This window comes from Lacisediminihabitans sp. (assembly GCF_036569425.1).
Lineage (GTDB): Bacteria > Actinomycetota > Actinomycetes > Actinomycetales > Microbacteriaceae > Lacisediminihabitans.
This window is the reverse complement of record NZ_DATCQQ010000078.1, coordinates 1-51,507: the sequence shown is the minus strand read 5'-3', so window position 1 is coordinate 51,507 and position 51,507 is coordinate 1. Positions and strand designations below refer to the sequence as shown.

55 protein-coding genes and 1 pseudogene are annotated in these 51,507 nt (G+C 68.6%); 24 read left to right on the top strand and 32 right to left on the bottom strand.

Annotation, left to right across the window (positions count from 1 at the left end; all coding sequences use genetic code 11):
• Together VIM54_RS13855 and VIM54_RS13850 are read left to right on the top strand one after the other, a co-directional pair.
• Positions 1-126 (top strand): annotated as a pseudogene (locus tag VIM54_RS13855) (IS982 family transposase); the annotation flags it as partial.
• Positions 127-501: 375 nt separating this feature from the next.
• Positions 502-1,140 (top strand): TrmH family RNA methyltransferase, encoded by a 639-nt coding sequence (locus VIM54_RS13850; protein WP_331902185.1) that lies wholly within the window; start codon positions 502-504, stop codon positions 1,138-1,140.
• 30 nt (positions 1,141-1,170) lie between these two features.
• On the opposite strand, the gene VIM54_RS13845 is transcribed toward VIM54_RS13850, so the two are convergent.
• The 3 genes from VIM54_RS13845 to VIM54_RS13835 are packed head-to-tail and all read right to left on the bottom strand — an operon-like array spanning position 1,171 to position 4,372.
• Entirely contained in the window at positions 1,171-3,054 is a 1,884-nt protein-coding gene (locus VIM54_RS13845; RefSeq protein ID WP_331902183.1) for a YhgE/Pip domain-containing protein, read from the bottom strand.
• Positions 3,051-3,734 carry a hypothetical protein gene (locus tag VIM54_RS13840; protein WP_331902181.1) on the bottom strand — a complete coding sequence of 228 codons (684 nt, stop codon included), beginning with the start codon at positions 3,732-3,734 and terminating at the stop codon, positions 3,051-3,053. The genes VIM54_RS13845 and VIM54_RS13840 overlap by 4 nt, the downstream gene beginning before the upstream one ends.
• A complete protein-coding gene (locus VIM54_RS13835) occupies positions 3,734-4,372 on the bottom strand; it encodes a TetR/AcrR family transcriptional regulator (protein WP_331902189.1) in 639 nt (212 codons plus the stop codon). Before VIM54_RS13835 ends, VIM54_RS13840 begins: the two co-directional genes overlap by 1 nt.
• A 135-nt stretch (positions 4,373-4,507) precedes the next feature.
• Between VIM54_RS13835 and VIM54_RS13830 the strand changes: the two genes are divergently transcribed.
• On the top strand, positions 4,508-5,794 hold the full coding sequence (locus VIM54_RS13830; protein ID WP_331902179.1) for an adenylosuccinate synthase: 1,287 nt from the start codon (positions 4,508-4,510) through the stop codon (positions 5,792-5,794).
• A 398-nt stretch (positions 5,795-6,192) separates the two neighbouring features.
• Here VIM54_RS13830 and VIM54_RS13825 read toward each other — a convergent pair whose 3' ends face one another.
• A complete protein-coding gene (locus VIM54_RS13825; RefSeq protein ID WP_331902177.1) occupies positions 6,193-6,801 on the bottom strand; it encodes a maleylpyruvate isomerase family mycothiol-dependent enzyme in 609 nt (202 codons plus the stop codon).
• 40 nt (positions 6,802-6,841) lie between these two features.
• Between VIM54_RS13825 and VIM54_RS13820 the strand changes: the two genes are divergently transcribed.
• The 4 genes from VIM54_RS13820 to VIM54_RS13805 all read left to right on the top strand — a co-directional run bounded on the left by VIM54_RS13820 (position 6,842) and on the right by VIM54_RS13805 (position 10,278).
• Positions 6,842-7,489 carry a GNAT family protein gene (locus VIM54_RS13820; RefSeq protein ID WP_331902176.1) on the top strand — a complete coding sequence of 216 codons (648 nt, stop codon included), beginning with the start codon at positions 6,842-6,844 and terminating at the stop codon, positions 7,487-7,489.
• A gap of 223 nt (positions 7,490-7,712) precedes the next feature.
• Positions 7,713-8,027, top strand: coding sequence for a chorismate mutase (locus tag VIM54_RS13815; RefSeq protein WP_331902174.1), 315 nt, complete (start codon positions 7,713-7,715; stop codon positions 8,025-8,027).
• A 1-nt stretch (position 8,028) separates the two neighbouring features.
• Complete coding sequence (locus VIM54_RS13810; protein WP_331902173.1) at positions 8,029-8,949, top strand: oxidoreductase; 921 nt, start codon at positions 8,029-8,031, stop codon at positions 8,947-8,949.
• A gap of 99 nt (positions 8,950-9,048) precedes the next feature.
• Positions 9,049-10,278 (top strand): IS30 family transposase, encoded by a 1,230-nt coding sequence (locus VIM54_RS13805; protein WP_331902172.1) that lies wholly within the window; start codon positions 9,049-9,051, stop codon positions 10,276-10,278.
• A gap of 56 nt (positions 10,279-10,334) precedes the next feature.
• Here VIM54_RS13805 and VIM54_RS13800 read toward each other — a convergent pair whose 3' ends face one another.
• From VIM54_RS13800 to VIM54_RS13770, 7 genes are all read right to left on the bottom strand, one after another.
• Positions 10,335-11,243, bottom strand: a complete 909-nt coding sequence (locus VIM54_RS13800; protein WP_331902170.1) for a hypothetical protein — start codon at positions 11,241-11,243, stop codon at positions 10,335-10,337.
• Between the two features lie 164 nt (positions 11,244-11,407).
• Entirely contained in the window at positions 11,408-13,717 is a 2,310-nt protein-coding gene (gene purL / locus VIM54_RS13795) for a phosphoribosylformylglycinamidine synthase subunit PurL (RefSeq protein WP_331902168.1), read from the bottom strand.
• Positions 13,718-13,790: 73 nt separating this feature from the next.
• The gene (locus tag VIM54_RS13790) at positions 13,791-13,985 is read right to left on the bottom strand and encodes a hypothetical protein (RefSeq protein ID WP_331902166.1); all 195 of its coding nucleotides are present in this window, start codon (positions 13,983-13,985) and stop codon (positions 13,791-13,793) included.
• 72 nt (positions 13,986-14,057) lie between these two features.
• Complete coding sequence (gene purQ, locus VIM54_RS13785; protein ID WP_331902164.1) at positions 14,058-14,753, bottom strand: phosphoribosylformylglycinamidine synthase subunit PurQ; 696 nt, start codon at positions 14,751-14,753, stop codon at positions 14,058-14,060.
• Entirely contained in the window at positions 14,753-15,061 is a 309-nt protein-coding gene (gene purS / locus VIM54_RS13780; RefSeq protein ID WP_331902163.1) for a phosphoribosylformylglycinamidine synthase subunit PurS, read from the bottom strand. The genes purQ and purS overlap by 1 nt, the downstream gene beginning before the upstream one ends.
• 41 nt (positions 15,062-15,102) lie before the next feature.
• Positions 15,103-15,723 (bottom strand): nucleoside/nucleotide kinase family protein, encoded by a 621-nt coding sequence (locus VIM54_RS13775; protein ID WP_331902161.1) that lies wholly within the window; start codon positions 15,721-15,723, stop codon positions 15,103-15,105.
• The gene (locus VIM54_RS13770) at positions 15,720-16,559 is read right to left on the bottom strand and encodes an SGNH/GDSL hydrolase family protein (protein WP_331902159.1); all 840 of its coding nucleotides are present in this window, start codon (positions 16,557-16,559) and stop codon (positions 15,720-15,722) included. Before VIM54_RS13770 ends, VIM54_RS13775 begins: the two co-directional genes overlap by 4 nt.
• Positions 16,560-16,565: 6 nt before the next feature.
• Between VIM54_RS13770 and VIM54_RS13765 the strand changes: the two genes are divergently transcribed.
• On the top strand, positions 16,566-16,799 hold the full coding sequence (locus VIM54_RS13765) for a hypothetical protein (RefSeq protein ID WP_331902157.1): 234 nt from the start codon (positions 16,566-16,568) through the stop codon (positions 16,797-16,799).
• On the opposite strand, the gene VIM54_RS13760 is transcribed toward VIM54_RS13765, so the two are convergent.
• Positions 16,796-17,668 carry a VOC family protein gene (locus VIM54_RS13760; RefSeq protein WP_331902155.1) on the bottom strand — a complete coding sequence of 291 codons (873 nt, stop codon included), beginning with the start codon at positions 17,666-17,668 and terminating at the stop codon, positions 16,796-16,798. The genes VIM54_RS13765 and VIM54_RS13760 overlap by 4 nt on opposite strands.
• A 69-nt stretch (positions 17,669-17,737) precedes the next feature.
• On the opposite strand from VIM54_RS13760, the gene VIM54_RS13755 reads away from it, so the two are divergent.
• Complete coding sequence (locus VIM54_RS13755) at positions 17,738-18,196, top strand: MarR family winged helix-turn-helix transcriptional regulator (protein WP_331902154.1); 459 nt, start codon at positions 17,738-17,740, stop codon at positions 18,194-18,196.
• Between the two features lie 59 nt (positions 18,197-18,255).
• Here VIM54_RS13755 and VIM54_RS13750 read toward each other — a convergent pair whose 3' ends face one another.
• Positions 18,256-19,218 (bottom strand): helix-turn-helix domain-containing protein, encoded by a 963-nt coding sequence (locus VIM54_RS13750; protein WP_331902153.1) that lies wholly within the window; start codon positions 19,216-19,218, stop codon positions 18,256-18,258.
• A gap of 71 nt (positions 19,219-19,289) precedes the next feature.
• Between VIM54_RS13750 and VIM54_RS13745 the strand changes: the two genes are divergently transcribed.
• Positions 19,290-19,922, top strand: a complete 633-nt coding sequence (locus VIM54_RS13745) for an HD domain-containing protein (RefSeq protein ID WP_331902151.1) — start codon at positions 19,290-19,292, stop codon at positions 19,920-19,922.
• Positions 19,923-20,242: 320 nt separating this feature from the next.
• Here the strand turns inward: VIM54_RS13745 and VIM54_RS13740 are convergent, their stop codons facing one another.
• Positions 20,243-21,238 (bottom strand): hypothetical protein, encoded by a 996-nt coding sequence (locus VIM54_RS13740; RefSeq protein WP_331902149.1) that lies wholly within the window; start codon positions 21,236-21,238, stop codon positions 20,243-20,245.
• A 1-nt stretch (position 21,239) separates the two neighbouring features.
• Positions 21,240-21,881 (bottom strand): MerR family transcriptional regulator, encoded by a 642-nt coding sequence (locus VIM54_RS13735; RefSeq protein ID WP_331902147.1) that lies wholly within the window; start codon positions 21,879-21,881, stop codon positions 21,240-21,242.
• Positions 21,882-21,970: 89 nt separating this feature from the next.
• Between VIM54_RS13735 and VIM54_RS13730 the strand changes: the two genes are divergently transcribed.
• Entirely contained in the window at positions 21,971-22,249 is a 279-nt protein-coding gene (locus VIM54_RS13730) for a pyridoxamine 5'-phosphate oxidase family protein (protein ID WP_331902146.1), read from the top strand.
• Positions 22,250-22,354: 105 nt separating this feature from the next.
• Here VIM54_RS13730 and VIM54_RS13725 read toward each other — a convergent pair whose 3' ends face one another.
• The 5 genes from VIM54_RS13725 to purD are packed head-to-tail and all read right to left on the bottom strand — an operon-like array spanning position 22,355 to position 25,950.
• Positions 22,355-22,753: a hypothetical protein gene (locus VIM54_RS13725; protein WP_331902144.1), complete on the bottom strand. Its 399-nt coding sequence runs from the start codon at positions 22,751-22,753 to the stop codon at positions 22,355-22,357.
• Positions 22,750-23,226 carry a DUF1003 domain-containing protein gene (locus VIM54_RS13720; protein WP_331902142.1) on the bottom strand — a complete coding sequence of 159 codons (477 nt, stop codon included), beginning with the start codon at positions 23,224-23,226 and terminating at the stop codon, positions 22,750-22,752. The genes VIM54_RS13725 and VIM54_RS13720 overlap by 4 nt, the downstream gene beginning before the upstream one ends.
• A gap of 47 nt (positions 23,227-23,273) precedes the next feature.
• The gene (locus VIM54_RS13715; RefSeq protein WP_331902140.1) at positions 23,274-23,768 is read right to left on the bottom strand and encodes a GNAT family N-acetyltransferase; all 495 of its coding nucleotides are present in this window, start codon (positions 23,766-23,768) and stop codon (positions 23,274-23,276) included.
• Positions 23,765-24,703 carry a phosphoribosylaminoimidazolesuccinocarboxamide synthase gene (locus VIM54_RS13710; protein WP_331902139.1) on the bottom strand — a complete coding sequence of 313 codons (939 nt, stop codon included), beginning with the start codon at positions 24,701-24,703 and terminating at the stop codon, positions 23,765-23,767. The genes VIM54_RS13715 and VIM54_RS13710 overlap by 4 nt, the downstream gene beginning before the upstream one ends.
• The gene (gene purD / locus VIM54_RS13705) at positions 24,700-25,950 is read right to left on the bottom strand and encodes a phosphoribosylamine--glycine ligase (RefSeq protein WP_331902138.1); all 1,251 of its coding nucleotides are present in this window, start codon (positions 25,948-25,950) and stop codon (positions 24,700-24,702) included. Before purD ends, VIM54_RS13710 begins: the two co-directional genes overlap by 4 nt.
• 66 nt (positions 25,951-26,016) lie before the next feature.
• Between purD and VIM54_RS13700 the strand changes: the two genes are divergently transcribed.
• Complete coding sequence (locus VIM54_RS13700; protein WP_331902137.1) at positions 26,017-26,394, top strand: sterol carrier family protein; 378 nt, start codon at positions 26,017-26,019, stop codon at positions 26,392-26,394.
• A 4-nt stretch (positions 26,395-26,398) separates the two neighbouring features.
• Positions 26,399-26,779 carry a hypothetical protein gene (locus tag VIM54_RS13695; protein ID WP_331902136.1) on the top strand — a complete coding sequence of 127 codons (381 nt, stop codon included), beginning with the start codon at positions 26,399-26,401 and terminating at the stop codon, positions 26,777-26,779.
• Positions 26,780-27,042: 263 nt separating this feature from the next.
• Here VIM54_RS13695 and purF read toward each other — a convergent pair whose 3' ends face one another.
• Positions 27,043-28,500: an amidophosphoribosyltransferase gene (purF, locus tag VIM54_RS13690; protein WP_331902134.1), complete on the bottom strand. Its 1,458-nt coding sequence runs from the start codon at positions 28,498-28,500 to the stop codon at positions 27,043-27,045.
• Between the two features lie 75 nt (positions 28,501-28,575).
• Between purF and purM the strand changes: the two genes are divergently transcribed.
• Positions 28,576-29,676: a phosphoribosylformylglycinamidine cyclo-ligase gene (gene purM / locus VIM54_RS13685; RefSeq protein ID WP_331902133.1), complete on the top strand. Its 1,101-nt coding sequence runs from the start codon at positions 28,576-28,578 to the stop codon at positions 29,674-29,676.
• Between the two features lie 159 nt (positions 29,677-29,835).
• On the opposite strand, the gene VIM54_RS13680 is transcribed toward purM, so the two are convergent.
• Positions 29,836-30,075, bottom strand: a complete 240-nt coding sequence (locus VIM54_RS13680) for a DUF3073 domain-containing protein (RefSeq protein ID WP_331902131.1) — start codon at positions 30,073-30,075, stop codon at positions 29,836-29,838.
• Between the two features lie 184 nt (positions 30,076-30,259).
• Here VIM54_RS13680 and VIM54_RS13675 point away from each other — a divergent pair, with 184 nt between their 5' ends.
• Entirely contained in the window at positions 30,260-31,315 is a 1,056-nt protein-coding gene (locus tag VIM54_RS13675) for an NAD(P)-binding domain-containing protein (protein WP_331902129.1), read from the top strand.
• A gap of 432 nt (positions 31,316-31,747) precedes the next feature.
• Here the strand turns inward: VIM54_RS13675 and VIM54_RS13670 are convergent, their stop codons facing one another.
• From VIM54_RS13670 to VIM54_RS13655, 4 genes are all read right to left on the bottom strand, one after another.
• A complete protein-coding gene (locus VIM54_RS13670) occupies positions 31,748-32,038 on the bottom strand; it encodes a hypothetical protein (protein ID WP_331902127.1) in 291 nt (96 codons plus the stop codon).
• A gap of 168 nt (positions 32,039-32,206) precedes the next feature.
• Positions 32,207-34,267 (bottom strand): APC family permease, encoded by a 2,061-nt coding sequence (locus tag VIM54_RS13665; RefSeq protein ID WP_331902187.1) that lies wholly within the window; start codon positions 34,265-34,267, stop codon positions 32,207-32,209.
• 170 nt (positions 34,268-34,437) lie between these two features.
• Positions 34,438-35,046: a PadR family transcriptional regulator gene (locus tag VIM54_RS13660; RefSeq protein ID WP_331902126.1), complete on the bottom strand. Its 609-nt coding sequence runs from the start codon at positions 35,044-35,046 to the stop codon at positions 34,438-34,440.
• Positions 35,043-35,843, bottom strand: coding sequence for a DUF4097 family beta strand repeat-containing protein (locus VIM54_RS13655; RefSeq protein WP_331902125.1), 801 nt, complete (start codon positions 35,841-35,843; stop codon positions 35,043-35,045). Before VIM54_RS13655 ends, VIM54_RS13660 begins: the two co-directional genes overlap by 4 nt.
• A 303-nt stretch (positions 35,844-36,146) precedes the next feature.
• Here VIM54_RS13655 and VIM54_RS13650 point away from each other — a divergent pair, with 303 nt between their 5' ends.
• Positions 36,147-36,464 carry a TipAS antibiotic-recognition domain-containing protein gene (locus VIM54_RS13650; protein ID WP_331902123.1) on the top strand — a complete coding sequence of 106 codons (318 nt, stop codon included), beginning with the start codon at positions 36,147-36,149 and terminating at the stop codon, positions 36,462-36,464.
• Positions 36,465-36,659: 195 nt separating this feature from the next.
• Here VIM54_RS13650 and VIM54_RS13645 read toward each other — a convergent pair whose 3' ends face one another.
• Entirely contained in the window at positions 36,660-37,304 is a 645-nt protein-coding gene (locus VIM54_RS13645; protein ID WP_331902121.1) for a hypothetical protein, read from the bottom strand.
• A gap of 61 nt (positions 37,305-37,365) precedes the next feature.
• On the opposite strand from VIM54_RS13645, the gene VIM54_RS13640 reads away from it, so the two are divergent.
• The 3 genes from VIM54_RS13640 (at position 37,366) to VIM54_RS13630 (ending at position 42,528) form a co-directional block, all read left to right on the top strand.
• Complete coding sequence (locus VIM54_RS13640) at positions 37,366-38,784, top strand: PLP-dependent aminotransferase family protein (RefSeq protein ID WP_331902119.1); 1,419 nt, start codon at positions 37,366-37,368, stop codon at positions 38,782-38,784.
• 129 nt (positions 38,785-38,913) lie between these two features.
• Positions 38,914-42,039, top strand: a complete 3,126-nt coding sequence (locus VIM54_RS13635) for an efflux RND transporter permease subunit (protein WP_331902117.1) — start codon at positions 38,914-38,916, stop codon at positions 42,037-42,039.
• 9 nt (positions 42,040-42,048) lie between these two features.
• Entirely contained in the window at positions 42,049-42,528 is a 480-nt protein-coding gene (locus VIM54_RS13630; RefSeq protein ID WP_331902115.1) for an NUDIX domain-containing protein, read from the top strand.
• Positions 42,529-42,535: 7 nt separating this feature from the next.
• Here the strand turns inward: VIM54_RS13630 and VIM54_RS13625 are convergent, their stop codons facing one another.
• Both VIM54_RS13625 and VIM54_RS13620 read right to left on the bottom strand, forming a co-directional pair.
• Positions 42,536-42,988: a GNAT family N-acetyltransferase gene (locus tag VIM54_RS13625; RefSeq protein ID WP_331902113.1), complete on the bottom strand. Its 453-nt coding sequence runs from the start codon at positions 42,986-42,988 to the stop codon at positions 42,536-42,538.
• A gap of 16 nt (positions 42,989-43,004) precedes the next feature.
• Complete coding sequence (locus VIM54_RS13620) at positions 43,005-43,958, bottom strand: alpha/beta hydrolase (RefSeq protein ID WP_331902111.1); 954 nt, start codon at positions 43,956-43,958, stop codon at positions 43,005-43,007.
• A 251-nt stretch (positions 43,959-44,209) separates the two neighbouring features.
• Here VIM54_RS13620 and VIM54_RS13615 point away from each other — a divergent pair, with 251 nt between their 5' ends.
• The 4 genes from VIM54_RS13615 to VIM54_RS13600 all read left to right on the top strand — a co-directional run bounded on the left by VIM54_RS13615 (position 44,210) and on the right by VIM54_RS13600 (position 49,125).
• Positions 44,210-46,351 carry a DEAD/DEAH box helicase gene (locus VIM54_RS13615; RefSeq protein WP_331902109.1) on the top strand — a complete coding sequence of 714 codons (2,142 nt, stop codon included), beginning with the start codon at positions 44,210-44,212 and terminating at the stop codon, positions 46,349-46,351.
• Positions 46,352-46,567: 216 nt separating this feature from the next.
• Positions 46,568-47,017, top strand: coding sequence for a GNAT family acetyltransferase (locus VIM54_RS13610; RefSeq protein WP_331902107.1), 450 nt, complete (start codon positions 46,568-46,570; stop codon positions 47,015-47,017).
• 248 nt (positions 47,018-47,265) lie between these two features.
• Entirely contained in the window at positions 47,266-48,237 is a 972-nt protein-coding gene (locus VIM54_RS13605) for an aldo/keto reductase (RefSeq protein WP_331902105.1), read from the top strand.
• Positions 48,238-48,264: 27 nt separating this feature from the next.
• Positions 48,265-49,125, top strand: coding sequence for an aldo/keto reductase (locus tag VIM54_RS13600; protein WP_331902104.1), 861 nt, complete (start codon positions 48,265-48,267; stop codon positions 49,123-49,125).
• Here the strand turns inward: VIM54_RS13600 and VIM54_RS13595 are convergent.
• From VIM54_RS13595 to VIM54_RS13585, 3 genes are all read right to left on the bottom strand, one after another.
• Positions 49,068-49,997 (bottom strand): LysR family transcriptional regulator, encoded by a 930-nt coding sequence (locus VIM54_RS13595; protein ID WP_331902103.1) that lies wholly within the window; start codon positions 49,995-49,997, stop codon positions 49,068-49,070. The genes VIM54_RS13600 and VIM54_RS13595 overlap by 58 nt on opposite strands.
• A gap of 46 nt (positions 49,998-50,043) precedes the next feature.
• The gene (locus tag VIM54_RS13590) at positions 50,044-50,895 is read right to left on the bottom strand and encodes a DMT family transporter (RefSeq protein WP_331902101.1); all 852 of its coding nucleotides are present in this window, start codon (positions 50,893-50,895) and stop codon (positions 50,044-50,046) included.
• Between the two features lie 141 nt (positions 50,896-51,036).
• Positions 51,037-51,237 carry a hypothetical protein gene (locus VIM54_RS13585; RefSeq protein ID WP_331902099.1) on the bottom strand — a complete coding sequence of 67 codons (201 nt, stop codon included), beginning with the start codon at positions 51,235-51,237 and terminating at the stop codon, positions 51,037-51,039.
• 1 nt (position 51,238) lies between these two features.
• Between VIM54_RS13585 and VIM54_RS13580 the strand changes: the two genes are divergently transcribed.
• Positions 51,239-51,439, top strand: coding sequence for an Ig-like domain-containing protein (locus tag VIM54_RS13580; RefSeq protein ID WP_331902098.1), 201 nt, complete (start codon positions 51,239-51,241; stop codon positions 51,437-51,439).
• Positions 51,440-51,507 lie beyond the last annotated feature (68 nt).

The window sequence follows — 51,507 nt, the reverse complement described above, 5'->3', positions numbered from 1 at the left end:
GGACGAACCCTCGCCGGCGTCTACGCCCGAGTCGGCGCGAAACTCCTCGCCATGTCAGCCGCAATCTGGCACAACTGGCTTATCGACGCACCCCGAAAACGCTCCCTCACCGCCTACGACCATTAGGAATTAATCATCTAGCGTTCGAAGTCCAAAATCGACGATCCAGCGGCTCGCCGACTGGCTGGATTCGTTCGCAATATCCTCGCCAACGAGGTTAGGGCGCACGATTGACAGGTTGGCGGGGTCTCGCCGAAGCGCAGTCGCTTCGGTTTGATTGACGATGAAGCCGTCGCCGACCGGAATCGGCCCACTAGCTCGGGCCAGTCTAGGGCGGGTGGAAGACACCGGAGCCGAAACCGGGCGCAACTGTGGAGAGGTCCGAGCCTCACCTCGCAGGCCTCGTTCGCCACAAGGTCACCAGCCGTTGCATCATGCCGCCAGCCTAACTTCGGTGCCCATTCGCGACTGGCACCCACGGATGCCGGATACCCTCGAGGGGTGCCTGAACAGACCCCCGACCCGAGCGTCGAGCTCACCACCCAGGGCGTCGGACCCTGGAAGGGCGAGCCGCCGACGGACGAGTTCTACGATCCGGAGCTGCTCGCGAAGGGCGATTCGCGCAACGTGATCGACCGGTACCGCTACTGGCGCATGGAGGCGATCGTCGCCGACCTCGACCTCACCCGGCATCCGTTCCACGTTGCCATCGAGAACTGGCAGCACGACATGAACATCGGCTCGATCGTGCGCAGCGCCAACGCGTTCGCCGCGGACACCGTGCACATCATCGGCCGCAAGCGCTGGAACAAGCGCGGCGCGATGGTCACCGACCGGTACCAGCACGTGCGCTACCACGCCGACGTGGCCGAGTTCGCGGACTGGGCGCGGGATGCCGGGCTTCCGGTGATCGCGATCGACAACGTGCCGGGATCGGTGGCCATCGAGACCTTCGACTTTCCGGAGGCGTGCGTGCTGCTCTTCGGCCAGGAGGGCCCGGGTCTCAGCGCCGAGGCGCTCGCCGCGGCCGGCTCGGTCGTGGAGATCAGCCAGTTCGGAAGCACCCGAAGCATCAACGCGTCCGCGGCGGCGGCGGTCGCGATGCACGCGTGGATCGTGCAGCGCGTCCGCTTCGGCTAGCGCCGCCGCTGCGCCGGGGTCTCGGCCGTCCTACGCCCCGATCGGTGACGGGCGCAGTTGCCGCACGGTGCGGAAGCGCCCCTGCTTCTGCGCGCCGAGCACGGAGAGCGCGAGCGACCCGACGAACCAGGCGGCGAGCGGCAGGAAGGCCGACCAGAGGTCACCGCCCGTTCCGCCGTACATGAGCTGCCGGATGCCGTCCACCGCGTGGCTCATTGGCAGCGCCTGGTGCAGCGCGGCGAGCGGTGCGGGCAGGGTCTGCCAGGGGAAGGTGCCGCCGGCGGTCACGAGCTGCACCACCATGAAGACGAGCGCGAGAAACTGGCCCACGCTGCCGAGCAGCACGTTGAGCGCGAGAACGATCGCCGCGAACGTCATGGCGACGAAGGCCATGAACGCGACCATGCCGACAGGGTTGGCCACCGGGAGGTGCAGCGCGAGGGTGACGAGCGCGAACAGTGCCACCATCTGCACGACGCCGAGCAGTGCCGGAGTGAGCCAGCCCGCGAGAGTCGTGCGGATGGGCCGGCGCACGGCCGTGAGCGCCCGGCGGGAGAGCGGCCGCACGAGCAGGAAGAGCGCGTAGATGCCGATCCAGGAGGCGAGGCTGAGGAAGAACGGCGCGAGGCCAGCTCCATAGTTCTTCGCCTGGGTGATGGCGTCCTGGTTGACCTTGAGCGGGTTCGCGATGAGGTTCGATGTCGCCGCCCGCTCCGCCGCTGTCGTCTGCGGAATCTTGCCCACGGCATCCGTGAGCGAGTCGCTCAGCGTCTTCGAGCCGGTGGCGAGTTGCGCGACGCCGGTCGAGAGATCGGATGCGCCGGTCGACGCCGTCGTCGCCCCGGTCGCGAGGCTCGAGGCGCCGCCAGCAGCGGAGTGCACCGCCGAGGCGAGCGCGGGCGCCGACGTGCTGAGGGCGGATGCCCCGGCGGCGACCTGCGCCGCCCCGGCGGCGGCGGCGGGCAGCCCGGTCGGCGCGGCGAGCCCTCCCGCGTAGGCGTTGGCTCCCGGGGTGATCTGGCCCAGGGCGGCGATGTCCGCGAGCACGGCCGGATCGGTGACACCGGCGTTGGCGGCATCTGACGTGAGCTTCGCCGACGTGCTCGCCGCTTGCGCGGTGAGCCCGGAGAGGGTCTTGGCGGTGGCGGAGGCCGTGGCCAGGCTGCCGGCGAGGCTCGACGCTCCGGCGCTCAGCTGCGCCGCCGACGACGGAAGCGCGGCGGCCTTCGCATCCAGCTGGTGCAGGCCGGTCGAGAGCTTTGCCGCCCCCGACGAGAGCGTGGCGCTGCCCGAGGCGAGGGATGCCGCACCGGTCGCCGCGGTGGCGGCGCCCGACGCGAGGGACACGGCTCCGTCATCCGCCTTCACGAGCCCGTCCCGGATGGAGCCGACGGCGTTAAGCAGCGTGATCGAGGCCTCGGAGCCCACCTGCTTGGCGATCTCCACGCGCACCGCCTCGGCGGCCTGCTTGGCGATGGTGGTGCTGAGGTAGCTGTTGGTGTCGTCGGTGGTGAGTTTCAGCGCCGCCGAGACCGGCTCGTCGCCGGATGCCGACGCGAGCCTCGTGGAGAAGTCGGCGGGGAAGGTGAGGCCGAAGTCGTATGTGCCGTTCTTCACGCCGATCGCCGCCTGGGCGCTCGACACCTCGACCCAGCCGAACTTCTTGCCGTCGAGGAGGCTCTTGGCTGCTTTCTGTCCGTAGTTGGTGGCCTTGCCGTCGACGGTGGTGCCGGTGTCCTGCACAACGAGAGCCGCCGGTACTTTGTCGAGGTTGGAGTACGGATCCTGGTTGCCCCAGAGGTAGAGGCCGCCGTAGACGAGCGGCACGGTCATCAGCGCGACGAGCGCGGCGACGCCGATGCGACTGGCGGTGAGGCGCGCGAACTCTGCGCGAACGAGTACGGGAATGGTCATGGAAGGCGGCTTTCGATGGTGCTCGGCGATGGAACGTCTGGGAGGTCATCCGGGTCGGGCTCTGGCGCCTGGAACGGGTCGCGGGCGCCGAGGCGGAAGAGGATGTCGGCGGTGGCCTGGTCTGTCACGATGCTGACAGTCACGCCCCTGGCCGCGATCTCGGCGAGCGGCCCGTACCAGCCGGACGGCTCGCCGCCGTGGCGCTCGGGGGAGGTGACGACGATCGCGGCGACTCCCGGGCGTAGCACGGCGAGCTCGCTGAAGACGCGGATGCGGGCGGCTGAAGGAAGCGCCCGCACCGGGAGCTTCGCGTAGTCGAGGAGCCCGTGATCGGTGAGGAACCGCCGCGCGGCCCGCCGTGAGCTGGGTGCCGAGGCGAACGCGAGTTCCTCGGCCACGATCGTGGTGAGCGAGATGTCCGCGCCGGGCTCCGCCACGACCGGGGTGTCGACGAGGGCGCTGCCCCGCCGGAGCCGGTCCGGATGGTCGGCGCCATGCACGAGCGCGCGCCCGGAGTCCGGGCGGATCCGCCCGGTGAGGAGCATCGAGACGAGCATCGGGCGTTCGTCCGACTCGACCGGGATGGCGTTCGGAACACCGGGGGCGACGCTGAGGCTGAGCGGCGGCACGGCAGCACCGAGGCCGCTGCCGATCGCGGCCTGGTCGAGGGCGACGAGCATCAGTCGGCGTCCTTCCACTGGAGGTCCGGCCGTTCGTCGATGAAGTTCCCGGCCTCGCGCCAGCCGAGACCGACCGCGCCGAGCGTCATCAGAATCACGAGCCGGTGGCCGTCCGCGGCGGGCAGCGGCTTGCGTGCGGCCTCCTCGAGCACGCCGAGGGCGGTCTCCTCCACGAGCCGGGCGAGCAGGTCGACGGGCAGGTCCTGGCGAATCGAGCCGTCGGCGCGTCCGTCGGAGATCGCCTCGCGCACGCTGGACCGCACCGAGCGCAGGGCGGTACCGGTGTCAGAGGCGAGTGGTCCGCGCACGGCGAGCACGGCCATGACCCGCACGCTCTCCACCTCGTGCCACAGCCGCGACGCGATGAGTGCGAGCCGGGTGAGCGGGTCGGGATGCGTCACGGTGTCGAGGGCGTTGGCCACCCGGAGCGCGCCGAGGCTCACGAGTTCGCGCAAGAGGTCGTCCCGGTTGGCGAAGTGGGCGTAGATGGATCGCCGGCTGAGGCCGGCGGCGACGGCGATGGCCTCGAGGGGAGCCTTGGGGTCGCGGTTGAGCACGACCTTGGCTGCGGCGAGGATCGCCTCGCGGTTTTCGGTGGCGTCGCGGCGTGGCGCGCGACGGGAAGGAGTGGGGGGCACGAGTGGCAAGCATAATAACTTACACAGCAATGTGCAAGTTATGGCGCGATCCGGCCGAGGGTCGAGTCGCCGGGGGGACTGCGGCCCTCTCGGTAGAATGGGGTGTAATTCCCACCAAACTGAGAAGGATCCCTCGTGCCAGCAATCGTGATCATCGGAGCCCAGTGGGGCGACGAGGGCAAGGGCAAGGCGACCGACCTGCTCGGAAGCCGCATCGACTACGTCGTCAAGTTCAACGGCGGCAACAACGCCGGTCACACCGTCGTGATCGGCAACCAGAAGTACGCGCTGCACCTCCTGCCGTCCGGAATCCTCACCGACGGCGTCATCCCGGTCATCTCCAACGGCGTGGTGATCGACATCGAGGTGCTGTTCCACGAACTCGAGGCGCTCACGGCCCGTGGGGTGGATGTCTCGAGGCTGCGGGTGAGCGCCAACGCGCACATCATCACCCACTACCACCGCACCCTCGACAAGGTCACCGAGCGATTCCTCGGCAAGAAGCAGATCGGCACCACCGGTCGCGGCATCGGACCGGCGTACGCCGACAAGATCAACCGGGTAGGCATCCGCATTCAGGACCTGTTCGACGAGAACATCCTGCGTCAGAAGGTCGAGGCGGCCCTCGACCAGAAGAACCACCTGCTCGTGAAGGTCTACAACCGGCGCGCCATTTCGGCCGACGAGATCGTCGCGAACCTGCTCTCTTACGCGGAGCGTCTGCGCCCGATGGTCGCCGACACCGCCCTCGAGCTCAACCTCGCCCTGGACGCCGGCAAGACGGTGCTCTTCGAGGGCGGCCAGGCCACCATGCTCGACGTCGACCACGGTACATACCCGTTCGTCACCTCGAGCAACTCGACCGCCGGCGGCGCCTCGACCGGCTCGGGCATCGGCCCCGGTCGCATCGAGCGGGTCATCGGCATCGTCAAGGCGTACACGACTCGCGTCGGCGCCGGCCCGTTCCCCACCGAGCTGTTCGACGAGTCCGGCGAGTTCCTGCGCTCGGCCGGCTTCGAGTTCGGCACGACGACTGGGCGTCCGCGCCGCACCGGCTGGTACGACGCCCCGATCGCCCGGTACTCGGCGCGCATCAACGGCGTCACGGACTTCGTCATGACGAAGCTCGACGTGCTCACCGGCCTCTCGACGATCCCGGTCTGTGTCGCGTACGAGGTCGACGGCACACGCGTGGAGGAGGTGCCGGTGTCGCAGTCGGACTTCCACCACGCCGTGCCGATCTACGAGGAGTTCCCCGGCTGGACCGAGGACATCACCTCCGTGCGCGAGTTCGAGGACCTGCCGGCGACGGCGCAGTCATACGTGCTCGCGATCGAGGCGATGAGCGGATCGCGCATCTCAGCGATCGGCGTCGGCCCCGGCCGCGACGCCATCATCGTGCGACACGATCTCCTCGGCTGAGGGCTGAGGGCTGAGGGCTGAGGGCTGAGGGCTGAGCCGGTGGCGCAGCTGTTTCGAGGGCTCCGGCCGCTCGTGCGGCCGCTCATCGCGTGGAACCCGATGTCGCAGACCAGGGGCGGGTTGGCCGACCCGCATGTCGGCCGGCACGCCGGTGCCCGATGTCGCAGACCAGGTGCGGGTCGGCCGGTTCGTGACCGGGGTGCTGCGCGACCAGATCCGCGTCCTCAACGAGACGGCGCTCGCCCTGAGCGCCCGATACGACCGGGTCAATTTCGTCGCCCCCCGCTTGAGAGCACCGACTTCATCGACGACGTCTTCAGCTACGCGTCGCTCTACCGCCGGTGGGGGCATCACCTCGCGGCTCTTACCCACCGGCTCATGGTCGACTGAGCGGGCGCTCAGACGACGCTGAAGCCGTCGGGCAGCGAGCGGCGACCGGTGAGGGCGAGCAGCAGGACCTCGCCGTCCCCGCGCAGGGCCGCCGTCGACGAGGCGAGCGACACGGCGTCGGCGACCGCCGCCGGCGGGAGCCCGTGGGGAATGCCGGTGGCCCGCGACAGGTCGATCGAGTGCACCACGAGCTCGAAAATGCGGGTGCGGAGGTACTCGCTGAGCAGGATTCCCATGCCGCCGATCGAGACGATGCGATTGGCCGGCTGGGACTCGATCAGGGCTCGCGCGCGACCGAGCGCGGCAGACACCTGGCCGACGGCGTCGTCGCCCAGCCACTCGCCGGCCTCGACACCGCGCGCGGCGACGGCCGCGTCATCCGTGAACTGGGCGAACACGCTCGTGTAGTACTCGGCGGCCGACGGGATCGTCACGTCGCCCGGCTCCTCCTGGGAGAGGTAGTTCTCCACGGTGAGAATCGCCCGCGCGGCGTGCCCGGCCAGGCTGCGCACCGTCCAGGACCCCAGACCCGGCTGGTCCCACTGCCCCGGCGTGATCTCCCGGAGGATGTCGATGAACGACTCGGCCGATCGCGAAAAGAGAGATGCGCTGGTCACGGTTAACATCGTGGCACCGACCCCTGCCAGACTGGGCATCGTGACCGCGACACGCCCCAGACCCGCCCCCATCGTCGGGCGATTCGTGCGACTCGAGCCGCTGCGGCGGGAGCACCTGCCCGCCCTGTTCGCGGCGATCGCGCATCCGATTGTCTTCGCGGGCGGCTTCGGCGGCGGGCCTGCGGCCCACCGGGACACGGTCGACGGCTTCGTCGAGTGGGCGGAATCCTACTTCGACTGGGAGAAGGGAAACCCGTTCGCCGTGTTCGTTGTCGGCGGCCCGCACGACGGTGAGCTCGTGGGCACGACCACCCTCACCGACTTCGACCCCGCCCGGGAGGCCACCCACATCGGCTGGACGGCGTACGACCCGCGGGTGTGGGGCACGGCCGTGAACGCGGAGGCGAAGCTCCTGCTGCTCGGCGTCGCGTTCGACAACGGGTTCGGGCGTGTGCTGATCCAGGCGGATGCCCTCAACGAGCGTTCACGGGCGGCGATCGCGGGCATCGGCGCGACCTTCGAAGGGGTGCTGCGGCGCGACCGGCTGCGGGCCGACGGCACGTGGCGCGACAGCGCGCTGTTCTCGGTGATCGTCGACGACTGGCCGCGGGTGAAGGCGCTGCTCGAGCAGCGGCTCGCCGGCTACGGCGAACGGCCGGTGCTCTTCCGAAGCCGGGCGACGGCGTAGGTCGTGGGCCGGCAGTAGTCTCGGCCGGGTGGACGAGTCACTCTCCTGGAACGAGCCGGTGGGGGCCGCGATCGTGCTCGCCGGGATACCGCTCGCGTAGGGCCGCATCCTGCGCCCACGAAGGCAGCCGGCGGTGCTGCCGGTCTCGCCGGGCCTCGGCGTCACCGATGGTCCGTAGCCCGGTCCGCTCGGCGCGCGGCGGCCGCGGCGGTAACCTCGAGGTATGGCAGACGAACTCGACCCATCGGCCCAGCTCCTGAGCCTCCGCCAGAGCATCGACAATGTCGATGCCGCGCTCGTGCACCTGCTCGCCGAACGGTTCAAGTTCACCCAGCAGGTGGGCCGGCTCAAGGCGGCAAGCGGACTGCCGCCCGCCGATCCGGATCGGGAACGCCAGCAGATCCAGAAACTCAAGGCACTCGCAGCCGAGTCCCATCTCGACCCGGCCTTCGGAGAGAAGTTCCTCAACTTCATCATCGCGGAGGTCATCCACCAGCATGAGCAGATCGCCAGCACCGGCTCGATCGAGACGCACTGAGGTGACCTGGGACCCCGGCAATCTCCCCTCCCAACAGGGCAAGACCTTCGTCGTCACCGGCGGCAACGCCGGAATCGGCTACTTCATCGCCGAACAGCTCGCCGGGGCGGGCGGTCGGGTGGTGATCGCGGCCCGCAGCCCCGGCAGGGCATCGGCGGCCATCGCGTCCATCCGCTCGCGGCATCCGCGTGCGGAGGTGAGCGCCGTGCACCTCGACCTCGCGTCGCTCGACTCGGTGCGCGCTGCCGCCGCCGAGCTTTCCAGGCTCGACCGCATCGACGCGCTCATCGAGAACGCCGGCGCGATCATGCCGAGCAAGTCGCGCCAACTCACCGTCGACGGCAACGAACTCATGTTCGGCACCAACCATCTCGGGCACTTCCTGCTCACGGCGCTGTTGCATCCCACGCTCGAGAGAACTCCGGGCAGCCGGGTGGTCACCATGGGCAGCGGAGCGACCCGGCTCACCGGCATCCGTCTCGACGACCTGCAGAGCGCGCGCACGTTCTCGGCCTGGGCGGCCTACGGGCAGTCCAAGCACGCGACCCAGGCCTTCGGCTTCGAACTCGACCGCCGGCTGCGGGCCGCCGGAAGCCCGGTGACCGCGCTCGTCGCGCATCCAGGAGGCGGCCAGGACGGCAACACCCCCGCTCGACTCGGGGTGATCGAGCCGACGATGGGGCAGCGCATCCTCGCCAAGCTCCTGTTCTTCGTGGGCGGTGGAAAGCACACCGCCGCATGGCCCGCGGTGCGGGCGGCGACGGACCCGGATGCCGTCGGAGGACAGTACTGGGGGCCACGCGGCGGGCTCAGCGGGCAGCCCCGCGTCGGCAAGCCGGCGCCGGCGAGTCACGACCCGGCGCTCGGTGCCGCCCTCTGGACCGAGTCGGAGCGGCTCGTCGGGCAGGCCTTCCCGGTCTGACGGCACTAACCCCCCTTCCCACTCAGCCGTCGCTAAGTGCTGGCTGGGGCGGGGCGGTCTCAGGTTGCTAGTGCAACACCTTCGTGGATGGAGTGTGTTGTGGCGAGGAAGTGGGACTGGGCGGTTCGGGCTGCTGTCTATCGGGAGTTGGCGGCGGGCAGGTCGGCTCTGGAGCTTGAGTCGGCGCTGGGCGTCGCGATGAGCACGGTGAAGTCTTGGGCCAAGCTCGCTGGCATGGAATTCATGCCCGGCCGGATTGGCGGCGTAAGACGGATGCCGATGGATGCTCCCGCGCCAGCGGGTGCGGGGCGCAGCTATCGACGTCTGACCGTGTCGGATAGGGCGTTCATCCAGGCGGCGAGGGCGTTGCGGGTGCCGATGAGTGTTCGGGCGATCGCTCGAGAGCTCGGGGTCGCTGCCTCGACGGTGTCGCGGGAGATCCGCGCTCACGAGATCGCGCACTGGAGGGTGCCGCACTACGACGCGGAGGTGGCCCACTACCGGGCTTTGGCCAGACGCCCACGGTATCGGCCGGGGAAGCTTGATAATCCGTCGTTGCGGGCGGAGGTCGTGTCACGCTTGAACACCAGGTTCTCGCCGCAGCAGATTGCCGGTGAGTTGAGGATCATGTTCCCGGAGCAGGTGGAGATGCAGGTGTCACACGAGACGATCTACCAAGCGTTGTACCTGCAGGGCAAGGGTGCCCTGCGCCACGAGCTGACCGTGGTCAAAGCGTTGCGGTCGGGGCGCACCACACGGGTGCCGCAGTCGAAGCTGCCGCCGCGCAGCAGCCGACCCTGGCTGGACGGCGCCCGCCTGACCGAGCGTCCTGCCGAGGTCAATGACCGGGCCGTCCCGGGACATTGGGAGGGCGACCTCGTCGTCGGGCCAGAGAACTCCGGCATTGTGACTCTCGTTGAACGTCAGACCAGGGTCGCCCTGCTGGGGCGCCTGCCTGGGATGCGCGATAGCCAGACGGTCACCGGCATCCTCGCAGAGATGATCGCTGGTCTCCCTGCCGCGCTGACGAAAACCATCACCTGGGACCAGGGCACCGAGATGGCCGGCCATGCCAGCTTCACAGTCAAGACCGGCTGCCCGGTGTTCTTTTGCGATCCGCACTCGCCCTGGCAGCGTGGCACGAACGAGAACACCAACGGACTAATCCGTGATTTCTATCCCAAGGGCACCAACTTCAACGAGATCAGCGACGCTGACCTTGCCGAGACTCAGCGACTCCTCAATATCCGGCCACGACAGACGCTCGGCTGGCGCACCCCATCTGCCATGCTGAACGAATTGATCAACAGTGTTGCGCTAACAGCTTGAGACCGCCCGGACGGGCGAGCACTTGCTGACGGATGAGTGGGTCGGGGAAGTGCAGCTCACCCCCGCCATCCCGCCTCGGTAAGTGCGGTGCGCACTTTGTGCAGGAGAGTCGCACGCCTCGCCATCAGTTCCTTGTTGACCCGGATGACGCGCCACTTCTCCTCCATGAAGTCGTCCAGTCGCTCGACATCCCGGTGAAACTGCTTCTCATCATCGCGATGCTGTCCACCGTCGTACTCGAGGAGCACGCGATACTCCGGAAAGGCCAGATCGGCGAGCCCGAGCACGGCGCCGAAGCGATTGCGGACCTCGAAATTGACGATCGGCTCGGGAAAACCGGCCCGCACGACGAGGAGGCGCAACATCGTCTCCCGGACGGAATCGGTGCGCACGCGAATGTCGGGGAGGGCCTTCCGAAGGGCTGCCACTCCTGGGCGGTGCCCCCAGGCCGTCACCGCGGCGACGAGCTCGTCCATTGTCGCGACGGGATTCGTGCGGCACACGAGGCCGTCGCCCATCACGATAAGGTCGTCGACGCAAAGATATCGGGCCAGCTGGCACCAGGTATCCACGGCGGAGCTCACCCGGAGACCGCCTGCCAGGGTAACGATGCGGGTGGTGGGAAGCAGCTCATGTCCCCGCACTCCTCGCGGTCGCGGGGCGCGGGCCGGATGGTGGACCGCGACATCGAGGCCGGCGCCGGCGACTCGCTCCGGCATCCGAAGCCCCAGCAGCACGGCCGCGGTCCAGTAGCTGAAGTACTGGCCGGGCGGCATGATCGTCGCATACGAACGCGCCAGTGACGGGATGTCGACGGTCGCGGCATGCGCGCTGCGCACGGCGCGAAACGGTCGTGCGAGATCGGCGCCCCGGAGCCGACCGATCCCCACGCCAAGGTCGACGGCCTCGGTGATGGCGAACGGGCGAGCGTGGAGCGTGGTGGGCAGTGCGCGATGTCTGTGCATCCCCGTAGGGTGCACCATCCGTCAGTTCGCCGCGGGAATCATCCCCAGCCGCGGATCATCCGTCACCAAGTGCTCGCTCACGGCGCTGGACGAGCACTTAGTGACGGTTGAGTGGGACGACGAGGTGCGGTGAGGTGAGGTGAGGTGAGGGGAGGACTGGGGCGCTAGTACCCCACCACCGGGCCGAAGTGCTCGGGCAGCGTGCCGCGGTGCGTGTCGCGCAACTCGTCGATCGTGAGCGTGAACTGGTCCTGCACCTCGAGGGCTCCGCCCGAGTCGGTGACGCCGATCCGCAGCACCGGGTAGCCGCGGCCCTCGCACAGGCCGACGAAGCGCACGTCGTCCTCGCGCGGCACCGAGACGATCGCGCGCCCGGTGGACTCGCTGAACAGGGCCGCCGTGGCATCCACGCCGTCCCGCTGCATGATCTCGCTCACCCAGACCCGGGCGCCGACGCCGAACCGCAGCACCGACTCGGAGACGGCCTGGATGAGGCCCCCCTCCGACAGGTCGTGGGCCGAGGCGATGATGTTCTGCTCCGAGCCGGCGGTGATGAGCCCGGCGAGGCGCTGTTCGCCCGCGAAGTCGACGACGGGCGGAACGCCGCCGAGGTGGTGGTGCAGCACGTCCGACCAGGCCGAGCCGTCGAGCTCGTCGCGCGTGATGCCGAGCAGGTAGATGTTGTTGCCCTCGTCCTGCCAGCCGGACGGGATGCGGTTGGCCACGTCGTCGATCACGCCGAGTACCGCCACGACCGGGGTCGGGTGGATCGGCACGTCGCCGGTCTGGTTGTAGAAGCTCACGTTGCCGCCGGTGACGGGGATCTCGAGCTCGAGGCATCCGTCTGAAAGCCCCTCGACCGCCCTAGAGAACTGCCACATGACCTCGGGGTTCTCCGGGCTGCCGAAGTTGAGGCAGTCGGAGACGGCGACCGGGGTCGCCCCGGTGACGGCCACGTTGCGGAAGGCCTCGGCGAGGGCGAGCTGTGCGCCCCGGTACGGGTCGAGCTGGCTGAAGCGTCCGTTGGCATCCGTCGCCACGGCGAAGCCGAGCCCGGACTCCTCGTCGACGCGCACCATGCCGCCGTCGTCGGGAAAGGAGAGCGCCGTGTTGCCCATCACGTAGCGGTCGTACTGGTTGGTGATCCAGTCCTTCGACGCGAGGTTCGGGCTGCCCAGCAGCGCGACGGCCTGCGCGCGAAGCTCGTCGGGGGTGGATGCGCGGGGGAGCAGGGCGGTGGAGTCGGCCTGCAGGGCGTCGATCCAGGCGGGGTAGGCGACCGGGCGGTTGTAGACGGGCCCGTCGACGGCGACGGTGCGCGGCTCGACGTTGACGATCTCCTCGCCGTGCCAGTTGATCACCAGACGGCCGGTGTCCGTGACCTCGCCGAGCACCGAGGTCTCCACGTCCCACTTCGCGGTGACCGCGAGGAAGCCCTCGAGCTTTTCCGGGGTCACGATCGCCATCATGCGCTCCTGGCTCTCCGACATGAGGATCTCCTCGGCGGTGAGCGTCGGATCCCGCAGCAGAACCTTCTCGAGTTCGATGAACATTCCGCCGTCGCCGTTGGAGGCGAGCTCGGAGGTGGCGCAGCTGATGCCGGCGGCGCCCAGGTCCTGGATGCCCTCCACGAGCTTGTCGCGGAACAGCTCGAGGCAGCACTCGATGAGCACCTTCTCGGCGAACGGGTCGCCCACCTGCACCGCGGGGCGCTTGGTCGGGCCGCCGGCCGAGAACGAGTCTGAGGCGAGGATGGATGCTCCGCCGATGCCGTCCCCGCCGGTGCGCGCCCCGAAGAGCACGACTTTGTTGCCCACGCCGCGGGCGTTCGCCAGGTGCAGGTCCTCGTGCCGCAGCACGCCGACGGCGAGCGCGTTGACGAGTGGGTTGGCCTGGTAGACAGAGTCGAACCAGGTCTCCCCGCCGATGTTCGGCAGGCCGAGGCAGTTACCGTAGAACGAGATTCCGGCCACGACTCCGTGCACGACGCGCGCCGTGTCCGGGTCGTCGATGGCGCCGAAGCGAAGCGCATCCATCACCGCGACCGGGCGGGCGCCCATCGAGATGATGTCGCGCACGATGCCGCCGACGCCTGTCGCCGCGCCCTGGAATGGCTCGATGTACGAGGGGTGGTTGTGGCTCTCGATCTTGAAGGTCACCGCCCAGCCGTCGCCGATGTCGACGACGCCCGCGTTCTCCCCCATGCCCACCATGAGGTTCTTCTTCATCTTCTCGGAGACCTTGTCGCCGAATTGGCGCAGGTAGACCTTCGATGACTTGTACGAGCAGTGCTCGCTCCACATCACCGAGTACATGGCGAGTTCGCCGCTCGTGGGGCGGCGGCCGAGGATCTCGCGGATCTTGAGGTACTCGTCCTCCTTGAGCCCGAGGGCGCCGAACGGCTGCACCCTGTCGGGCGTGGCGGCGGCGTTGGAGACGGTGTCTGCAGCGGAAACTGTGGTGGGGGTGCTCACGGGCGCAAGTGCTCCTGGATCGAGGGCGTGCCGGATGGGTCAATTCTATCCGGGTGCCGGGGGCCCGTTCCGATCAGCCGGCCGGGTCGTAGCGGTCGGCACGAGCGTGCTCGCCTCGGCCGGCCTCGTGAGCATCATCGCGGGTCTCGCCGCGCAGTCGACGCTCGCGAACGCAGCCAGCGCACAAGTCGGTCGACCGGGCGGCGGCCGCGCGCAGGATCAGGCCGGTGGTGAGCAGCGTCCAGGTGATCGCCTCGGCGATCGCCATCGTTCGGAACCCCGAACGGGGAGTGATGCGTGCCGGGACAGTCGTCGCGCGCGACCTAGGTGGGAAGAACAGCTAGGCAGAGATGAGGGCGTGGATGGCGCTCGTGAAGAAGGTGAGGCCGTCGACCCCCGAACGCATGGCGGCCGCGGTATCCGGGCCGAAGCCCTCCTCGGTGGCGTGCTCGGGATGCGGCATGAGGCCCACGATGTTGCCGCGTGCGTTCGAGACGCCGGCGATGTCGTTGACCGAACCGTTCGGGTTCACCTCGAGGTAGCGGAACACGACCTGTCCCTCGCCCTCGAGTCTCGCGATCGTCTCCGCGTCGGCGATGAAGCCGCCCTCGCCGTTCTTGAGCGGGATGGTGATCTCAGCGCCGGCCTCGAACTGGTTGGTCCACGCGGTGTTCACGTTCTCCACCCGCAGCCTCTGGTCGCGGCAGATGAAGCTGCCGAGCTCGTTGCGGATGAGTCCGCCGGGAAGCAGGTGCGCCTCGGTGAGCATCTGGAAGCCGTTGCAGATGCCGAGAACCGGCATGCCGGAGTTGGCGGCGTCGATCACCTCGGACATGATCGGCGAGAAGCTCGCGATCGCGCCGCAGCGCAGGTAGTCGCCGTAGCTGAAGCCGCCGGGCAGCACGATCGCGTCCACGCCGCGGAGGTCGTGTTCGCCGTGCCAGAGCGCGACGGGCTCGGCGCCGGCGAGGCGCACCGCGCGCTGGGCGTCACGGTCGTCGAGCGAACCCGGGAAGGTGATGACGCCGATTCGCATCAGTTCGCGTCCGTCGTTTCCACCGAGACGGCCAGGTCCGGCTGGGCGGCCTGGGCGGCATCCGGCGCCACCGTGATCGACACGACGTCTTCGATCACCGAGTTGGAGAACATGTCGTTCGCGAGGTCGGTGACCTCGGCGAGCACCTCATCCGTCACCGGCCCGTCCACGGTCACCTCGAAGCGTTTGCCGATTCGCACGGCGCTGAACCTGGTCTTGCCGAGGCGGGTGAGGGCTCCGGCGACGGCCTTGCCCTGCGGGTCGAGTAGCTCGGCCTTGGGCATTACCTCGACGACGATTGTGGGCACCAAATACTCCAGGGAGTTCGACGGGGGTGGATGCACCCAGTCTAGCCGAGACGGATCTCGTGGTCGGCCCAGGCCGCGGTGCCGTCGATGAGGCGCGCGTTGGCCTCATCCGGCCCCGTCGCCCAAGCGGCCGCCGCACCCGGACTCTTGCCGAAGCGCACGTGACGTTCGACCAGGCGGCGCACCCGGATGTCGTGGTCGACTCCCACGAAGAAGCTCACGTCGATCAGCGGGGCGACCCGCTCCCAGCCCTGCGTGTCGTGCAGCAGGTAGTTGCCCTCCAACACCAACACGCGCTTTTCCGGAGCAATCGCGATCACGTCGGGTATCGCCTCCTCGATCTCGCGGTCGAACCCCGGCGCGAGCACGAGACCTCCGGAGAAACGCAGGTTGGTGAGGGTGGTGACGAAGGCGTCGACGTCGAAGGTGTCGGCCGCGCCCATCCGGTCCCGGCGTCCGAGCTCCACGAGTCGCGCCTGCGGCAGGTGGTAGCCGTCCATGGGGAGCAGCACGGCCTCGTCGCCGAGGCGCTCCACGAGCTGGGCGGCGATCGTGGACTTGCCCGAGCCCGGCGGCCCGACGATGCCGACCACGAGGCGGGAGTCGCCGCGCGCGCCGGCGACGACCGTCACGACCTCGTCGATGCTGCGAAGAACGCTCACCGCGCCAGCCCGCCCATCAGCTCAGACGGCACGGCGGCGATGGCGAATTCGATCCACTCCCGGTAGCCGGACGCGCTCGGATGAAAAAGGTCGCTCGCCCAGAAGGTGGGCGTGTACGGAGGAGGCTTCGGAATGGCGAAGACGCGGTCGAGACCGGCGACGGCCGCCCGCGCGCCGTCGTCGAGGCTGGCCGCGTGCAGCGCGAGGTTCCAGCGCAGCGGATTGGCCAGGCTCGAGAAGCGGTCGAACCGCGGCATGAGCGAGACGAGAATCACGGCGTCCGGGCTCGCGGCGCGCAGGCTCGCGACGAGCTCCCGCACGTCCCGGGCGAAGGCGAGCCGTGAGCGCAGCGCGAGGGCGTCGTTGGCGCCGATGCTCAGGAAGACCAGGTCGTAGCGCTGTTCGGTGGCCGGGCCGATGAAGCGCTGGAGCAGGTCCCGCGCGGTCGCCCCGTTCTCGCCGACGGCATCCCAGCGGGTTCCTCGACCGGCAACGCGCAGCACCTCACGGGCGAGATTGCCGGGCAGGGCCTCGTCCTGGCTGCCGGCCCCCACGCCGGCGGCGGTCGAGTCGCCGAGCACGAGCAGCCGCACCGGATCCGCGCCGGCCAGCGCACCCGACCACGGCTCGGCGGCATCCGGCAGCCTCGGGATGATTCGCCGGGCCCGCCGCGCCTGCACGATCAGCACGGGGGAGAGTGGCACGGCGACGAGCCGACTCAGGATGTTCGGCCGCAGTGTCTTCGTCGGCACTGTCCTGGCCGGCTCTGTCTTCGCCCGCTCTGTCTTCGCCCGCTCTGTCTTCACCCGCTCTGTCTTCGCCCGCTCTGTCTTCACCCGTCGATGCTATTCGCCCCTCGACCATTCGCCCCATCGCCCGCCCCGCTCATCCGTCACCACGTGCTCGCCGGCCGCCTGCAGGGAGCAGTTGGCGACGGCGGAGTGGTTCCCGCCCGCCGTGGTCGTGCCGCAGAACGCCCGGCGGGCTCAGGCGACGGTGCGGGCTCAGGCGACGGTGCGCACTCCGGCGACGGCGCGCACTCCGGCGACTCGATCGTGCGGGGAACCCTCTCCTAGGCCTGATCCGCCGTGGTGACCCGGATGAGGTTGGCCCACGGGTCGTCGAACGCGAGGGTGCGCCCGTCGTGCCGGGTCTGCACGCCGAAGTGGGTCATCCGCTCGCCGAGGGCGCCGAGGTCGTCCGATGTCGGCAGCACGATGTCCACCTGCCCGAGCCCGAGGGTGCGCGCTCGCCGCCCCGCCCCGGCGCTGTTCCAGGTGTTCATCGCCATGTGGTGGTGGTAGCCGCCGGCGCTCACGAAGAGCGCCTGCGAACCGAACAGTGTGGTCTGCTCGAACCCGAGGCGGTCGACGTAGAACTCGCGGGCCGAGGGGATGTCGCCCACCGAGAGGTGCACGTGCCCCACCACCGCGTCGCCGAAGTTGGGGGACTCGATCGCCTCCGGCGTGAGGTTCTGCTGCAGGAAGGCATTCGGATCGAGGAAGAGGGTGTTCATCTCGATCTGGCCGTGTGTCCAACTCCACTGGCTGCGGTCGCGGTCCCAGTAGAGCTCGACGCCGTTGCCCTCCGGGTCGGTGAAGTAGAACGCCTTGCTCACGAGGTGGTCCGAACTGCCCGTGAACGTGCCTGGCGCCTTCGTGGCCACGGAGTACACCGCGGCGGCGAGCGCCGCCTCGCTGTCGAACAGGATGGCGGTGTGGAAGAGTCCGGCGTCCCGCGGACTCGCGTGCACGAGGCCGGGGGCATGGCTGAGGATGACGATGGGCGTCGCGCCGCGACCGAGGGTGACCGTGTCCGCCGTCTGGCCGATCACGCTGAGGGCCACGGCATCCCGGTAGTAGGCGGTCATCGCATCGAGGTCGGCGACGAGCAGGGTCACCGCGCCCATCGCGGTGTCGGCGGCGAGAAGATCCTGGGTGCTCATGGGGTGCCTTTCGTGTCTACCGGATCCAACTTAGTTGAGATCTCAACTATTCCCGATAGGGTGGGGCGAATGGATGAACAGCCGGAGGCGCGGGCCTGGCGATCGCTCGTCACCGCCGTCCTCGTGCTCGAGGAGGCCCTCGACCGCCAGTCCCAGCGGGACGGCAGGCTGCCGCACGCCTACTACTCGCTTCTCGTGATCCTCTATGAGACGCCGGGGCATCGCCTGCCGGCGAGCGAACTCGCGGCCCGGCTGCGCCACTCGCCCAGCCGCCTCACGCACGCGGTCACGAGCATGGAGAAGTCCGGCTGGCTCGCCCGCGAGCGGTCGGCAACCGATCGGCGGATGCAGATCGTCGCCCTCACCGAGGCCGGCAGCCGGCTCGTTCGCCGGGTGTCTCCGCGCCAGGCCGCCGAAGTGCGCGCCGTCGCCCTGTCCCGGCTCTCCCCCCACCAGGTGGGCCAGCTCGAGGCGATCAGCACGGCGATCGTCGCCGCGCTCGACGAGCACGGCGACGAGTCGCCCTAGCACCACCTGCATTTTGATCGTTTTGAGGCTTGCAGAGCGAGCGATACCTCAAGGACAGCTCACACCGCAGAGCCTTCGGAGACTTGCCGGAATTGGCGCCGATAGACCTGCGGTGATAGCCCGACCCGACGTCGAAACTGTTCTCGCACGTTGGCGGTGCTGCCGAGCCCGGTGAGTTGCCCCAACTGCTCGACGGACACATCCGTTGTCTCCAGTAGCTCTCTGGCACGGTCAATCCGAGCATCTGTGAGCCACGCCATCGCCGTCGTGGCCGTTTCCCGTCGAAATTGTCGAATGAAGGTTCGACGTGACATTGCGGCATGCTCGGCCATCAAATCGACAGTGACCGCGCCAGCGAGGTTTGCCATCAACCACTCACGCGTTTCGGCCAGCCCGTGGCTGATTTCGGGTGGCACGAACCTCTCGACGAACTGCGACTGGCCACCAGAACGATGGGGAGCTGCGACCAAGAACCGGGCACGAGAATTCGCCGCAGCCGCGCCGAAGTCGCGCCGAACAATGTGCAGACACAGATCAATACCCGCAGCCACACCAGCCGAGGTCAACACCGCGCCGTCATCGACGAACAGCACCGCTGGGTCGACGCTGACCCGGGGATAAAGCCGCTGGAGGAGTGCCGCGTGGTACCAGTGGGTAGTGGCGGGTCTGCCATCCAACAAGCCGGCGGCGGCCAGCGCAAAGGCGCCAGTGCAGATCGACACTATTCGCGCACCACGTGCACTGGCAGCGCGGAGCGCGTCCAGCGCTACATCAGAAACTTGGCGCGAAGGCGGGTCGAAGCCCGGGACAACGATTGTGTCGGCCTCTGCAAGCGACTCGAGCCCGTATGGCGCTTCGATCTTGAATTGGGTACCCTCTACCAGCCGCTCGGGGTGCTCGGCACAGATAGTTAGGCGATAATTCGAATCCGCGCCGAATGTCTGCACGGGGATGCCGAAATCGAGCGCCAGAACCCCCGGGAGCGCGAAAACGACGACGTGATGGGAATCAGATGGCGGCATGGCCCGATGCTAGCGAACATTGACCTGCGTGCCACTTTCTGCGATCGAAGCGTGGTTATAGCCTCGACAGCATGAACGCGATTTCGCGATTACCCGCCAGCCCACTCGCCAACGCCGCGCTCGCTGCAGCCCGAGCATCCGAGAGCGTCGCGATCGCGAATCACAGCATTCGCAGCTTTCTATTTGCTGAGCTGCTGGCGGAGCACGACGGCACCACGAATGACTCCGATTACGACCGTGAGCTGCTGTTCGCGGCATGTGTAATGCACGACCTAGGGACGGGCGACAAAGCGAGGGGCGAACAACGCTTCGAAGTGGAAGGCGCAGATCTCGCAGCTGAAATCCTGTCTGCCCATGGCGCTGCTGCGCGCGATGTAGACCGTGTGTGGGAAGCAATCGCCTTTCATTCCTCACCCGGAATTGCGGAACGCCGCGGCCTGCTGGCCTACTTAACGCGGGAAGGGATCGGAGTCGACTTCGGCCGTCGCGCAGACATCGTGATGACCCACGAACACGCGATTCATCTCGCGTTCCCTCGGCTAGAGATGGCGCGTTCGCTAACAGACGCGATAGTGCAGCATGCCGCACGCTCGCCCGCTGCGGCCCCACGATATTCCGTTCCCGGCGAGCTCCTTCGCGAGCGCTCCGCCGAAGGCATCACCCGGATGGAGATCGCATCGAGCGAATCGGTCTGGGGCGGCTAAGCGCTCGGCACAACGACCCGACGTTTCGGACCGTATGTACGTCCGGCGGGGTCGAATGTGAGCCTCATTACCGCCTGACGTTCGCGCGACGGACGCATCACCGACCGCCTGTCTGATCACTGCACCTGGACTGGCTGCAGAGCCCAATCAGTTCCGTCCTAGTGAATCGGATTCGGGCTGCCGTGCCGGTGAACGGTGAGTCAGGAAGGGTCACGTCCCGCTGAGTGGTGTGGTTTCCCCGGTTCTGAGCGTCGGATCGTCGACGTGAAGAGCCACCGTGTGATGGTCGGTGAGAACCGATGGCCGACAAGGCGTATGCGTCAAAAGCGAATCGGAAGCTGCTTCGAGATCGCGGCATCGAGGCGCGGGCCGGGCGCCCGGTTCGAGCGGGACAGCACCACGGCAACGGCGACCGCCGCGGCAAGGGCGAGCGCTCCGCCGATCGACGCGACCACGGCATCCGGTCGCACGATCGACTGCCCGGCGAGCGCCTGCCCGGTGAGCAGCGCGAGCACGCCGACGGAGAGTGCCACGCCGACCCAGACCAGCCCGAGCCTCGCGCCCGGCGGGCGGAGCGCGGGGATCCGGCGCGCGGCCAGCTCGAGCAGCAGCGCGAGAAGCGGCAGCAGCTGGAGGGCGTGCATGCCCACGAAGTGCGGGATGCGCAGGTCGCCGGCCACGGTGCTCCAGCCGAGCAGGGGCAGGCCCGGCCCGCCATCCGGCACCCCGACCGTGTGGGCGCCGATGATGCCTCGGTAGTTCGAGATCTGGTCGCCGTGCGGCCCGGTCATGAGAAACGCGAGTCCCATTCCGACGAGCGCGATGATGAGCCCGGCGCGGATGGCGACCGACCGGGCCCGATCGCCGAGGTCCGTGCGGAACAGCAGCACAGCCACCGGGATGCCGGCCGCCCAGACGATCACGATCGACACCGCCATCACGCTCCAGAGGGCGGCCGAGAAGGGGGCGGAGACGTTGAAGTGGCTCGTCCCGCCGGTGGAGGCCACGCCCACGATGATCACCATCTCCACGGCGAGGAAGACGCTCACGATCGTGCCGATCGCCCACGAGGTGCGTCGCCAGCGGCGCAGCATCCCGAGTAGCCAGGACAGCGTGAGGGAGTAGACGAGCACCGAAAGCGAGAACTTGAGCGGCTTCGCCCAGAGCGGCGCCCCGGTCACGACTCGGGGGTCGACGGCGAGGCCGATGAGCGCGACGACGGTGAGCACGGCCATCGCCGCGGCGAGCCAGAGCAGCGGGCGATGCCAGGCGACGCGGGACGCGAGGGAGGGGACGGGTGCGGTTGAGGTGGACATTTCACTCCTTCGAGTGACTGGGTGTGGTGGGGTATGGCGGCGCCGGGTAGCGCTCGCTCGAGATGTGTTCCTGGGCCGCACGACGAAGCCCGGAGAAGAGCGCGTCGCCGAGGACGGTGCCGACGACCACCATCTGGGCCTTCGCCTCGCGGTCGTCCCTCGCGTCGATCTCGTCGAGGTCGGCGCCGGCCACGATGAGGGCGGCCTCGGCATACCTCGCGTACCAGCCGCGCATGGCAGGCTCGCCGAGCTCGCCGAAGACCTTGAGCACCTGCGCGGCGGCGATGCGGCCCGGATTCTGGGGGCTCACCCGCCACCCGTCGAGCACCGCGTCGACCTGTCCGAGGGCGGCCTCGCCCACCTCCGCCGGGTCGAGCGCCTGGGACACGGACTGCTGGGCCAGGTCGAAGGTGTGCAGCAGCGGGTCGTCGGAGTCAATCGACGCGATCACGCTGCGAGCGGCCGTGACGGAGAGCTGGCCGACATCGAGGAGGGCGCGAATGAGGCGCAGGCGCTGCACGTGGCTCTCGTCGTACTGGGCCTGGGTGGGCCCGGTGCGGAGTCCGGCAGGCAGGAGTCCCTCGCGCAGGTAGAACTTGATCGTGGCGGTGGGGATCCCGCTGGTCGTTGAGAGTTCGGCCATTCGCATGTTGGATAGTATACCTATCCGATAGTCATAATGTCCATAACTTCCGGATGGCAATCTTCGATCTGCTTCCGCAGCATTGCCGAATGCCCAGCACCGGTGGTCCCGACGTCGCGGACGCGAAATACGTCTCCCTCACCACCTTTCGCCGCCGGGTCTGTGCCGCCTCGACGGGAGTGCCGCTGAGCACGCCGGTCTGGGTGGTCCGCGACGGAGACCGGCTGCTCGTCACGACCGACGCGAGCGCCGGCAAGGTCAAACGCCTGCGCCACACCCCGGCCGTGACCCTTCGGGCCTGCTCGATGCGGGGCACCGTGAAGCCGGGCGCCCCCTCCCGTCGTCACCGGCACCGCCCGGACAGCTGAGAAGCCCGGACAGCTGAGAAGCCCGGACAGCTGGGAAGCCCGGACAGCTGAGAAGCCCGGACAGCTGAGACGCCCGGCAGCTGAGACGGCCCGCCGCGGAGTCGCCTACTCGGGCGCGGACGACCTCAACCGGTCACCGACCGGCGGGGTGAGAACCGCGTGCGACCTCAGCTCCTCCGGCCACGGCATCGCGGGGCGTACACGGCACTCGGTCGGGCTCGACTCCACGATCACCACTCTGCGCCAGCGCCAGCCGTCGCCAGGGGTGTCAGCCGAGATCCGCCCGCTCGGCAGCGTGTCCGGCACCCGGCACCACCACACGCCATCCAGGGCCGACAGGCCGCGGGCATCCAGCGCGGCCGCCGCCACAGCGGGCTCCGCGGCCTCGCCGAGCGCCGTGCCGATGAGCGTCGTCGGAACCGCGAGGGCACCGTCGGGGACGAGGTAGCCGACAAGCTCCCCGTCATCCGGCCTGTGGTGCGGCTGCCACTCGACCGGGATCACGTCGTCGCCGCGGTGCCCTTGCCGACGACCTCGCTGTGGATCTCGCTCGTGAGGTGCTCGATCCGCTGGGTGAGATCGGCGATCTGCTTCGTCAGCGCCGTGTTGTCGGCGAGCTCCTGCTCGGTCGACACGAAGTCGTGGTCGGCCTTCACTTGCTGGAAGGCGGCCTGGCGATTCTGGCCGATCATCACGAAGGTGGAGAGGAAGATCGCCTCGAGCGACACGACGAGGGTCAGGGTGGGCCACGGGCTCTTCTCGAAGAACAGCATCCACAGGGTGAAGAGCACGGCGTGCACGTACACGAAGCGCATCGAACCGGCGAAGGCGGTGATGCCGTCGGCGACGCGCAACTGCACGCTCGCGGCCCGTCGGCTGGCCTCCGCGAGCACGGACGGATGATGCGATCGGCCGTCCTGCAACAGGTGGCTGCGGATCACGACGGGGGTCGATGGCTGAGTGATGTGGTCGGTCATGGTTGCATCAAACCACCCTTGACGTGCCGCGCCGGGATCGACGCCCGCTATTCGCAGCCCTCGCAGGCGACATCCGCCGCCGGGTCGCCCAACACGAGGGACTTCTCGAAGCACAGCGAGCTCCCGACCCCCGCGTAGTGCCCGAAGTTGGGGATCCGCGAGTAGCCCTCCCGCTCGTAGAAGCGCACCGCCTCCGGCTGCAGGTCCCCGGTCTCCAGCAGGAGTCTCAGCCAGCCGCGGCCACGCGCGTCGTCCTCGAGGGCCGCCAGCAGGGCGGTGGAGACGCCGGTTCCGCGATGCGGCACGCTCACGAACATCCGCTTGATCTCCCCCTCGGTGGGGCCGAGCGGGCGCAGGCCGCCGCAGCCGACCGGCTCACCGGCCGCGTCGTAGGCGACGAGGAAGACGGCCATGTCGTCCGCGGTCGGCGTGGGCCCCGGTTCGGAGTCCGGCGACCCGTAGCGGGCGGAGACCTCCTGCCGCTGGGCCGCCCTCAGGCCTACCGCCGCCGGGTCGTTCCAGTCCACCGCGCGCACGATCATCGCCCAGTGAGCCTCTCGATCAGCTCCCGGTAGCGGGCGGCGGTCTGCTGCACGATGTCGGTCGGGAGCTCGGGGGGCGTCCCCGTCATATCCCAGTGGGCGCTGAGCCAGTTGCGCACGATCTGCTTGTCGAAGCTCGCGAGCCAGTCCGGGCCGCCGGCGGCGTAGAGCTCGGCGTCCCAGTAGCGGGAACTGTCGCTCGTGAGCACCTCGTCGGCGAGGGTGATCACCCCGTTGTCGCGGTTGCGGCCGAACTCGAACTTGGTGTCGGCGAGGATCACGCCGCGTGCCTCGGCGATCGCGGATGCCCTGGCGAAGATCTCGAGACTGAGGCCGCGCAGGGAGGCCGCGACATCCTCGCCCACGAGCTCGACGGTGCGTTCGAAGGAGATGTTCTCGTCGTGTTCGCCCATCGGGGCCTTCCACGCGGGGGTGTAGATCGGTTCTGGCAGGCGGTCGCCATTGCCCAGCCCGGCCGGCAGGGCGATGCCGCAGACGCTCTGCGACTGCTGGTATTCGAGCCAGCCCGAGCCGACGAGGTAGCCGCGCACCACGCACTCGACCGGGAACATATCGAGCGTGCGCGCGAGCATCGCCCGCCCGGCCACGGCATCCGGGATCAGGTCCGTCACGGTGTCGCCGTGCAGCTCATGGTCGGCGATGAGGTGATTGGGCACGCCGGCGAGCTGGTCGAACCACCAGAGGCTGAGAGTGGTGAGAAGCTCGCCCTTGCCGGGGATGCCCGGCTCGAGCACGTGGTCGAAGGCGCTCACCCGGTCGCTCGCGACCATGAGCACGCGCCGCGCGCTCGCAAGATCGGGCACTCCGGACTCGATGTAGAGGTCCCGCACCTTGCCGGAGTAGGCGTGCGTCCACCCGTCGGCGGTCAGGTCGGCAGCGCTCGGGTCGGTAGCGCTCGGGTCGGTAGCGCTCACAGGGCGACCCGGGCGGCGATGTCCGTGCGGTACTGGCCGCCCTCGAGTTCGATCGCCTCGAGCGCGCGGTAGACGCGGGACCGGGCATCGGCGAAGTCGGAGCCGGTGGCGACGACGCTCAGCACGCGGCCGCCGGTCGAGACAAGCACGCCGTCCAGGTCGGCGGTTGCCGCGTGGGCGATCGTCACGCCGTCGATGGCGAGAGCGGTGTCGAGGCCGCGGATCGGCCGGCCGGTGACCGGGGTCTCCGGATAGCCCTCGCTCGCGAGCACCACGGTCACGGCCACGTCAGACGAGAACTCGGGGCGCGGAAGCGAACCGAGACCGCCCGTCGAGGCGGCGAAGAGCAGGCCGCTCAGGGGGGTGACGAGGCGCGGCAGCACCACCTGGGTCTCCGGGTCGCCGAACCGGGCGTTGAATTCGATCACCCGGATGCCGTTCTCCGTGACGATGAGGCCGCAGTAGAGCAGACCGATGAACGGTGTCTGCTCGACGGCGAGCCGCCGGATGGTGGGCAGAGCGATCGTGTCGATGACCTCGTCGACGAAGCCGTCGGCGAGCCAGGGCAGTGGGGAGTACGCGCCCATGCCGCCGGTGTTCGGGCCCTCGTCGTTGTCGGAGAGGCGCTTGTAGTCCTGGGCGGGAGAGAGCGGCAGCACGTTGTGGCCGTCGCTCAGCAGGAAGAGCGACACCTCTTGGCCGTCGAGGAATTCCTCGATCAGCACGCTGCCGTGACCGAGCCAGTACGCCGCGTGTGCGATCGCCGCCTCCCGGTCGGCGGTCACGAGCACTCCCTTGCCCGCCGCGAGCCCATCGGCCTTCACCACGTGCGGCGCGCCGTATTCGTCGATGGCGGCGACGGCTTCGACGAGGGAGCCGACCCGCACCGCGCGGCCGGTCGGCACGCCGGCCTCCTCCATGATGCGCTTCGCGAAGGTCTTGCTGCCCTCGAGCTGCGCGGCCGCCTTGCCCGGCCCGAACACGGCGATGCCGCGCTGGCGGAGCCGGTCGGCCACGCCGGCGACGAGCGGCGCCTCCGGCCCGATCACGACGAGGTCGATCTCGTTCTCGATCGCGAACTCGGTGACCACCGCCGGGTTCGTCGGATCGAGGGCGATCACGCCGACCTCGGCCGCGATCCCCGCGTTGCCGGGCGCCGCCGTGATCTCGTGGGCGGCGTCTTCGCTGAGCAGCGCCGTGATGATGGCGTGTTCGCGCGCGCCTGAGCCGAGGACGAGGATTCTCACCCGGTAAGCGTACCCAACTGGCGGTCGGGCGGGCGTCCCGTCTCGGGCGCGCGCTACCGTTGATGCATGGCGAAACCCAGGATTTCGGATGCCGTGGGCGGCGAGGCCGTGCGCCGCGCGCTCGCGACGGTCGCCGACCGCGACACGGAGGCCACCGCGGTGCGCTACCTGCTGCAGGTGCTCGCCGATGCCGCCCCCGGCAACTCGGTGGAGGTGCGCGTGCCGCCGTTCGGCGCTGTTCAGTGCATCGAGGGGCCGGGCCACACGCGGGGCACCCCGCCGAACGTGGTCGAGACGGATGCGCTCACCTGGCTCGCGATCGCCACCGGCGGGGACACCTGGCAGCACGCCATCGAGCACGGGCGCATTTCGGCATCCGGCTCCCGCGCCGACCTGGCGAGCCTCCTGCCGGTGATCTGGGATCCCGCGGGCACGGGAGAATAGAACCATGCCAGTCGAGACGCCTCCCAGCGGGGCAGCGCAGCAACCGGGCGACGGTACGCCGCCGATCGGCACCGTCGCGGCCGCCGAGGTGCGCATCCGCCGTGCCCCCCGATACCCGATCTTCCTGATCCTGGGCGGTGGACTCGGGGCGATCGTCACCTTCGTGCTGACCGCGCTCTTCCCGGTGGACCCCGCCGTGGGATTCGGCGCGCTATTCGGCTACTTCGCCATCTACGGCGTTCCGGCGGGCGTGCTAGTCGGGGCCTTTGTCGCGATCGTGCTCGACCGGGTGTCGAGTCGCCGGTCGAAGAGCGTCGTCGTCGAGCACACGACCGTCGATGATGAGCCAGCCGAGGACGAGTCGGCCCCCGACCTCGCGCCCTGAAAACGCAGGAGATCCGGCACGAAAGACGCCTTCGTGCGGCCAAAGCTGCCGTTTGGCGGCGAATTTCCTGCGTTTTCGGCAAGCCCCGGGGGGATCCACGACTCGGATGCGACCCTCCCCGAGACCGTCGAGGTGGCGCAACACTCGGCCTCGGCGTCACTGAAGGAGGACGAACTCGACCCCGCCGGCCTCGAACGCGTTGAGTTGCCCACACTTGCCGCTATCGCGGGCTGGATAGCGGCGATTGCGTGCAACTCGCGTGGTCAGCTGAGCTGGGTGCGCTCCACCCAGTCGAGGTATTCGGGCGTAACCGTGCCGGTGACGTAGTCGCCCGTGAAGCAACTCATCTCGAGCGACGTCACATTCGACCCCTCGATGATCGCCGCCTGCATGTCGGTCACCTCCTGGTAGATGAGGTAGTCGGCGCCGAGCTCGGTCGCGATCTCCGGGATCTTGCGGCCGTGCGCCACAAGCTCTTGCCGCGACGGCATGTTGATGCCGTACACGTGTGGGAAACGCACGGGCGGTGCCGCGGAGGTGAAGGTGACCTTGTTCGCGCCGGCCTCGCGAGCCATCTGCACGATCTCCTTGGAGGTGGTGCCGCGCACGATCGAGTCGTCCACGATGAGGATGTTCTTGCCGCGGAACTCGGAACCCATCGCGTTGAGCTTCTGCTTCACCGACTTCTTGCGCTCGGCCTGGCCGGGCATGATGAAGGTCCGGCCCACGTAGCGGTTCTTGTAGAAGCCCTCGCGGTACTCCACTCCGAGCTTCTGTGCCACCTGCATGGCTGCGGGGCGGGCGGAGTCCGGGATCGGCATCACGACGTCAATGTCGCCCGTCGGCGTGTACTTCGCGATCGTGTCGGCGAGCCGGTTGCCGAGTCGCAGTCGCGCCTCGTACACCGAGATGCCGTTCATGATCGAGTCGGGGCGGGCGAGATAGACGTACTCGAACGAGCACGGCACGAGCCGCGGGTTCTTCGCGCACTGCCGGGAGATCATCTCGCCGTCGAGGGCGATGAAGATCGCCTCGCCGGGGGCGACATCCCGAACGAACTCGTAGCCGGCGCTCTCGAGCACGAGGGACTCGGATGCCACGATCCAGTCCTCCCCGACGAAGCCGCGGGGGCGCTTGCCCAGCACGAGGGGGCGGATGCCGAACGGGTCGCGGAACGCGAGCAGCCCGTAGCCGGGGATCATCGCGATGGTGGCGTACGAGCCCTCCACGCGCTCGTGCACCCGTTCGACGGCGGCGAAGATCTGGTCGGGGTCGAGGTCGAGCCCGGTCACCTGCTCCTGCAGCTCGTGGGCGAGCACGTTCACCAGCAGTTCGGTGTCCGAGCTCGTGTTGAGGTGCCGGCGGTCGATGTGGAAGAGCTCCTGGGTGAGCTCGCGCGTGTTGGTGAGGTTGCCGTTGTGCACGAGGACGATGCCGTACGGCGCGTTCACGTAGAACGGCTGGGCCTCCTCCTCGTTGGCGGCGCTGCCCTTGGTGGCGTATCGGCAATGGCCGAGGCCCATGTTGCCGGGGAGGGCGCGCATGTCACGGGTGCGGAACGCCTCGCGCACCTGGCCCTTGGCCTTCACCATGTGGAAGGTGCGACCCTCCGCGGTGGCGATGCCCGTGGAGTCCTGGCCGCGGTGCTGTAGAAGCAGGAGGCTGTCGTAAACCTGTTGGTTGGCGGGTTCCGAAGAAACGATGCCGACAATGCCGCACATTCGCGGTGAGTCTCCAGACCGTAGAGTTGGGGGTGATTTAGCCCAAGTCTTTCACGGTTCAGGAACGGAACACGAATGGCCAGCAAGTACGCCGAAGCGGGCGTTGACACGGCGGCCGGGGACCTGGCCGTCGAATTGATGAAGGCGGCGGTGTCGAAGACGCACGGCCCCCAGGTTCTGGGCGGCGTCGGCGGCTTCGCCGGGCTCTTCGACGTGTCGTTTCTCAAGTCGTTCGAGCGCCCTCTGCTCGCGACCTCCACCGACGGCGTTGGCACGAAGGTGGCCATCGCCCAGGCGATCGACAAGCACGACAGCATCGGGATCGACCTCGTCGGCATGGTCGTGGACGACATCGTCGTGGTGGGCGCGACGCCGCTCTTCATGACCGACTACATCGCGTGCGGCAAGGTCGTTCCGACCCGCATCGCCGACATCGTCGCCGGCATCGCGCGGGGCTGCGACGAGACCGGCACCGCCCTCATCGGCGGCGAGACGGCCGAGCATCCCGGGCTTCTCGGCCCGGACGACTACGACGTGGCGGGGGCCGCCGTCGGAGCGGTCGAGGCCGACCGCCTGCTCGGCGCCGACCTCGTGGCCGACGGCGACGTCGTCATCGCTCTCGGGTCATCCGGCCTGCACTCCAACGGCTACTCGCTCGTGCGGCACGTGCTCGCCGGCCGCAAGGTCACATACGCCGAACACTCGAACGAACTCGGCGGGCTGGTGGGGGAGGTCCTGCTCGAGCCGACCAGGCTGTACACGAAGCCTCTCCTCAAGCTTCTGGCCGACGAGAGTCTCGCCTCGAGCGTGCATGCCCTCAGCCACGTGACCGGAGGCGGGATCGCCGCCAACCTCGCGAGGGTGCTGCCCGTGGGCAGCTGGGTCGAGGTGGACCGCAGCGCGTGGTCGCCGCAGCCCGTGTTCCGCGTGCTCGCGGAGTGGGGCGGCATGGGCCTCACTGAGACCGAGGGAACCTGGAACCTGGGGATCGGCATGATCGCGGTCGTGCGGGCGGATGCCGCGGACGGCGTGATCACCAGGCTCGTGACGAGCGGCGTCCCGGCCTGGCTCGTCGGCAGCGTCACCGTGGGCGTGCGCGACCTGGCCGGCTTCGAGCAGGGCGCGAAGGGCGTGAACGGCGGGGCCGTTCGACTCGTCGGCGCCTATCCGGCATAGGCAGGGGCCGGCATAGGCAGGCGTCGGCGCCTATCCGGCACAGGCCGGGCTCGGCATAGGCGGGGCCCGGCATAGGCCGGGCTCGGCATATAAGTACCCGGCACAGCAGTTCCCGGCACAGCAGCCGCGCCCCGACCCGCTCGGGTCGAGCGAAGCGGCCTACGCGGTCTTGTTCTGGTCGGACTCGAACTCGTCTTCGGAGTAGTCGTCCGTGTAACCGCTGGCCGTGTTGAATTCCGGCCACTTCTCGAGGTCTTCTTCGAGGCGAGCGTCGACGGGAGCCCCGGTGACGGGGTGCGTGAGTTCGCGTTCGAGCGCGTTGTAGTTGGTGTCCGGGCTGAAGTATTTCAGCTCGCGGGCAACTTTGGTGTGCTTAGCTTTTTGACGGCCGCGCCCCATGGCTTGACCCCCTCACGATTCCTGCCCGAGCAAGCTCACAATTGCCTGGGATGACCAACAAGGAACTACGAAATCTAAAGGGCAACTTTAGCATGCGGGACCGCACCCCTTTGGCTCCGTTAGCACGTGCGGGAACGACGGCTAACGTTAACGCGTGACATCCTCTCCCACGCACCCTTCCGTAGTGGTGATTGGCGCGGGCCAGGCCGGACTTTCGGTCTCTTTCTACCTCCAGCGACTCGGTCTCGAACCGGGCACCGACTTCGTCGTGCTGGACCGCGGACCGTCCACGGGAGGAGCCTGGCAGTTGCGCTGGGACGCTCTGCGCATCGGCTCTGCACACCGCATCAACGACCTCCCGGGCATGGATGCCGTCGGCCTGAGCTTCGAGAACGCCGATCGCACGCTGCCGGCGAAGGACGTGGTCGCCGACTACTACCGGCAGTACGAGGAGCACTACAACCTGCAGGTGCGCCGCCCGGTCGACGTGAAGCGGGTCTTCAATCGGGGCACGGAACTCGTGGTCGGGTTCGGCCATGAGGAGCTCACGACCGAGATCGTCGTGAACGCCACGGGCACCTGGGGCTCCCCGTTCGTGCCGTGGTATCCGGGGCTCAACGACTTCCGGGGCAGGCACGTGCACACGACCGACTACCGTTCCGCCGCGCAGTTCGCCGGCCAGAGCGTGGTCGTGGTCGGCGGAGGCACGTCGGCGATCGGCTTCCTGCTCGAGCTGGAGAACGTGGCGTCCGAGCTCACCTGGGTCACCAGGCGCCGCATCGAGTATCTCGACGACGGGGAACTCAACATGGAGGACGGCAAGGCCGCCGTCGCGAAGCAGGACGAGGCCGCCCGCGCGGGCCGGGCGCTCCCGAGCATTGTCAGCGGCACCGGCATCCCGCGCACCAGAAGAATCCAGTCGGGCATCGACCGCGGGCTGCTCGTCGCTCGGCCGATGTTCTCCTCCATCGAGCCGGACGGCGTGCGCTGGGACGACGGTACATTCCGGAAGGCGGATGCGATCGTCTGGTCCACCGGTTTCCGCCCGGAGCTTCGCCACCTGTCGCCGCTCAAGCTGCGCGAGAAGGAGGGCGGGGTGTCCGTGGGCAACGGGTCGGCCTGGAAAGACCCGCGCATCTTCTTCGCCGGCTACGGCCCGCAGGCGAGCACGATCGGCGCGAACCGGGCTGGCCGGCAGATCGCGCGCCAGGTGATCGCGACCCTCTCGAACATCGGCTGACCCACCCTCCTCAGCCCGGCCCCCGCGTCAACACGCGTCAGCACACACCAACACGCATCAACACGCGTTTCTCCGGAGGTTTCGCGCCCACGTGCTCTATTCGGTCCCGAAACGGGCCGAATTGGGGGTTTCGGGCGGATACCTCCGGAGAAACGCAGTTCGAGATGGGCGGGCGACGGATGCGGCGACCGATGGACAGCCGCCCGCTGCACCCGCGCGATTGCTGGCGCGCGCCGACGCCATCCGCCCCCACCGAGGCGCACCAACACGCGTTTCTCCGGAGGTTTCGCGCCCACGTGCTCTATTCGGCCCCGAAACGGGCCGAATTGGGGGTTTCGGGCGGATACCTCCGGAGAAACGCGTGTTCGGAGAAACGCGTGTTCGGAGAACGGATACCTCCGGAGAAACGCGTGTTCGGAGAAACGCGGGCGCTCACCCGACGAGCACCCCGGCACCGGAGGCCGCGGTGACCTCGCCGCCGTGATTGAGGGCGATCGAGACATTCGCGTCACCGAGACGCAGGCCGGTCACCGACAGCGAGCCGGCGAGCGGGCGCGGCGACACCCCGATCGTGGCCGACTGGGCGTCCGGGTTGAGGCCGAGCACGCTGCCGAGCACCGAGACGGCGGCGGCCGTCGACCAGGCCTGCGGCCGGCAGGTGGCCGGGTACGGCACCGGTGACGCGAAGATCGAGGCCGCGTCTCCGGAGTGCAACTCGGGCATGCGATAGTCGAAACCGGATGCCGCGGCGAGCAGTCCGGAAACGAGCGTTCCCGCCTCGGTGACGAAGCCATCCCGGCTGTGGCTGTGGCTGTGGCTGAGGCTGAGGCTGAGGCTGTGGATGGCGATGGCCGTGTCGTGGGTCCATGCGCTGCCGCCGTGGCCCTTGACCTACTTGCGGATCGGGGCCGCAGCCGGGGTCGGCTTGGTGGCCAACGGGGCCGCAGCCGGGGTCGGGGTCTTGGCCAACGGGGCCGCAGGCGGGAGCGGCTTGCGCATCACCGGTCGACGGGGCTCACCGCGGCGGTCCTGGCCGGGAAGCGGTCGGTACGGTCGCCCGTAGAGCGCCTTCGACGAGTCGAGCAGCCACGGCACCAGGGCGATCGTCACGCCGTGGCAGAGCATGAGCTTCTGACGGATGCGGCGGGCCTTGTGATTATGCAGCAGGTTCTCCCACCAGTGGCCCACGATGTACAGGGGCGTGTAGACCGTGACGACCTCCGAGCCGTACTCGGCCCGCCGCGCCTTGATGTACTTGATCAGGGGCATGCTGATATCGCGGTACGGCGACGACACGATGCGCAACGGCACCTTGATGTTCATCTCGTCCCACTGCGTGGAGAGCAACTCCGATGCGGCGTCGTCGATGCTCACGTGGATCGCCTCGATGCTCTCGTGCCGCGCGGCGATCGCGTAGTCGAGCGCCTTCAGGGTGGGCTTCTGCATCTTGCCGACGAGCACGATCGCGTGGTCGCCCGTCGCGCCGAACGTCGTGGTCGGGTCGACCTCGATATCCCTCGCCACCTTGGCGTAGTACCGGTTGATGCGCAGCATCAGGTAGAACAGCACGGGCATGATCGCGAAGACGAGCCACGCGCCGTGGGTGAACTTGGTGATGGTCACGACGATGAGCACGATGCCGGTGAAGAGCGCGCCCGTCGCATTGATGGCCCGGCTGCGGTACACCTGGCCCCGATTGGCGCAGCCCTCGCGCAGCATCCGGGTCCAATGCACGACCATTCCGGTCTGGCCGAGGGTGAAGGAGACGAAGACGCCGATGATGTACAGCTGGATGAGCTGGGTGAGGTTGGCGCGGTAGATGAGCAGCAGCAGGATGGCGGCGCCGCTCAGCACGAGAACTCCGTTGGAGTAGACGAGCCGGTCGCCGCGGGTCTGCAGGGACTTGGGGGCGTACGAGTCGCGGGCGAGCACCGAGCCGAGCAGGGGGAAACCGTTGAAGGCCGTGTTGGCGGCGAGCAGGAGCACCAGGGCCGTCGTGCCCTGCACAACGTAGAACATGAAATAGCCGGCGCCCGGGAACACCGCTGCGGCGATCTGAGAGATCACGCTCGCCTGAGGGGCGGTTGCGCAGTCCTTGAAACCCTGCAGGTCGCAGGCGGTCTCGGCGTAGTGCACACGGCTGATCAGCGCGAGAGTCATGATGCCGATGAAGAGCACGATCGCGATGGAGCCCATGAGCACGAGCGTGCGCTGCGCGTTCTTGATCTTGGGGCGGCGGAACGCCTGCACGCCGTTGGCGACGGCCTCGACGCCGGTGAGCGCACTACAGCCGCTCGCGAAGGCTCGCAGCAGCAGCAGGATGAAGGCGATCTGGGTGAGGCTCTCCGGCGACTTCACGGTGAAGGCGGAGGACGCGGCGAGGGGAGTGTCGCCGAGCGCCGTGCGCACGAGCCCGGTCACGATCATGACCCCGACGCTCGCGATGAAGAGGTAGGTGGGCAGCGCGAAGGCCTTGCTCGACTCGGCAACACCGCGCAGATTGATCGCGGCGAGCAGGATGACGAAGCCGACGGCGATCTCCACCCGCCAGGTGTTGAGCACGGGGAACGCCGAGATGATGTTGTCCACGCCGGATGCCACGGACACGGTAACGGTGAGGATGTAGTCCACGAGAAGTGCCGAGGCCACCACGAGGCCGGCCTTCTCCCCGAGGTTGCGGTGCGCCACCTCGTAGTCCCCACCGCCCGATGGGTAGGCCTTGATGAGCTGGCGGTAGGACGCCACGACCACGATGAGGAGCAGCACGACGGCGGCGGCCACCCAGGGGGCGAAGCTCAGGAAGGCGAGCCCGCCGAGGGTAAGAATGAGGAGGAGCTCCTGCGGCGCATAGGCCACGGAGGAAAGGGCGTCGCTGGCAAAAATGGGCAGCGCCAAATGTTTCGGGAGGAGCTGGCCTTCGAGTTTCTCAGACGCCAGCGGTTCGCCGATCAGCCACCTTTTCGGCGACCGAACTTCGCTAGTCACGAGGAGCGAGACTACACCCGTTACCTGCGCTGTCAATAATTCGTTAGGACCGAGGCCGCGATCCCCGGGATCACGGGCCACGGCGGCTCCGGGGCCGTAAGGATTCCGTGAGGATCCTCACGGCCCGCCGTCCGTGTTTAGCTCGCCCGGAGTGCCGCTCGCACGTCGGCGAGCCGCTCCTTGAGCAGCGCGACCGTCTCCGCCGGGATCTCGCCGTCGGCGGCGAGACGCCGAAGGTCGACGCGCACCTGATGGCGAAACTCGTTGAGCACCATGTCGGCCTCGTGCAGTTGCGTGCTCGTGGTGGACCGCTGGGTGTCCACGCGCACGGTGCGTCCGAAGTCCCTCGCATCATCCCTCGCCTCGCGTGCCGCGGCGGCGAGATCGGCCCGCAGGGTCTTCATCGCGCCGTTCACAGAGGCCCGAACCTCGTCGGCGAGGCGGCGCACCGAGTCGGTCACGTCGCTCTCGATCCCGTCGAGCTCGCCCTGTCGCGCCTCGAGTTCGGCGCGGCCGGCAGCCGTGATCTCGTAGACGGTCTTTCGGCCATCGCTCGATTTGGTGACGAGTCCCTCGTCCTCGAGCTTTGCCAGTCGCGGGTAGATGGTGCCGGCGCTCGGCACGTAGGTGCCTCCGAACCGGTCGCCGAGGGCCTGGATGAGTTCGTAGCCGTGCATGGGCTGCGTCGCGAGGATGCTTAGCAGGTACAGCCTCAGGTGCCCGTGAGCGAAGACCGGGGGAGTCATGCCGTCACCGCGTGCAGCACCGAGACGTCGCCGCTCACGGTGTTGGCCTTGAAGTCGAGCCAGCTCTTCTCCAGCACGCCGTACTTGCCGGTGTAGCTTCCCCGCACCCCGGTGATGGACGCGTCGTCGAGCTGCAGCTTGCCGCTCACCGTGTTGATCCTGTACTGCGCGGCCACGCCGGCTTCGAGCCGCGTGGTCACGTCCCCGCTCACCGAGTTGATGCGCACCTCATCCGGGGTCCCGGCGATGTCGAGGAAGACGTTGCCCGACACCCCGTCGCAGGTGAAGCGCACGATCTCGCCCGTCGCCGTGACATCGCCGCTCACGGTGTGCGCGGCGATCTTGCCCGAGTGGTTGCGCACCGCCAGCTCGCCGCTCACGGCATTGAGCTCGAGATCGCCGCGGTGGTTGTCGACCACGACCTCGCCAGAGATCGTGCTGATGCGCGCATCGGCGGTGAGGCCGCTGATGAGGGCGCTCGCCGAGACGACGCCGAACTTGAGCGCGGCATCCCGGGGAACCATGATGCTCACGTCCGCGCTCGCGGAGCCCCTGAACGACTTGAACACGTCGATGAAGTTGTCCCAGCTGAGCTGCGGGTGGTCGATTTCGAGGGTGTCTCCATCGATAGAGACCTTGAGCGACTTGCCGTGCACCGAGTGCACCTCCACCCGGGCTCCTGGTTCGTCGTGGCCGACGATGTTCACCTGCCCGGCGATGAGGGCAACCTTGAGATTGCGCACCAGTTCGATGTCGATGACCTTCTCGCCGTCGACGAGCCATTTTTCCAGAGCCATTGTCGTGCCTTTCGTTGGCGGATGCCGAGCATCCGAATCGAGATATATCGCGTGTGCGTAAACTCACGATATATCGCGTCTTGCCGGAGCGCAAGCCCCTCCTGCTCGTGGGGGGACGTCGCGCCCGCCGCGCAGGTATCCCGTGCCGCCTCGCGTCCCGTCCCGCCTCGCTTGTGCGGCTCGTCCCGCCTCGCGGAGGGGAAACCGCCTCGCGGAGGGGAAACCGCCTTTTCGACGGCTTCGACCACACGCGGTACAAGGTCGAGGTTGAGGAGCGCTGGGGCACGGAGGCGTACGCGAGCGGTGACCGCTGGTGGCGCTCGCTCACGGCGGCCGAAAAGGCGCAATTCCGCGAGGAGCGGAAAGACGGTCCAGGCGGACTACGCGGCGGCCCTCGCGGCCGGCGCGAGCGTCGAGAGCGAGGAGGTGCTGGCGATCACGCAGCGCCACTACGACTGGCTGGTCGCCGGCTGGCAGGGCAGGCGCCCGACGGCGGAGCAGCTCGTGGGGATGGGCGACATGTACATCGCGGACGAGCGCTTCGGCGCGAATTACGGTGGTGTCGAGGGCGCGACCTTCGTGCGCGACGCGATGGCGGCGTTCGCCGAGCGCAACCTGTAGGAGGCGCCCAGCGGCTCAGGACTGCGCGGGGCCGGTGACGCGGAGGTGGACATCCGTGTCGCCGGCCCCTCCGGCACTCCGCCGCCGGTCAATAGCGGTCCAGCGTGGGCACCTGGCGGTAGCCGTCGCGGCGCACGACCTCGACGGTGGCGACGGATGCCCAGAGCGCCAGGGCGGCCAGTGAGACGAGGGCGATCACGACGGTTCTCCAATCTGAACAGGGGTGGGAGCGGCCGCGGCGACGGACGCGGTGGGCACCCGCAGCAGCGGGATCGTCACGTTGACCATCGGGCCGATCAGGAGGGCGAAGGCCACGGTGCCGATGCCGACGTTGCCGCCGAGCAGCCAGCCGATCCCGAGCACCACGACCTCGATCGAGGTGCGGACGATCCAGATGCGCCAGCCCCAGCGCCGGTTGATTCCGGTCATGAGGCCGTCGCGGGGGCCCGGCCCGAACCGTGCGCCGATGTAGAGCCCCGTCGCCACGGCGAGCAGCGCGAGCCCGCCCGCGAAGAGCAGCACCTGCTGCGACAGCACGTGCTGGGCGGGGAGAACGGCGAGCCCGACCTCGGCGCTCGGCCCGATCAGGAGCACGTTGAGCAGCGTGCCGATGCCCGGCCTCTGCCGGATCGGGATCCACAGCAGCAGCACGACGAGCCCGATGATGTTGGTGACCCAGCCGAAAGCGATTCCGGTCTGCAGCGAGACGCCCTGCGAGAGCACGTCCCACGGCGACACCCCGATTCCGGCGCGCACCATCATGGCGATCGCGAACCCGTAGAGGACGAGGCCGACCAGGAGCTGGGTGATCCGACGCGCGAGGAGGAGTGCAGAGAGCATGCTTGTATCCAATTACTCGATTGGCCTTCTGGCAAGATGCCAATCATCGTAGAGTGGCCTTATGTCTTCGATCTCGGCCCGTGCATTGGCCTCCGTGCTGAGTGGATGGCGGGAAGCCACCGCCGCCCCGGCCTACAGCGCGCTCGCCGGCCGCGTCCGGCTTCTCATCCTCGACGGACGCATACCCCTCGGCACGCGCATCCCTGCCGAGCGGGATCTCGCCGCGCAACTCGGGGTCAGCCGCACCACGGTCAGCGCCGCCTATGCCGAGTTGAGGGACGCCGGCTACCTCGACAGCGTGCGCGGGTCCGGCAGCGTCGCGCGACTGCCCGCCCGTGCCCCGGTGTCGATCGAGAACGTGCACTCCGGCTACCTCGACTTCAGCAAGGCCTCACTGCCGGCCATCCCGCAGCTCGCGGAGGCGGCCAGACGGGCGGCGGACGCCCTGCCCGCGTACCTCGGCGACTCCGGGTTCGACCCGATCGGCCTGCCCGTGCTGCGGGCGGCCATCGCCGACCGATATACGGCGCGCGGCCTGCCGACCGAGCCGGAGCAGATCATGGTGACGATCGGCGCCCAGCACGCGATCGCGCTGCTCGCCAGGACGCTGCTCGGGCGCGGCGACAGCGCCCTCGTCGAGTCACCCAGCTACCCCCACGCCTACGAGGCCCTCCGCCTCACCGGCGCGCGTCTCGTTCCCGTGAGCGTCACGACCGACGACGGGTGGGACGAGCCTGCCATCGAGCAGGCCCTCCAGCGCGCGAGCCCGGCGATGGGCTACGTCATGCCCGACTTCCACAACCCGACCGGGCGCACGATGTCGCCCGAGCTTCGCGAGCGGATGCTCGCCATCGCCGCGAAGCAGGGCACGACGATCGTCGCCGACGAGACAACGGCGGAACTCGCGATCGACGAGGCGGCCGCGCCGCTCCCGCTCGCCGCCTTCGGGCCGGCGGTGCTCATCGGCTCGGTCGGCAAGACGGTCTGGGGCGGGGTGCGCATCGGCTGGATCCGAGCCGAACGCCAGCTCATCCAGAAGCTCACCCGGGCGCGCAGCGCAGGAGACCTCGGCACCCCGTTTCTCGAACAGTTGCTCGTGACCGACCTGCTCGACGACTTCCCGTCAGTGCTCGACACGCGACGGGCTCAGCTGCGGCGGGGGAGGGACCACCTGGAGTCCGAGCTGCGCCGGGCCTTCCCCGAGTGGCGGGTGCCGCACGTCGCGGGCGGGATGACGGCGTGGATCAATCTCGGAGCGCCGGTGAGTTCCCAGCTCACCCTCGCCGCGCGCAACGAGGGGCTGCTGCTCGCCGCCGGGCCTCGTTTCGGCATCGACGGCGCATTCGAGCGATTCCTGCGCATCCCGTTCGGGCATCCGACCGACGAGATCGACCGAGCGGTCTCCGCCCTCGAAACGGCCTGGGGTTCGCTCGCCCGCGGGCCGATGCTCGACTCGAGCTACCTCGCCGAGGTCGTCTAGCGCAACTACTCCCGCGAGAGTATGCGCACGGGCGTCGGGCACTGAGATAATTTCGAGGGAGGCACGGCATCAGCGCGCCTTCTTCGGCGCCAGTCGCGGCGTCACACCGCAGCGTCCAGGGAGAACCGCGTGCACCTCTTGTCCGTCTTCAGCTTGCGCAACCGGGCGCTCATCGCCCTGGTCACGGTAGTCGTCGCAATCTTCGGCGGGCTCGCGCTGACCTCGCTCAAGCAGGAGCTCATCCCGTCGCTCACCCTTCCGTCCGTGTATATCGTCACGTCCTATCCGGGCGCCTCGCCCGACGTGGTGAATACCGACGTGAGCACCCCGATCGAGAGCGCCCTCCAGGGCCTGGAGAACCTGGACTCCACCACGGCCACCTCCAACACCGCCGCCTCGACCGTCACGGCGTCGTTCGCCTTCGGAACCAACATCGCCACGTCGGAGCAGAAGGTGCAGCTCGCCCTCGATCGGATCAAGTCGATCCTGCCCTCCAGCGTCACGCCCCAGGTGATCACCTTCAGCCTGAGCGACTTCCCGGTGATCCAGCTCGCCGTCACGAGCGACATGGACCAGAACACACTCGCCTCGAAGCTCTCGGCACTCACGGTGACGGACCTCAAGCAGCTCGACGGGGTGAGCGATGTCAGCCTCCTCGGCGCGGCGTCCCAGCGCGTGGCCATCACCCCGGATGCCGACAGGCTCGCCGCAGACGGCCTCAGCATCCAGTCCATCAAGGCCGCGCTCGCCGCCAACGGCACCCTGCTTGCGAGCGGATCCATCACCGAGAACGACAAGACGCTCACCGTGCAGTCCGGGTCGCGCATCACCACGACCGACGAGATCGCGGCGCTGCCGTTGCTCGGTGCCCGCGCGGCCGTCGCCCCCACAATCGCGGATGTCGCCACCGTCGCCATCGTGAACGACCCCACCACCGGTTTCTCGAGCGTCAAGGGCAAGCCGGCCGTCACCCTCAACGTCACGAAATCCGCCGCAGGCAACACGGTGACCGTGTCGAACCTGGTGCGCAGCAACATCCCGACCCTCGAGAAGCAGCTCGGCAGCAACACGAAGTTCGTCGTCGTCGCCGACCAGGCGCCCTCCATCACCCAGTCGATCGACAGCCTCGCGCAGGAGGGGCTGCTCGGCCTCGTCTTCGCGGTGGTCATCATCCTCGTCTTCCTGTTCTCCATCAGGTCGACCCTCGTCACCGCCATTTCGATTCCCGTATCGGTGCTCATCACCTTCATCGGCATGCAGGCCTCCGGCTACACGCTGAACGTCATCACGCTCGCGGCCCTCACGATCGCCATCGGGCGGGTGGTCGACGACTCCATCGTCGTGATCGAGAACATCAAGCGCCACATCGGGCTCGGCGAGGAGAAGCTCCCGGCAATCCTCACGGCCGTGCGGGAGGTCGCGACCGCGGTGACCGCCTCGACCATCACGACCGTCGCCGTGTTCCTGCCGATCGCGCTCGTCGGCGGAATCACGGGGGAGCTGTTCCGCCCGTTCGCCCTCACCGTGACGATGGCTCTCGGCGCCTCGCTGTTCGTGGCGCTCACCATCGTCCCCGTGCTCGCCTACTGGTTCCTCGGCAACAAGAAGACCTCGCACAAGCACGCCGGCGGCCCCGCGGCCGCCACGGCTACCGCCGCGACGGACGAACTCGAACACGCGACCCGGCTTCAGCGTGCCTACCTCCCCGTGATCCGCTGGACGCTCAAGTTCCCGGCGATCGTGCTCGTCGGCGCCCTCCTCGTGCTCGTGGGCAGCGGATTCCTCGCCACCAGCCTCAAGACCAACTTCATCGGCAACAGCGGCCAGAACACGCTCACCGTGACCCAGACCCTGCCGCTCGGCACCAGCCTCGACGCGCAGGTTGCCGCATCGAAGAAGGTCGAGACGGTGCTGCAGGATGTGAAGGGCGTCAAGACCGTGCTGCTCACGATCGGATCGGGCGGCAGCTCCCTCCGCGCCGCTTTCGCCGGGGGCGGGTCGAGCACCTTCTCGCTGACGACCGACCCGAACGCCGACCAGGCGAAGCTGCAGGCCGCGGTCACGGCCGAGCTGAAGAAGATCAAGGGAGAGGGCGTGCTCGCGGTCGCCACCGCCCAGGGCGGGTTCGGCTCGTCGGACATCCAGGTGAACATCACGGCGGGAAGCGACGCCGACCTGCGCACGGCGTCGAACGCCACCCTGGCGAAGGTCGAGAAGCTCGGCGTCGTGTCGCGTGCCTCGAGTAACCTCTCGGCATCCCTGCCATACATCGCCGTGCAGATCGACCGCGCGAAGGCGGCGGCCGCCGGCCTCACCGACGTGCAGGTCGGGGGAATCGTCACCCAGGCGATGAACCCGAGCGCCACGGGCAGCGTCGTCATCGACGGAAAGACGCTCTCGATCTACGTGAAGAACTCCAGCGCGCCGACCACGACGGCTGAGCTGACGGCGTTCTCGATCCCCACGGCGAGGGGCATCGTTCCGCTCTCCGACCTCGCGACGATCGCGACGGTGAACGGTCCGTCGAGCATCACCACGAACAAGGGGCTGCGCAGCGCGACCCTCACGGTCACGCCGGCCACCGACAACACGGGCAGCGCATCGGCCACCGTTTCGGCGGCCGTCGCCACGGTGACGCTGCCCGCGAGCGCGACGGCCACGCTCGGCGGAGTGACGTCCCAGCAGAGCGACTCGTTCCGCCAGCTCGGACTCGCCCTGCTCGCGGCGATCCTCATCGTCTACGTCGTCATGGTCGCGACGTTCAAGAGCCTGCGCCAGCCGCTACTGCTGCTCGTGTCTGTGCCGTTCGCAGCGACCGGGGCGATCGCGCTGCAGGTCGTCTCCGGCATCCCGCTCGGCGTGGCGTCGCTCATCGGCGTGCTCATGCTCATCGGGATCGTCGTGACGAACGCCATCGTGCTCGTCGACCTCATCAACCAGTACCGAACGCGCGGCATGAAGGTGGGCGACGCGATCATCCACGGTGCCTCCCGGCGACTGCGTCCGATCCTCATGACGGCGCTCGCGACCATCTTCGCGCTGCTTCCCCTCGGCATCGGGCTCACCGGTCACGGCGGATTCATCTCGCAGCCCCTCGCCATCGTCGTGATCGGCGGCCTCGTGTCGTCGACCCTGCTGACTCTGGTGGTGCTGCCGGTGCTCTACTACCTCGTCGAGGGTGCGAAGGAGCGACGCACCGATCGGCGTGCGGCGAAGGAGACGGAGGTTCAGGAGCCTGCTGCGGAGGTTGGCTAGGATCGCGGGATGGCCACCCCCGACTTCGTCCTCGCCCTTCGCGAGAAGATCGGACATGCGCCGCTCTGGCTCTCCGGCGTGACCGCGGTCGTCATTCGCGGTCGTCATTCGCGCCACGAGGTGCTCCTCGTGCGTCGAGCCGACACGGGAGCATGGACTCCGGTCACCGGGATCATCGACCCAGGGGAGGAGCCGGCGGTGGCCGCCGAGCGCGAGGTGCTCGAGGAGGCGGACATCGTCTCCCAGGTGGATGTGCTCGCCTGGGTGAAGGTGCTTCCGCCGATCCGCTACCCCAACGGTGACGAATCGCAGTACCTCGACCTTGTATTCCGCTGCGGTTATATCTCGGGCGAGCCCTACCCGGCCGACGGCGAGAACACCGCCGCCGCGTGGTTCGCGCTCGACGCGCTGCCGGACATGTCGGCGGAGATGATGGACCGCATCCGCGTCGCGGTGGAGGCGAACGGGTCGACGCGTTTCGAGCGCTGAGCCCAGCTCAGCCGAGCCTCTTCTCCATGCACACGCTGAAGTCGTCGCCGACATACTGGCCGAAGGCGGGGATTCGGCGGAAGCCGTGCTTCTCGTAGAGTGCGATCGCCTCGGGCTGCAGTGGCCCGGTCTCGAGTTGGAGAGTGGCTATCGAGTGACCAAGCGCGATCTCTTCGAGCGCCGCGAGGATGCCGCTCGCGATGCCGCGACCACGGGCATCCGACCGCACGAACATGCGCTTGAGCTCGGCCGATCCGTCGCCGCGCTCGACGAGGGCGCCGACCCCGACCGCATCCTCGCCCGAGCGGGCCACGACTACTGCGACCCCGGGCGCGGTCAGCTCGCTCACGTCGAGCAGGTAGCAGCTCTCGGCCGGATAGAGGGAGAAGGCGAACTCGTCGCTCAGGCGGAGGAGTTCGGCTACGCCGGGCGCGATCGCCGGCTCGATGGAGATACTCATGATCACCAAGCCTGACTCATCCGTCGAGCTTCGCGTGCAGGAAGGTCGCGATGCGCGATCGCATGTCCCGGTTGAGCATCGCGATCGAGTGCAGGGTGCCCTTCACCGTGACGAACGTGGTGTCGACGCCATGGGCGCGCAGCGCGCGCACCATGGCCTTCGACTGGGCGAGAGGGATGCGCTCGTCGAGGGAGTGCCCGATGAAGAAGGGCGGGTCGCTGTCGTCCACCTGGTAGAGGGGCGATGCAGCTTCGGCTTGCGGGCAGTCGGCGAGTCTCGCGCAGCCCAGGTACTCGAGTTCGAGCTGCTGGAACTCCGGCGCGACATGGCCGAGTTTCGCCCCCGCGGCGGTGAGGTCGATCGGACCACTCAGTTCGGCGACCGCCGCGACGCGGGACCCCGTCGTCCAGCCGCCGACGCCTCCCGCGCCGAGCAGGGCCGTGAGGTTGCCGCCGGCTGAACCCCCGAACGCGCCGATCCGGTGCGGGTCGATGTCGTCGCGCTTGACGGTCTTCGGATCCCGCATGAAGCGCACGGCGGACCGCACGTCGTCAATCGCGCTGGGGAACGGGAACTGGGGGGCGAGCCGGTAGTCGACGGAGAAGACGACGAATCCCTCGGAGGCGAGCCACTGGCACACGCTCCGCCAGTTGATGTTGGCCTTGTCTCCGGCCCGCCAGCTGCCGCCGTGAATGGACAGGATCGCCGCCCGCGACGGGTCCCTCTTCGACGGTAGGCAGACATCCAATTGCCGGGGCGCGCCGACCGAGGGGGAGTAGTCGATGTTCTCCTGAACGCGGATGTGCGGGTACGTCTTCACCTGCGGGTAGACCGGTTGCGCGGCCGGTGTCACCCGCACGGAGTCCGTTCCGGTGGGGCTGAAGGCGGCGAGGGCGAGTACTACCACGACGGCCGCCGCGAGCACCGTGCACACTCGCGAGCGCGGCGCCGCACGGAAAACGCGATTCATGATTCCGGCCAATCTAGTGCGGATTTTCAGGTCATCCGGTAATGTAGACAGGTCGGCTCTAGACATCGTGAAATCTTGCGAATGGGTTTGTAAGTCTTTCGGGCCGGTTTCCCCACCTTTAACTACTCCTTTTTGGTGCGGGGAAAATCACGTATGTGAACGGTCCTGGCCAAAGACTGCCCGGGTTCCTGCAGAAGCGCTGCTTGTTGGTTGCGCGCTGCCATGCAACTTAATACAACCCGGAAAGAACCATGCCAAATTTCGATAAGAAGTCCGACTCTGGCCGTCCAGCCAAGAAGTACAACTCCACCGGAGCCTCCAAGCCCGGCAGCCGCAGCGAGGGCCACCGAGGCTTCCACGCCGACGCCGCCCCGGCGAAGAAGCGCTGGAACGCGGATGAGCGTGCCTCGCGCACCGGCGACCGTCCGGCCTCGAACGACCGCCGTCCCAACTGGACGCCGACCAACGACCGTCCGGCCTCGAACGACCGTCCGTCGTACGGCGACCGGCCGCAGCGTACCGAGCGCCCGTCGTATGGCGCGCGCACCGAGCGTCCGTCGTACAACGACCGCCCGGCTCGCACGGACCGTCCCGCCTATAACGACCGTCCTGCTCGCACGGAGCGTCCGTCGTACGGCGACCGCCCGCAGCGCACCGAGCGCCCGTCCTATGGCGACCGCCCGGCTCGCACGGAGCGTCCGTCGTACGGTGACCGCCCTGCTCGCACGTCGAGCGAGCGTCCGTCGTACAACGAGCGTCCGGCTCACACGGAGCGCCCGTCGTACAACGACCGCCCGGCTCGCACGGAGCGTCCGTCGTACAACGAGCGTCCTGCCCGCACGGAGCGTCCCTCGTACAACGACCGTCCTGCTCGCACGTCGAGCGAGCGCCCGTCGTACAACGACCGCCCGGCTCGCACGGAGCGCCCGTCGTACGGTGACCGCCCTGCTCGCACGTCGAGCGAGCGTCCGTCGTACAACGAGCGTCCGGCTCGCACGGAGCGTCCCTCGTACAACGACCGTCCTGCTCGCACGGACCGTCCGACCTACAGCGACCGCCCGCAGCGTTCAGACGACCGCGCGCCCCGTCGTGAGAGCGACTACTACCCGGCCAAGCGTGAGTTCGGAAACGACGCGCAGCGCACCGGCCACTCAGCCGGATTCCAGCCGCACGAAGACGTCGTGCTCGAGCGCCTCGAAGCCAAGGTGATCACGGCCGGCGACGCCAGCGGCAAGACCTGGGCCGACCTCGGCATCGGCGACAACATGACCCGCCAGCTCATCGCCATGGGCGCCGAGACGCCGTTCCCGATCCAGGCGGCCACCATCCCCGACGTTCTCGCCGGCAAGGATGTTCTCGGCCGTGGCAAGACCGGCTCCGGCAAGACCATCGCCTTCGGCGCACCGCTTGTCGAGCGCCTCATGGAGAACATGGGCGGCGCCGGACGCAAGCCGGGCCGCAAGCCCCGCGCGCTCATCCTCGCCCCCACGCGCGAACTCGCCATGCAGATCGACCGCACCGTGCAGCCCATCGCGCGCAGCGTCGGCCTGTTCACCACGACGATCGTCGGTGGCGTGCCGCAGTTCAAGCAGGTCTCCACGCTGCAGCGCGGTGTCGACATCGTCATCGCGACCCCCGGTCGCGTCGAGGACCTCATCGAGCAGGGCCGTCTCGACCTGAGCGAGGTTTTCGTGACCGTGCTCGACGAGGCCGACCACATGTGCGACCTCGGCTTCCTCGAGCCCGTGCAGCGCATCCTCGAGTCCACGAAGAAGGGCGGCCAGAAGCTGCTCTTCTCCGCCACCCTCGACAAGGGCGTCGCCACGCTTGTCAAGCAGTTCCTCAAAGACCCCTCGGTCCACGAGGTTGCCGGCGAAGACCAGGCATCATCCACGATCGACCACAAGGTGCTGCTCATCGAGCAGCGCGACAAGACCCGCATCATCGAGGAGCTCGCCGGCGGCGAGGGCAAGACGCTGATCTTCGCCCGCACCCGTGCGTTCGCCGAGCAGCTCGCCGACCAGCTCGAGGATGCCGGAATCCCGGCCACTTCGTTGCACGGCGACCTCAACCAGTCCCGTCGCACACGTAACCTCCAGCTGCTCACCAGCGGCCGGGTCAACGTGCTCGTGGCCACGGATGTCGCGGCCCGCGGCATCCACGTGGATGACATCAGCCTGGTGATCCAGGCCGACGCACCCGACGAGTACAAGACGTACCTGCACCGCTCGGGCCGCACCGGCCGCGCGGGCAAGGTCGGAACCGTCGTGACCCTCATCTCCAAGGCGCGTCGTCGTCGCATGGACGAGCTTCTCGGCCGCGCCGAGATCAAGGCGTCCGTGGAGATCGCGGCGCCCGGTGACCGCGTCATCGGAGAGCTCGCCGCCCTGTAGACAGCAGCACGCTCGCACGAAGGGCGCTCATCCCCGCGGATGGGCGCCCTTCGTCGTTCCGCGCGGTCCCGCCCTCTCCCAACCCTGCTAGCCGCGTTTCTCCGGAGGTTTCGCCGCTGCGCTGGTCACCGGGGCCGATTTGGGGCCGAATCCGGGGCATCCTCCGGAGAAACGCGGGTGGAGGAGGACGGCGGATTGGCCCGTAAAGTTGGACGGATGCTGATCCGACCGTTTGCCGAACCAGACACCGACGCCGTCGTGGCACTGTGGGAGTGCTGCGGGCTCGTGCGGCCGTGGAACGACCCGCGCGCCGACATCGCGCGCAAGCTCACCGAACAGCCGGAGCTGTTCCTCGTCGGCGAGACGGGCGAGACGGGCGAGACGAGCGGCGAGACGCGCGGGATCGTGGCGACGGCGATGGCCGGGTTCGACGGTCACCGCGGCTGGGTGCACTACCTTGCGGTCGACCCGTTGCGGCAGCGTCAGGGTCTCGGTCGCGCCATCATGGCCGAGGTCGAGCGCCTGCTTGTGGAGCGCGGATGCCCGAAGCTCAACCTGCAGGTGAGGTCAGACAACCTGAAGGTGCTCGGTTTCTACCGCGGCCTCGGCTACGGGGAAGACCAGGTGCTCAGCCTCGGCAAGCGCCTCATCCTCGACGAGGGCTGACCGCCACGACCGCCCGAACCCGCGCTTCTCCGGAGGTTTCGCCGCAGTGCCACTCGCTGGGGCCCATTTGGGGCCGAAACGGGCCGAATTCGCGAAAAGCTCCGGAGAAACGCGAGAGATACGCGAGAGAAACGCGAATCGGGACGCGAATCGGGACGCGTCGGCCGGCCGCATTGAGAAGCGCGAGCGCACAGTTGCATCCGGATCTCCTGTTGGACAGGTGATCGGCCCGAGCGCAGCCTAGAGGCATGGACTACACACACCTCGGCCGCAGCGGCCTGAAAGTCTCCAGACTCTGCCTCGGAACGATGAACTTCGGTCCGCAGACCTCGGAGCCCGACTCGTTCTCGATCATGGATTCGGCGCACGAGTACGGAATCAACTTCTTCGACACGGCGAACGTCTACGGCGGCGCCCTCGGCACGGGCATCACCGAAACGATCCTCGGCAACTGGTTCGAGCAGGGTGGGGGGCGGCGCGAGCGAACCGTGCTCGCCACGAAGCTCTACGGGGACATGACGCCGTGGCCCAACGAAGGCAAGCTCTCGGCGCTCAACATCCGGCGCGCGCTCGATGCGAGCCTCACCCGCCTGAAGACCGACTACATCGACCTCTACCAATTCCACCACGTGGACCGCGAGACCCCCTGGGACGAAATCTGGCAGGCGATGGAGACGGCCGTCGCGCAGGGCAAGATCCTCTACGCGGGAAGCAGCAACTTCGCCGGTTGGCACATCGCCACGGCCCAGGCGGAGGCCCGGCGCCGCAATTTCATGGGCCTCGTGAGCGAGCAGTCCATCTACAACCTGCTCACCCGGGACATCGAGCTCGAGGTGATTCCCTCCGCGGTCGGAAACGGCCTCGGCGTCATCCCCTGGTCGCCACTGAACGGGGGGCTCCTCGGCGGCGTGCTGCGCAAGGAGCGCGATGGGAAGCGCCGACTCGAGGGGCGTGCACTCGAGACCCTCGCGACGCACCGCGACGCGATCGAGCAGTACGAAGACTTCGCGGCGGAGCTCGGACACGAGCCGGGCGACATCGGCCTCGCCTGGCTGCTGCACCAGCCGGCGGTGACGGCTCCGATCATCGGACCCCGTACACAGGGCCAACTGGATGCCGCAGTGCGCGCCCTCGACGTGACGCTCGACGCCGCAGCGCTTGCCCGCCTCGACGAGATCTTCCCGGGTCGAAAGACGGCCCCGGAAGACTACGCCTGGTAACCCGACAGAGAGAAGAGAACAGAAAACATGAAGACCCGCACAATTGGTGACGTCGAGGTCAGCGCTATCGGCCTCGGCGGCATGCCCATGTCGATCGAAGGGCGTCCGGATGAGGCCCGATCAATCGCCACCATCCACGCCGCCCTCGACCTCGGCGTCACGCTGTTCGACACCGCGGACGCGTACCACCTGACCGCGACGGATGTCGGACACAACGAGTCCCTGATCGCCAAGGCGATCGCCTCGTGGGGTGGTGACACCTCGAACGTGCTCGTCGCAACCAAGGGCGGCCACCTGCGCCCGGGCGACGGCTCGTGGACGGTGGATGGACGTCCGGAGTACCTCAAGCGCGCGGCCGAGGCGTCGCTCGCCCGCCTCGGCGGAGACGCGATCGGGCTCTACCAGTTCCACCGCCCGGACCCGGAGGTTCCGTACGAGGATTCGGTCGGCGCGATCCGCGACCTGCTCGACGCCGGAACCATCCGGATGGCCGGGATCTCGAACGCGAACCCGAACCAGATCCGGCTCGCCCAGAAGATCCTCGGCGGCCGGCTCGTGTCGGTGCAGAACCAGTTCTCGCCCGCCTACCGCAGCAGCGAGCCAGAGCTCGAACTGTGCGACGAGCTCGGGATCGCCTTCCTGCCCTGGAGCCCCCTCGGGGGGATCAGGTCGGCCGGCGCCCTCGGCGACCGTTTCGCGGCCTTCGGCCGGGTGGCGGCGGACCGCGGGCTCACCCCGCAGGTCGTCTGTCTCGCGTGGGAACTCGCCAAGTCGCCCCGCGTGATCCCGATCCCCGGTGCGTCGCGGCCGGAGAGCATCTCCAACTCGGTTCAGGCGGCCGAGGTCACGCTCTCCACCGAGGAACTGTCGATGCTCGACGACGCCTGAATGGGACTCTCGAAGAGCTGATCGAGGAACGCGGTGGCGGCCGGGCTGGGCTCGTTCGCCACCGCGACCGCGACGGTCCACTCCGGCATGTCGTCGGGCAGCGCCACCGACCGCAGCGAGTCCGGGCGCTTCGCCGCGAAACTCGCGGGCACGATCGCCACTCCGAGGTTGTACTCGACCAGGTCGAGAAGAGGATGCACGTCATTCACCTCCATCGAGGCGCGGAAGTCGAATCCCGCGGCCGCGAAGGCCCGACGCGACAGCACCTGCGCACCCCAGCCCTGCTGGAAGCCGATCATCGGCTCCCGATGCAGCGACTCGATGTCTACCTCGGCGGCGCCGGCGAACGGGTGTTCGGGGTGGCAGAGAACCACGAGCTTCTGCGAGCTCATCCGCCGCAGCCGCACGCCCTGGGGCACCGGGCCGGTCGCCACGACGAGGGCGACGTCGGTGAGGCCGCTCGCCACATTCTCGAGGTGTTCGACGGACCCGTCGTAGCGCAGCCGCACCTCGACGCCGGGGTTCGCGACCCGGAAACGCCCGAGTTCAGCCGGCAGATCGATCGCGCCGAGACAGGGCTCCGCGCCCACGGTCAATCGCCCACGAACGAGTCCCCGCACCGCGGCTACCGCGTTCTGGGCTGCCGCCGCGCTCGCGAGGGTGCGAATCGAATCCGCGAGAAGCGCCTGGCCGGCGGCAGTGAGTTCCACGCGACGGGTGCTCCTGACGAAGAGCGACGTGCCCAACTCCGTCTCGAGGGCGCGGATCGACGCGGACAGCCCGGACTGGGAGATCTGCAGCAGTTCTGCCGCGCGGGTGAAGTGCCGCTCGTCGGCGACGGTCACGAAGTGTTCGAGTTGGCGAAGTTCCATTCATCGATTCTAGTCATCGGTGTCAACAAGCCGAGAAGCCGAGCAGCTAAGCCAGGGCGAGCAGCGCGGCCGCGACGAGAGCCACGGCGAGGCCGATCCACTGCACCACCGCGATCCGTTCCTTGAGCACGATGGCGGCGAGGATGATCGTGCCGGCCGGCGCGAGCGCGTTGAGAACGGAGACCACCGAGAGGTCGCCGGCTCGCAGGGCGAGCAGGAAGAGCAGCGCGGCCGCGGCATCCGTGATGCCACAGAGAACCGCGAAGAGAAGGACAGCGCCCCGCGCGCGCTCGGCGGGCAGGCGACGCCGCGCGGCGCCCGCCAGCAGGATCGTCCCCATCACGAGGCCGGTGACTGCGAAGCAGACGACGAGGGGAGCCGGCCCACTGTCGGCCGGTGACAGGTCGATCACCACCAGGTATGCGCCGATTGCCAGGCCCGACCCGATCGCCATCAGGATGCCGCGCGCGCTCGGCCGCACTGCACCTGCGCCCGGAACAAGGCAGATCAGGATGATCGCCACGAGCCCCACGACGAGACCGGCATTGCCCGCCGGGCTGAGCCTCTCCCCACGCGCGAAGCCGATGGTGATGGGCACGACGGCGGCGACGAGCGCCAGGATAGGGGAGAGGATGCTCATCGGTCCGATGGCGAGACACGCGTAGAGCAGCACGAGCGCCGCGGCGCCCGCGATCCCGGTGAGCACTCCGGTGATCAGGGCCTCCTGACTCCACTTCGTCGGCAGGAGCAGGGACCCGACAGCCAGGGCGAGGAATCCCACCACGGAGTTGATCGCGGTCACCCGCACCGCGCTCACCCGGCGGGCCGCCATCCCGCCGAAGAAGTCGCTCGCGCCGTAGATGATGGACCCGGCGAGTCCGAGCAGAACGCTCAACATGCACTGCCTCCCTTCGATTCCGGCCGCGCTGCAACCACTGTGCCAGCAAGCTCCGACGCGCGCCTCATGCGCGGGCGAGCATCGCCGCCGCCACGAGCCCCAGAACAAGCCATACGAACTGCACGGGCGCGATGCGCTCCTTCATACGACGGCGGCGAGGATGATCGTGCCGGCCGGATAGAGCGCCGTGAGCACCGACTGCACGGTCAGGTCACCGAGCCGCGGCCCGAGCAGCAGCAGGGCGTTGGCGGTGGCAGCCACCTCGGCGGCCAGCCAGGTGAGGAAGCGCGACTCGCAGACCGTCGGCATCCCGGCCCGCCTCTTCGTCAGCCACTCGAGCACCGTGCCATACTCCGTGCGGGTGGACGGCCACGGCGTGGTGCCGACTGGCGAGGTCACCATTCTCGACGGTCGAATGGTCATCGCGACGATCACCCTCACGGCGGCCGACGATGGACGCACCACGGTGACGCTGCCGGCGTTCGCCAGGGGCATCCACCTTGTGACGGCGAAGTTCGGTGGCAACGACCAGCTCACGCCGTGAACCTCGAGGCCCGCACCGATCATTGCGTACTAGCGACGGTGCGCACCAGCGCCGGCGACCGCCGACAA

Bases quoted from the DNA above. Each gene is read 5' to 3' on its own strand.
- VIM54_RS13845 (WP_331902183.1), bottom strand. From the start codon at position 3,054: ATGACCATTCCCGTACTCGTTCGCGCAGAGTTCGCGCGCCTCACCGCC.
- VIM54_RS13840 (WP_331902181.1), bottom strand. From the start codon at position 3,734: ATGCTCGTCGCCCTCGACCAGGCCGCGATCGGCAGCGGCCTCGGTGCT.
- VIM54_RS13815 (WP_331902174.1), top strand. From the start codon at position 7,713: ATGGCAGACGAACTCGACCCATCGGCCCAGCTCCTGAGCCTCCGCCAG.
- VIM54_RS13800 (WP_331902170.1), bottom strand. From the start codon at position 11,243: ATGCACAGACATCGCGCACTGCCCACCACGCTCCACGCTCGCCCGTTC.
- VIM54_RS13790 (WP_331902166.1), bottom strand. From the start codon at position 13,985: ATGGCGATCGCCGAGGCGATCACCTGGACGCTGCTCACCACCGGCCTG.
- purQ (WP_331902164.1), bottom strand. From the start codon at position 14,753: ATGCGAATCGGCGTCATCACCTTCCCGGGTTCGCTCGACGACCGTGAC.
- VIM54_RS13765 (WP_331902157.1), top strand. From the start codon at position 16,566: ATGCTATTCGCCCCTCGACCATTCGCCCCATCGCCCGCCCCGCTCATC.
- VIM54_RS13760 (WP_331902155.1), bottom strand. From the start codon at position 17,668: ATGAGCACCCAGGATCTTCTCGCCGCCGACACCGCGATGGGCGCGGTG.
- VIM54_RS13755 (WP_331902154.1), top strand. From the start codon at position 17,738: ATGGATGAACAGCCGGAGGCGCGGGCCTGGCGATCGCTCGTCACCGCC.
- VIM54_RS13750 (WP_331902153.1), bottom strand. From the start codon at position 19,218: ATGCCGCCATCTGATTCCCATCACGTCGTCGTTTTCGCGCTCCCGGGG.
- VIM54_RS13745 (WP_331902151.1), top strand. From the start codon at position 19,290: ATGAACGCGATTTCGCGATTACCCGCCAGCCCACTCGCCAACGCCGCG.
- VIM54_RS13740 (WP_331902149.1), bottom strand. From the start codon at position 21,238: ATGTCCACCTCAACCGCACCCGTCCCCTCCCTCGCGTCCCGCGTCGCC.
- VIM54_RS13735 (WP_331902147.1), bottom strand. From the start codon at position 21,881: ATGGCCGAACTCTCAACGACCAGCGGGATCCCCACCGCCACGATCAAG.
- VIM54_RS13730 (WP_331902146.1), top strand. From the start codon at position 21,971: ATGCCCAGCACCGGTGGTCCCGACGTCGCGGACGCGAAATACGTCTCC.
- VIM54_RS13720 (WP_331902142.1), bottom strand. From the start codon at position 23,226: ATGACCGACCACATCACTCAGCCATCGACCCCCGTCGTGATCCGCAGC.
- VIM54_RS13715 (WP_331902140.1), bottom strand. From the start codon at position 23,768: ATGATCGTGCGCGCGGTGGACTGGAACGACCCGGCGGCGGTAGGCCTG.
- VIM54_RS13700 (WP_331902137.1), top strand. From the start codon at position 26,017: ATGGCGAAACCCAGGATTTCGGATGCCGTGGGCGGCGAGGCCGTGCGC.
- VIM54_RS13695 (WP_331902136.1), top strand. From the start codon at position 26,399: ATGCCAGTCGAGACGCCTCCCAGCGGGGCAGCGCAGCAACCGGGCGAC.
- purF (WP_331902134.1), bottom strand. From the start codon at position 28,500: ATGTGCGGCATTGTCGGCATCGTTTCTTCGGAACCCGCCAACCAACAG.
- purM (WP_331902133.1), top strand. From the start codon at position 28,576: ATGGCCAGCAAGTACGCCGAAGCGGGCGTTGACACGGCGGCCGGGGAC.
- VIM54_RS13680 (WP_331902131.1), bottom strand. From the start codon at position 30,075: ATGGGGCGCGGCCGTCAAAAAGCTAAGCACACCAAAGTTGCCCGCGAG.
- VIM54_RS13670 (WP_331902127.1), bottom strand. From the start codon at position 32,038: ATGCCCGAGTTGCACTCCGGAGACGCGGCCTCGATCTTCGCGTCACCG.
- VIM54_RS13660 (WP_331902126.1), bottom strand. From the start codon at position 35,046: ATGACTCCCCCGGTCTTCGCTCACGGGCACCTGAGGCTGTACCTGCTA.
- VIM54_RS13655 (WP_331902125.1), bottom strand. From the start codon at position 35,843: ATGGCTCTGGAAAAATGGCTCGTCGACGGCGAGAAGGTCATCGACATC.
- VIM54_RS13645 (WP_331902121.1), bottom strand. From the start codon at position 37,304: ATGCTCTCTGCACTCCTCCTCGCGCGTCGGATCACCCAGCTCCTGGTC.
- VIM54_RS13640 (WP_331902119.1), top strand. From the start codon at position 37,366: ATGTCTTCGATCTCGGCCCGTGCATTGGCCTCCGTGCTGAGTGGATGG.
- VIM54_RS13630 (WP_331902115.1), top strand. From the start codon at position 42,049: ATGGCCACCCCCGACTTCGTCCTCGCCCTTCGCGAGAAGATCGGACAT.
- VIM54_RS13625 (WP_331902113.1), bottom strand. From the start codon at position 42,988: ATGAGTATCTCCATCGAGCCGGCGATCGCGCCCGGCGTAGCCGAACTC.
- VIM54_RS13620 (WP_331902111.1), bottom strand. From the start codon at position 43,958: ATGAATCGCGTTTTCCGTGCGGCGCCGCGCTCGCGAGTGTGCACGGTG.
- VIM54_RS13615 (WP_331902109.1), top strand. From the start codon at position 44,210: ATGCCAAATTTCGATAAGAAGTCCGACTCTGGCCGTCCAGCCAAGAAG.
- VIM54_RS13610 (WP_331902107.1), top strand. From the start codon at position 46,568: ATGCTGATCCGACCGTTTGCCGAACCAGACACCGACGCCGTCGTGGCA.
- VIM54_RS13605 (WP_331902105.1), top strand. From the start codon at position 47,266: ATGGACTACACACACCTCGGCCGCAGCGGCCTGAAAGTCTCCAGACTC.
- VIM54_RS13600 (WP_331902104.1), top strand. From the start codon at position 48,265: ATGAAGACCCGCACAATTGGTGACGTCGAGGTCAGCGCTATCGGCCTC.
- VIM54_RS13595 (WP_331902103.1), bottom strand. From the start codon at position 49,997: ATGGAACTTCGCCAACTCGAACACTTCGTGACCGTCGCCGACGAGCGG.
- VIM54_RS13590 (WP_331902101.1), bottom strand. From the start codon at position 50,895: ATGTTGAGCGTTCTGCTCGGACTCGCCGGGTCCATCATCTACGGCGCG.